The following is a 56868-nucleotide window of genomic DNA, read 5'->3' on the forward strand; positions in this document are numbered from 1 at the left end:
CTCGAGATCGGTTTTGGGCTGACCTGGGCGGTGGACCGCCGACTGGTGGATCTGCTCGGCCTGCGACCAGCCGCGAGCGAGCCCATCTACCGCACGGACGCCCGCCTGCCTGGCGCGGTCGCCACAGGTGTGCCGGTCAACGACCGGCGCGCCGCCGACGCCGTGATCGCCGCGGAGATCAACGAAGGATTCCCGACGCTCGCCTTCTTCGCTTCAGGCGGCCACACGTTCAGTCCGTGGATGATCGATACGTTGGATGCGGACGAAGGTTTCAAGGCGCGGCGTGCCGAGATCGACCGGGAATTCAACGACGCATACAACGCGGCATTCGACCCCGATGACCCCCATGCGGGCACTGCGGCCTTCGTGACGAAAGAAACCGACTTGACGGCCGCACGGGTCGATCGCCTCGTGCATCACCTGCAGCCCGCGCTGGAGGCGCTGCGTGCGGCAGGCATCGGCAAGGAGACGGGGGCGGCAACGGCATGATCCCGTCCTCTTTTGCCGCCGCTTCCGGCACTGCTGCCCGCGACACGGACATCGACTTCGAGGGCCACGCGCGGGCGGCCACCCCTTCACCGTCGTTTGCCTGGTCGCTGCCGGCGGACGAGGTGGAGAAGATGGAACGACTGGAACGGGGCCAGACGCTGACGCTCACCCCCATGGTCGAGGCCTGCTTGAATCGAACGGCGGATGTCCAAGATGGCTGGCCGGACAATCCGTTCCGAGGGGTGTTCTTTTCCGACAGGCGGCGCCATCGACCCAGTGACGAGGAAGTGGCGGCGATGATTACCGAAGTACCTCTGTGTCTGCTGAATGGGCGCCAGCGGCTGCAGGCCCTCGCGCTGCGGCAGCAAGGATCGGGTGCGCCGGATGCGACCGCCCCGGACTTCGATGCGCACGCTTCCCGGGAATACCTGCTCATCGCCATCATGGAGGCCTTGCATGCCGTTCGTGGCGACACGTACGCCCCCTGGGCGGCGACGCTGGCGAGGCTCGCCCGATGGGAGACGGACGTGAGTTCGCATCAGGAGGCGGACGCCAGGGCGAGCGGCGGGCGAGCGTTGCGTGAAGTCGTGAAGGACACGACGTTCCAGGTCCCTCTGCATCTCGACGGTCGGGGCCTGAATCGCCAGCGCGTCCGTCAGTTTGCCCTGCCGCCCCCGGCGCTCCTCGCCGAGCTCGGCCTGTGGGAGCACGAGCTCACTGTCATCCTGCGCCATGCCAGGCCCCTGGATCTCGACACCTTCCGCGACTCGGCGGCCGCCCTCTACCTGAGCGACTGGCACATCTTCCTCAACGACGATCCGGACTTGACCCTCCCCTTGATCCCGGATCACGCCGTGAAGGTCAAGCTCTGGGGCGACTCGCATCGTTGCGCCCGTCTCGCGATGGCACTGGCCGGCGAGCCGGCACGCGACCTCCTTGAGGTGTGGTGCGTCCATCCCCCCGTGCCTGCTGCCGCGGAGGACCTGCCTGCGGCGCCGGACGGGTGGCGCTTTGATCCGTCGGCAACGTCATGGACGCTGTCCAGGACGACCTCCCCGGCGTGCCAGGATCCGGTGTCGGTCCTCGCCTTCTGGGAAGCCGAGGATCCGGAGACCCTGTGGGAGGCGATTGGCGCCAGCGATGACGGCCCCCGCCTGCTGGGCTTCCTCTCGGGGCTCATGAATCAGTTGACGCGCCTGAATGCCCGCGACCATGCCGTCCTGCGCGACGAGACGGCGGCCCGCGGCCGGCGTCTCCTGCAGATGCTGACCGCCAGGCCCGCGCTGCTGTCCGACCTGGTCGACGACCTGGCTTGCGGCCCCTGGACCTGCGTCGATGCGAGCAGGAAGACGCTCGCCAACATGGAGCTGACGCTTCGCGCCTGCAGCACCGCCTCCGTGGACGACGCCGCGGGCGTGCTTCTGCGCCTGGCCGCGCGCCTCCTCGTCGATATCCACGTCGGCATCACCGACACGGGCCTCGAAAACATCGAACACGGTCTCGCGCTGGAGGCGCTGATCGATCTCCGGCTGGCGCAGATCACCGGGAAGTCGTTCTTCCGAACCGGCGCGCCTGTCTACGCCCCGGTCGCCGGCATGGCGCACTTCGTGGGAGATCGCGAGCCCACGCTGGAAGACTGGTCGGACACCCAGCGGACCGCCGTCGAACGGATTCTCGGCGGCGAGGTCCGTGCCGGCTTCCCGACGCTGCGCGAGCTCATGGACTCGACCAGCGGGCCCGCCCATCGCGCGGTGGCGCAGTTGCTCCTCGATCCCTCCTACCAGGCGGCGAATGCCGCGTGGGAACAGACGTTCCTCGAGGCCGACACGCGCGCCGGCGAAGACTCGTCGGACGTCGATGCCGCGCGGCGCTACGAGGAGGTCCAGGAACAGATGCCGCTGGACTTGGCACGGCGACGTTTCGCGTTGATGGACGACTGGCTCGATCCGCTGCGCAAGGCCTATCCGGACGAAGACCTGTCGCCGAAGCGCCTGCGCTCAGACGAACCGGACCGATCGGACCGCGACTGAATTGCACCTCTTCAGACACGATCCCCACGATGCTTCAACTCAACGCCACGCCCCCTCCCTCCGCAGGGGGTGCGCAAGCCGAGCCCGGTCCCCACGCGCCCCAGGTTGGCGCCTCCGCGACGTTCCCGTGGTCGCTGCCGGCGGACGAGGTAGAGAAGATGGAACGGCTCGAACGCGGAGAGCCGCTGCGCCTCTCCCCGACGGTCGAACGCTACCTGAACCGCGTCGCGGGACCCGACGGTGGCGGAGACAGCCGCAGGTTCCGATTGGTTTACCGTACGGACAGCCCCCTCAGGCCCAGTGATGACGAAGAGGCAGCGCTGATCGCCGAGGCGCCCTTGTGCCTGCTGAACGGTCGCGAGCGGTCGCAGGCCCTGGCGTCGCGCCGACACGGACAGGGTGCGTCGGATGCGCCCGTCCCGGACTTCAGTGGGCAGGCCTTTCGGCAGGACCTGGTTGTCGCCAGCATGCAAGCGTTGAATGCCGCCCGGCGCCCCTCGAAGGTTCCCTGGACCCAGGCACTGGCGCAGCTGGCGCGATGGGAGACAGAGGCGCCCTCGGAGCGGGAGGCGCAGGCCAGGGCGAGTGGCGGGTACGCGTTGCGCAAGGTCGTCAAGGACAGCGGCAATACCACCCTTGATTTCAAGGGCGATGGCTTCAGCACCATCGCGCGGGAGTTCTCGTTGCCACCCCGCGCACTGCTCCAGGCGCTCGATCTGGAATCACGTCCTTTCCTGGCAGACCTGGGCCCGGCGAGGCCCTTGGATCTCGACACCTACCGCGACTTCCTGGCCGCCATCAGGCCGGAGTACTGGGACCTGCGGCTGGATGGAGATCCGGGTGTGGACCTCGCCCTGATCCCGGATTGCGCCTTGATCGTCGGACTGCGGGGCGACGTCGGGCGCTGTGGCCACCTGGCCGTGGCACTCGCAAGCCAGCCGAGACCCCATCTCGACAGAGTGAGCATCCATCTTCCCGACACCGCTTCGAAGGAAGACCTTCCTCAAGCGCCCCTCGGGTGGCGCTTCCATCAGTCGGGATCCACATGGACCCTGCGCAGGGCGAGCCTCTGACAGGCTGCGACCGCGACGGCTGCGGCCGCAGAGCCTCAGACCTCCAGCCACTCCTTGCGCACGTAGGCGTTCGCGCGCAGATCCGCGGGCGTGCCTTCGAACACGATGCGCCCGTGGCCCATCACGTAGCAGCGCTCGGAGATCTCCAGCGCGATCGCCAGCTTCTGCTCGACCAGCAGCACCGACACGCCGCGCCGCTTGAGCTCCTTGAGGTACTCCGCGACCAGCTCGACGATCTTGGGCGCCAGGCCTTCGGTGGGCTCGTCGATCATGATCAGGTCGGGATCGCCCATCAGCGTGCGGCACAGCGTCAGCATCTGCTGCTCGCCGCCGGATAGCACGCCGGCCTCGGTGTGCTGCCGCTCCTTCAGGCGCGGGAACATCGCGTACATGTCGTCGAAGCTCCAGCGCGGCTTGGCAGCGCCACGACGACCGCCCTTCTCGCCCAGCAGCAGGTTCTGGTGGACGGTGAGCTTGGGGAAGATGTCCCGGTTCTCCGGCACGTAGCCGATGCCGCGGTGCGCGATCTCGTAGGCCTTGCGGCCCAGCAGTTCCTGGCCGCCCCACGCGATCGATCCGGTGCCGTCGACCTGGCCCATGATCGTCTTCACCGTCGTCGAGCGGCCCGAGCCGTTGCGGCCCAGCAGGCTGACGATCTCGCCGGGCCGGACTTCCATCGACACGCCGTGCAGCACATGGCTCTTGCCATAGAAGGCATGGACGTTGTCGAGCTGCAGCGCACGCGAACCGGCGACGGCCGCGGCGCCCGCCGAGGCACGCATCGCGCCGATGTTGGTGTCGTTCATCGCGACGCTCATGCGTGTGCCCCCGCGGACTGCGATTCGGCCAGCACCGAGCCCAGATACGCCTCCTGCACACGCGGGTTCGCGCGCACCGCGTCCGGCGTGTCGAAGGCGATCACCTCGCCGTAGACCAGCACCGCGATCTTGTCGGCCAGACCGAAGACCACGCCCATGTCGTGCTCCACCGTCAGCAGCGTGCGACCCTCGGTGACCTGGCGGATCAGCTGGATGAAGCGCTTGGTCTCGCTCTTGCTCATGCCCGCCGTCGGTTCGTCCAGCAGGATGACCTGCGCGCCGCCGGCGATGGTGATGCCGATTTCCAGCACGCGCGCCTCGGCGTAGGTCAGGTTCACTGCCGGCACGTCGCGCTTCTTGTCGAGGTGCAGCATCTCCAGCAGTTCCTCGACGCGGTCGTTGACGTCGTCCATGCCGGCGAGGAACTTCCAGAACGCGTACTTGTGGCCCATGGACCAGAGCAGCGCGCAGCGGATGTTCTCGAACACCGACAGCCGCGTGAACAGGTTGGAGACCTGGAAGCTGCGCGACAGGCCGCGGCGGTTGATCTGATAGGGCGCGAGCTGGTCGATGCGCTCGCCGAAGAGCCGGATCTCGCCGCTGGTGGGCGCGAAGCGGCCGCTGATCAGGTTGAACAGCGTGGACTTGCCCGCGCCGTTCGGGCCGATGATCGCGACGCGCTCGCCGGGCTTCACCGCCAGCTCCGCGCCGCGGATGATCTCGCTCTTGCCGAAGCTCTTGCGGACCGACTTCAGTTCCAAGGCATAAGGGGCGTGGTGCGCGCTCACAGGCTCTCCCTCCGCTTGATCTCTTTCTCGATCTCTTCCTGCGCCCGGTCCCACTCGGCGCGGAACTCGCGGCGCACCAGCTCGAACAGGCCCAGCCCGGTGAGCAGCACGAAGCCGGCGCCGAACCAGGACTCGACGCTCTTCGCATCGAGCGCCACGCCCAGGTAGGTCATCTTCGGACCGAGCGCCTCGTTGAGCTGCAGGTGGTAGAGCATTTCGACCATCGCCGAGCCGCCGACCAGCATCGTCAGCGCCGCGCCGGCCAGGCCGAGGTACGACGGCCACAGCGAGCGCAGCTTGCCGAACGCCGCCAGCCGCAGGTTCATCATGATCAGCGAGGCGATGCCGCCCGGCGCGTACATCACCATGAACAGGAACACGAGGCCGAGGTAGAGCAGCCAGGCCTTGGTCAGCTCCGACAGCAGCACGGTGGCCACGACCATCAGCACGGCGCCGATGATGGGCCCGAAGAAGAAGGTCGCGCCGCCGAGGAAGGTGAACAGCAGGTAGGCGCCCGAGCGCGCCGCGCCGACGACCTCGGCGTTGACGATCTCGAAGTTCAGCGCCGACAGCCCGCCCGACACGCCGGCGAAGAAGCCCGCGATCAGGAACGCGAGGAAGCGCACCCACTGCGTGTCGTAGCCGATGAACTCGACGCGCTCGGGGTTGTCGCGCACCGCGTTGAGCATGCGTCCCAGCGGCGTGCGCGTGAACGCGAACAGCAGCGCCGTGCAGACGAAGACGTAGATCGCGATCAGGTAGTACACCTGGATCTGCGGCCCGAACGTGATGCCCCAGACCGCCTTGCCGACGACGCGGTTGGAGGAGACGCCGCCCTCGCCGCCGAAGAACTCCGGCAGCATCAGCGACATCGACCAGATCAGCTCGCCCAGGCCCAGCGTGATCATCGCGAAGGGCGTGCCGGACTTCTTCGTCGACACGTAGCCGAACAGCGCCGCGAAGAACAGGCCCGCGAGGCCGCCGACGAGGGGCACCAGTCCCACCGGCAGCGCGAGCTGGCCCGCGCCGACGACGTTGAGCGTGTGGATCGCCAGGTAGGCGCCCAGCCCGGTGTAGACGGCGTGGCCGAAGCTCAGCATGCCGCCCTGCCCCAGCAGCAGGTTGTAGGACAGGCACGCGATGATGGCGATGCCCATCTGCGACAGCATGGTCTGCGCCAGGCTGCTGGTCCACATCAGCGGCGCCACGATGAGCGCCACCGCGTAGAAGCCCCAGATCAGCCAGCGGCCGACGTTGTGCGGCTTGAAGTGATAGGTCTCGCCGCGCTTGGCGCGGGCGTGGACGCGATGCGTCCCGCCGTTGGCCGGCGTGGCGGACGGCGAGCCCGGCGCGGAGCCGGCGGGAGCGGCAGGAGCGGCAGGAGCGGAGGAGGAAGACATGACGACGGACATCGGTCAGCCCTCCCGCGTGCCGAGCAGGCCCTTGGGCCGGAAGATCAGGATGAGGACCATCAGCAGGTAGGGCAGGATGGGCGCGACCTGCGCCAGCGAGAGCTTGAGCAGCGGGTAGCCGAAGGTGTCCGGGCCGAGCTTGAAGACCTGGGCCAGGGACGCGTCGACGGTCAGCGGCAGCGTCTGCAGCAGCCCGATGACGATGGAGGCGACGAAGGCCCCGGCGAGCGAGCCGATGCCGCCGATGACCACCACCACGAAGATGATGGAGCCGACCAGCACCGCCATCGACGGCTCGGTGACGAAGGTGACGCCGCCGATGACGCCGGCCAGCGCCGCCAGTGCGCAGCCGCTGCCGAACACCAGCATGAACACGCGCGGCACGTTGTGGCCGAGCGACTCGACCATCTCCGGATGCGTCAGCGCGGCCTGGATGACCAGGCCGATGCGGGTGCGCGTCAGCAGCAGCCACAGCGACAGCAGCATGAACAGCGCGACCAGCATCATGAAGGCGCGCGTCAGCGGGAACTTGGAACAGCTGGCCACGGCGCAGACGGCGGCCGGCGCGTCGCCCCAGGCCATCTGCAGCGCCTGGCCCGGCGCATGGATCAGCGTGAAGGCCGCGCCCTGCAGCGAGGGCGGCGGCGGGAACGGCACCGCCGTGCGGCCCCACACCAGCTGGACCAGTTCCAGCACGACATACGACAGGCCGAAGGTGATCAGCAGCTCCGGGACGTGGCCGAACTTGTGGACGCGCCGCAGCGCGCCCCGCTCGAACACCGCCCCGAGGCCACCGACGACCAGCGGCGCGAGGAACAACGCGGGCCAGAACCCGATCCACCCGGCGATGGAATACGCGACGTACGCGCCCAGCATGTAGAAGCTCGCATGCGCGAAGTTCAGCACGCCCATCATGCTGAAGATCAGCGTGAGGCCGGAGCTCAGCATGAACAGCAGCAGTCCGGAGGACAGGCCGTTCAGCAGGTTGATCAGGATCTGTTCCAAGAGTTCATCCTCTCAATCGCGCCGCATCGCGCGGCACCACCGCGAGCGGCCCCATGGGCCGGCTCGCGGTGCGCGGACGCGCGTCAGCTCGGACGCTTCATCTGGCAGGACGTCGGCGTGCTGCTCACATACGCGTCGTAAGTCTTCACCGGCGCGAAGTTGAAGCCGGTGTTCTCCACGTTGTACGGATGCTTGGCGTCGACCTTCTCCCAGCGCGAGATGAAGATCGGCTGCTGCAGCTGGTGGTCGCCCTTGCGGATCTCGACGTCGCCGTTGAAGGACTTGAACTTCAGCCCTTCGAGCGCGGCGGCCACCTTCACCGGGTCGGTGCTCTTGGCCTTGGCCATCGCCGCACCCAGCGCCGAGTAGATGTGGATGATGCTGCCGGTGTAGAAGTCGTCGTTGAACTTGGCCTTGAACTCGTTGGCCCAGGTGTCCATCTGGCCGCCCATGTTGTTGTAGTTGTAGGCCGCCTGGTAGACGCGTCCCGCGCCCGCGGCGCCGATGGCCGTCGGCGTGCCGGTGACGCCGGCGTAGTAGGTGTAGAACTTGCCGTTGTAGCCGGCCTCCGAGGCCGCCTTCACCAGCAGCGCCAGGTCCGAGCCCCAGTTGCCGGTGATCACCGTGTCCGCGCCGCTGGCCTTGATCTTGGCGACGTAGGGCGCGAAGTCGCGCACCTGGGCCAGCGGGTGCAGGTCCTCGCCGACGATCTGCACGTCGGGGCGCTTGCGGGCCAGCCCTTCCTTGGCGTACTTCGCGACCTGGTGGCCGTGCGCGTAGTTCTGGTTGAGCAGGTAGACCTTCTTGACGTCGGCCTGGTCCTTCAGGAAGGTCGTGATCGCTTCCATCTTCATCGACGTGTCCGCGTCGAAGCGGAAGTGCCAGTAGCTGCACTTGCTGTTGGTCAGGTCCGGGTCCACGGCCGAGTGGTTGAGGTACACGACCTCCTTGCCGGGATTGCGCTCGTTGTGCTTGTTGACGGCGTCGATGATCGCCAGCGCCGCGCCCGAGCCGTTGCCCTGCGTCACGTAGCGCACGCCCTGGTCGATCGCGGACTTCAGCGCGTTGAGCGACTCCGCGGGGCTGAGCTTGTTGTCGATCGGGATGATCTCGAACTTCACGCCGGCCGGGTTGGTGGCGTTGAACTTCTCGGCGAAGAACTGGAAGGACTTCACCTGGTTCTGGCCCACCGGCGCCATCAGGCCCGACAGCGGATCGATCCAGGCGATCTTCACCGTCTCGCCTTTCTGCGCGTACGCGCCGGAGACGCCGAACAGGGCGCTCAGGGCGACGGCGGCGAGCACCGTGCGGCGGGGGGTGACGGTGGCCGAATGCTTGCGGGTCTGGTTCATGTCTGTCTCCGGAGATGTTGTTGATGTAGGACGCTGAACAGCAAGGAAATCGCAGGGATCCCGATGACGCGCGGGGTCGCGGGAAAGGCGGGGGCTCAGCAGCCCGGCAGCTTGTGGCCCTTGAACTGCTCGCGCAGCTTCAGCTTGAGCATCTTGCCGGTGGCGGTGTGCGGGATCTCGTCGACGAAGACGACGTCGTCGGGCACCTGCCACTTGGCGATCTTGCCCTCGTAGAAACCGATGACCGCCTCGCGCGTCAGCGCAGCACCCGCGTCGGTGGGCTTGCGCACGACGACGAGCAGCGGGCGTTCGTCCCACTTCGGATGGGCGACCGCGATGACGGCCGCCTCGTGCACGGCCGGATGCGCCATCGCGATGTTCTCGACGTCGATCGAGCTGATCCATTCGCCGCCGGACTTGATCACGTCCTTGCTGCGGTCGGTGATCTGCATGAAGCCGTCGGCATCGATCGCGGCGACGTCGCCGGTGGGGAACCAGAGGCCGGCGTCGCGGCCGTCCTCGCCGGTCACGCGGATCAGCGGCGAGCCGTCATGACCGAAGTAGCTGTCGATGACCCAGGGCCCGCGTACCACCAGGTTGCCCGAACTCTTGCCGTCCCACGGCAGCGCCTGGCCGCCGTCGTCGACGACGGCCATGTCCACGCCGTAGATCGCCTTGCCCTGCTTCTCGAGCAGGTGGCGCTGTTCTTCCTTCGGCAGTTCCAGCTGGCGGCTGCTGAGCCGCGACAGCGTGCCCAGCGGCGACATCTCCGTCATGCCCCAGGCATGGATCACGTCGACGCCGTAGTCGTCCATCAGCGTGCGCAGCATCGCCGGCGGGCAGGCGGAGCCGCCGATCACCGTGCGCTTGAAGGTCGAGAATTTCAGGCCGTTGGCGCCGACGTAGTTCAGCAGCCCCAGCCACACGGTGGGCACGCCGGCGCTGAAGGTGACCTTCTCCGTCTCGAAGAGCTCGTAGAGCGACTTGCCGTCCAGGTGCGGGCCCGGCAGCACCAGCTTGCAGCCGACCAGCGCGGTGCTGTACGGCAGGCCCCACGCGTTGACGTGGAACATGGGCACCACCGGCAGGATCACGTCGCGGCGCGAGGATGCCATCGCGTCCGGCAGCGCCGCGCCGTAGGCATGCAGCACCGAGCTGCGATGGCTGTACACCGCGCCCTTCGGATGACCGGTCGTGCCGCTCGTGTAGCAGATGCTCGAAGCGGTGTTCTCGTCGAACTCGGGCCAGACGTAGTTCCCGTCCTCCGCGTCCACGAGTTCCTCGTAGCAGCGCAGGTTCGGGATCGAGGACTCGGCCGGCATGTGGGCGCGGTCGCTCATCAGGATGAAGTGGCGCACCTGGCCGAGCTGCGGCGCGATCTTCTCGACCAGCGGCAGGAAGGTCAGGTCGAAGCACAGCGCGCGGTCGTCGGCGTCGCCGGAGATCCATGCGATCTGCTCGGGGAACAGGCGCGGGTTGATCGTGTGGCACACCAGGCCGGAGCCGGAGGTGCCGTAGTAGATCTCGAGGTGGCGATGGCCGTTCCAGGCCAGCGTGCCGACGCGCTCGCCGGGTTTCAGCCCGAGCCGCGCGAAGGCCTGCGCGAGCTGCCGGGCGCGGAACTCGACCGCGCCCCACGTGGTGCGATGCAGGTCGCCCTCGACCCGCTTGCTGACGATCTCGGTATCCCCGGAATGGCGTGCCGCATGCTGGATCAACGATGAGATCAGCAAGGGCATCGACATCATCTGGCCCATCAGTGCCATGTCGTCTCCTGGATATTGTTGCCAGCACCTCTCGGCTGCGGCACCGCGTGGAACGCGATCCCGCAAGCGCACGGGCGCCTTGATTTCGGCTGTTCGAGTCAGTCTATCGACCGCTCCGAGCGCCTCGCGTCACCCTAGTGACGCGGCGGCGTTTCAGGCATAGGGGATTACACGGGACCGTTGGGGGCGCAAGCTCTCTTGGCAGCGTCACGAAGCGATGCTCAGAATCGGTGCGTCCAGGCCCTCACATCGAAAAACCAGAACCCCAAGGAGACAACGATGCGGCTCAACGACCTTCCCCTGACCAGCAAGCTCAACGGCGCGATCGTGCTGTTGATCGTGGCGATGCTCGTGGTGGGCATGTTCACGCTCTGGCGCAGCGATCGCATCACGAGCGAGTCCAGCGCGGCCATCACCGCCGCGCAGGACATCATCCGCAAGTCCGTGCAATGGCAAGGCATGACGCAGACGGCGGTGGCGCGCAGCATGGCCAGCGCGATCAGTTCGGACCCGGCCGTGGGCGAACTCTTCAAGGCCAACATCGCCAACGACGCGCCCGAGGTCGCGAAGCTGCGCGAGCAGATTTCCGCCGAGGCCAAGCGGCCGGAGGACCAGGCCAAGCTCAAGGAGATCGTCGGTCTGGGGCAGACGCTGCTCGCGGCGAGCAAGAAGGCGCGCGAGGCGGGCGCATCGGGGGATTGGAGCGCCACCAGCCGCATCGTGCAGAACGAGTACGTGCCGTCGGTGAAGGTCTACCTCGAGGCGATCGGACAGTTCGTCGCGATGCAGGAAGACCATGCGCAGGAGGCACGTCAGGCCGCGGCCGACGCGCGCACCGCGCTGCGCTGGCAGGCGGGGCTGGGCGCCGTCGTCATCGCGGCGGTGGGGCTCTTCACCGCATGGCTGCTGAGTCGCGCGATCGTGACGCCGATGGCGCAGGCGGTGACGATCGCCGAGGCCGTGGCGGCCGGCGATCTCCGCTCGGAGATCCGCGTCAACAGCCGCGACGAGACCGGACAGCTGCTGGGCGCGCTGCAGCGGATGAACGAAAGCCTCACCCGCATCGTCGGTCAGGTGCGGATGAGCAGCGACTCGATCGCGACGGGCACCGGCGAGATCGCCAGCGGCAACGCCGACCTGTCGCAGCGGACCGAGGAACAGGCCTCGAACCTCGAGGAGACCGCGGCGTCGATGGAAGAGCTCACCGCGACGGTGAAGCAGAACGCCGACACCGCGCGCACGGCGACGCAGCTCGCGCAGACGGCTTCCACGGTGGCGGCCGAAGGCGGCCAGGCGGTGCAGCAGGTGGTGGCGGTGATGCGTCAGATCGACGAGAGCTCGCGCCGCATCACCGACATCATCGGCACCATCGACGGCATCGCGTTCCAGACCAACATCCTCGCATTGAACGCGGCCGTCGAGGCGGCGCGCGCGGGCGAGCAGGGACGCGGCTTCGCGGTCGTGGCCAGCGAGGTGCGCGCGCTCGCGCAGCGCAGCGCGGCGGCGGCCAAGGAGATCAAGACGCTGATCGTCGACAGCGGCGCCAAGGTCGAGGCCGGCACCCGCATCGCGGGCTCGGCGGGCGAGACGATGAATCAGATCGTCGACCAGGTGAAGCAGGTCTCGGTCCTCATCGCGGAGATCAGCAACGCGAGCGCCGAACAGAGCCAGGGCATCGGCCAGGTCGGCGACGCCATCACGCAACTGGATCAGGTCACGCAGCAGAACGCTGCGCTCGTCGAGGAAGCAGCCGCCGCGGCCGAGAGCCTCAAGCACCAGGCCGCTCAACTGAACCAGGCCGTCGCAGTGTTCAGACTCTGATCACCCGAAGTCCTCGGTAGCAAAACCGGGGAAGTGCGACAGTGGTTGGGGACGGCTGTGCTGGGGGTTTTGCCGCTCGCCGGCAAGGCCCCCTGCACTGGCGGCCAACGCACCAACGCCAGCAGTGTGTCGGTCGCTCCGGCTGCGGGAGCCGGGGGGCCGTCGGCTCATACGTCTCGCAGGCTCCACAAATCGCCGCCGGCCCCCCGGCTCCCTCCGCCTCCGAAGCGAGGACTTCGTCGAGGTGTCGTGCGGGGTGGGCGGCGGTGGATCAGAGTCGGCGGCCTTCGGGCAGCTCGATCTTCACTTCGAGGACTTCGAGGTCGTCCTGGCGTTCCATGTGGACCTTGATGTCGTCCGGGTTGATGGAGACGTACTTCGAGATAACCGCAAGCAGCTCGCGCTGCAATTGCGGCAGGTAGTCGGGGCTTGCGCCGCGACCGTTGCGTTCATGGGCGAGGATCAGCTGCAGGCGCTCCTTGGCGACGCTGGCGGTGCTTTTCTTCTCGCCCAGGAAGAAGGACATGAATCCCATGGTCTCTCCCTCGGGTGTCAGCGACTGAACAGACGCTTGAAGAAGCCCGGCTTCACGGCCTCGACGAAACGCATCGGCTTGTCTTCGCCCAGGAAACGGGCGATGACGTCGGTGTAGGCCTCGGCAACATCCGTTCCCTTCATGTGGATCGCCGGCAGGCCCTGGTTGGACGCCTGCAGCACCACTTCGCTCTCCGGGATCACGCCGATCAGCGGCGTGCGCAGGATCTCGTGGATGTCCTCGAGCGAGAGCATCTGACCGCCTTCGACCCGGTTGGGGTTGTAGCGCGTGATCAGCAGGTGTTCCTTGACGGGCTCCTTGCCTTCGATGGCGCGTTTGGTCTTGCTGTTGAGCATGCCCAGGATGCGGTCGCTGTCGCGCACCGAGGAGACCTCGGGGTTGGTCACGACCAGCGCCTCGTCGGCGTAGTGCATGGCCATCAGCGCGCCCGTCTCGATGCCGGCCGGCGAGTCGCAGACGATGAAGTCGAACTCCATCGCCTTGAGCTCTTCCAGCACGCGCTCGACGCCCTCCTGCTTCAGCGCGTCCTTGTCGCGCGTCTGCGAGGCCGCGAGGATGAAGAGCTTGTCCAGCTGCTTGTCCTTGATCAGCGCCTGGCTGAGCTTGATCTCGTCGTTGATGACGTTGATCAGGTCATACACGACGCGGCGCTCGCAACCCATGATCAGGTCGAGGTTGCGCAGGCCGACGTCGAAGTCGATGACGGCCGTCTTGTAGCCGCGCATCGCGAGGCCGGTGGCAAAGCTGGCACTGGTGGTGGTCTTGCCGACGCCGCCCTTGCCGGAAGTCACCACAACGATCTTGGTCATGGGGCTAGGTCCTTTTTTTCAGAGTGTTCGGTGGGAGATGGTCCGCGGGCTCAAGTGCCCAGCGGCTCCATCAGCAGCTTTTCGCCGTCGAGCCGGACCTGCGCCGCCTTGCCGCGCACGTTGTCCGGCAGCGGGTTCTCGCTGGTGCGGTAGATGCCGGCGATGGCGATCAGCTCGGCCTCGAGCTGCTGCGCGAAGATGCGTGCGTCGGTGTTGCCGCGCGCGCCCGCGATCGCCTTGCCGCGCAGCGGCGCGTAGACGTGGATGCTGCCGTCGGCGATCACCTCGGCGCCGTGGTTCACCGCCGCCAGCACGACCAGGTCGGCGCCCTTGGCGTAGACCTGCTGGCCGGAACGCAGCGGCTTGTCGACGTAGACGGTCCTGGTCTCCGTCGGCACCGGCACTTCCACCGGACGCTCGACGACGACTTCCTTGATCACCTGCTGGACGACCTTCTCGACGCGGGGCTCGCGCGATTCGCGCTCGGCGCGCACCGGCAGATCGGGCGCTTCGGCAAGACCCAGCGCCGTGGCCTGCGCCAGTTCCGCCGCGTTCGCGCCGACCACGCCGACGGGCTGCAGGCGGTGCCGACGCAGCAGCGGGAGCACCGCGGCGATGTCCACGCGGGCCACGGGCCCGGCCGCCTCGTCCGCCGTGGCCGTCGACGTGTCGGCCTCCAGGCTCAGTTGCCCCTGGCCGTCGATGGCCTGAGCCGGCTCGGCGCCCTGCTCCGCCAGCGCCACCACCGGCAGCTGGCTCAGGTCGAGCAGCAGCGGATCGTGGTGGAACGCGTCGGGCGTCTCACCCAGCTTGGCCTGGAGTTCCGCATCGAGCGCGGCCGGATCGGCCGTCTTCAGGACGAGGGCGAGCAGGCTCAGCGAGGCGCTCTTCAGTTCAAAAAGTTCCGGGGACTTGCCTGCGGCCGACCGCCCCGATGAATTGCCCGCCACTGCCTGGGTCATGTAAGAAATGAGGGATGCGTTTGCAAAGTCGCGATTTTAGCGGTGCGCCGAGGCCCTCCCTTTAGGGGCCTGCCCGGCCCGCACGGTGCCGCGACCCGTCAGGCGCCCATCGCGGACCTGTCATGTCCCATCGACGCGACGTCATGAAGTGGTCGCCAGTTGCCCATTTTTTGAGCAAACCACTGGAATACCGCTCGTGACAAGCACTTGCAAGCGTCATCTCCCGGTGACACACATGCTTGTCCACAGCCGCGGGGGATAGATCGTCCAGGCGGATGGACGACAGCGGTACCGTCGGGTCGCCTCTTCCGGCGTCATCGGAGGGTTGTCAACCCAAAATTCGAGGATGCGGGGCTTGACTTATCCCCATTCAGCCGCTCCACCGTCCTCGAGGACCCCACTGCTGCATCGCAGCTGCTCGTTTTCCCGTGACGTCGCTAAGTCATTGATTCATATAGCGCGATTTCGCTTGCCCGGAAATGAGGCACGGAACCTCGGAAGACCGTCGATCAAGGGTTTAGAGCAATCCCCGGCAGGTTTCCCACACAGTTATCCACAGTCTCGGTGGATAGCTTTCCGGGGTCTTTGAAATCAAGCATTTAGCGTCGGTGCTTGAACCGCAGGACGAGGTCGCACATCCCTCCGACGGGGTACCGAAGGGTGTCTGGGCGGTGCGACAGGCTCCCGGATCGTTACAAGTCCGGTCAGATCTGCCGATCCCGGGCTCGCCCGACCGTGCGAATGCCGTCATGAATGCACCAGGCCGCGTCACGAATCCGACATCCCGGGCGACCAGCGTTTGCGCACGCGGTGAAATCGTTGGCCGGCAAGGCCAAAGACAGGTGGGCAAGTCACGGGCCCGCTAGAGTCCCTCCTCTTTCCTTGTTCCCCGATGGTTGTGACGTGCCGGCCGAGCGCTGGTGAAAGGTTGACGATGGGCATCCGGTCCTGGTTCCGCAAGGAATGGTTTCTGCTGGCGCTGGTCGGCGCGGTGGCGCTGGCCAGCTTCTGGCCCGAACTGGGCCGCAGCGGCGGACTGCTCCGGCTGGAAGTGGTCAGCAACTGGGGCGTGGCGCTGGTGTTCTTCCTGACGGGGCTGGGACTGTCCGCCGCGGCGCTGCGCGACGGCGCGCTGAAGTGGAAGGTCCATGTGCTGGTGCAGCTCAGCACCTACGCGCTCTTCCCGTTGCTGTGGTGGGGCTTCAGCGCGCTGTTCAGCCGCTGGCTGCCGCAAGACCTGGCCCTGGGCTTCGCCTACCTCTGCGCGCTGCCGTCGACGATCTCGTCTTCCGTGGCCATGACGGTGCTGGCCCGGGGCAACGTGCCGGCCGCGATCTTCAACGCCAGCGTCTCCAGCCTGCTCGGCATCGTGCTGACGCCGCTGCTGGTCGCGCTGATGGCCGGCACCAGCGGCGCGACGCTGCCCTTCGGCGAAGCGGTCTGGAAACTGACCCAGCTGCTGCTGCTCCCGCTGGTCGCCGGTCAACTGCTGCGCCCGGTGCTGCTGGGCTTCTACACGCGCTACAAGTCGAAGATCACGCTGATCGACCGCTGGGTGATCATCCTGCTGGTGCTGTCGGCGTTCAGCGACTCGGTGGCCTCGGGCCTGTGGCGCGACCACGGCGCGGAGCTGCTGGTCAAGGCGGCCCTGGGCGCCGCGCTATTCCTGGCCGTCGTCATCGTGCTGAGCCGCCTGGCGGCCCGTGCGATGGGCCTGTCGGTCGAGGACGAGATCGCCGCGGTGTTCTGCGGCTCCAAGAAGACGCTGGCCTCCGGCGTGCCGATGGCCAAGCTGCTGTTCGGCGCGCATCCGGCGGTCGGCGTGATCGTCCTGCCCATCATGTTCTATCACCAGCTGCAGCTGATCCTGTGCTCCTGGCTCGCCCAGCGCTACGCCTCGCGCCCGACGACTCCTTCCGGCGCCTAAAATGGCCGGTTCCCCCCGCGTGACCGCACGGCCCATCCAGGCGCCGGGCGCGGGGAGAAGAACGCAGCTTCAAAAGCCGCCTCAAAGCAGCAACCCGAGCGCCATGACCCGCAAGATCTTCGTCACCACCGCCCTCCCGTACGCCAATGCGAATTTCCACATCGGCCACATCATGGAGTACACCCAGGCCGACATCTGGGTGCGCTTCCAGCGGATGCAGGGCAGCGAGGTGCACTTCGTCTGCGCCGACGACGCCCACGGCGCGCCGATCATGATCGCGGCCGAGAAGGCCGGGAAGAGCCCGCAGCAGTTCGTCGCCGACATCGCGTCGGGGCGCAAGCAGTACCTCGACGGCTTCCACATCAGCTTCGACAACTGGCACTCCACCGACGGCGCGGAGAATCACGAGCTGTCCAAGGAGATCTACCGCTCGCTGCGCGCCAACGAGCTGATCGCCGTGAAGACGATCGAGCAGTTCTTCGATCCGCAGAAGGCCATGTTCCTGCCCGACCGCTTCATCAAGGGCGAGTGCCCCAAGTGCGGCGCGAAGGACCAGTACGGCGACTCCTGCGAGGTCTGCGGCGCGGTCTACACGCCGACCGAACTGAAGAACCCGTTCTCGGTGCTGACCGGCGCGACGCCGGTGATGAAGAGCTCCGAGCACTACTTCTTCAAGCTGTCCGACCCGCGCTGCGTCGAGTTCCTCGAGCAATGGACGCAGGCGCCCGGCCGCCTGCAGCCGGAGGTGCTCAACAAGATCAAGGAATGGTTCGCCAAGGACGAGGACGGCAAGGGCGGCCTGGGCGACTGGGACATCAGCCGCGACGCGCCCTACTTCGGCATCGAGATCCCCGACGCGCCGGGCAAGTACTTCTACGTCTGGCTGGACGCGCCCATCGGCTACCTGGCCTCGCTGAAGAACTACTTCGCCAAGACCGGCCGCGACTTCGACGCGTTCATCCAGGACGAGTCCACCGAGCAGATCCATTTCATCGGCAAGGACATCACCTACTTCCACACGCTGTTCTGGCCCGCGATGCTGCACTTCAGCGGCCGCAAGACGCCCAACCATGTGTTCGTGCACGGTTTCCTGACCGTCAACGGCGGCGAGAAGATGTCCAAGAGCCGCGGCACCGGCCTGGATCCGCTGAAGTACCTGTCGCTGGGCATGAATCCGGAGTGGCTGCGCTACTACCTGGCCGCCAAGCTCAACAGCAAGGTCGAGGACGTCGACTTCAATCCGGAGGACTTCGTCGCCCGCGTCAATTCGGACCTGGTCGGCAAGTACATCAACATCGCCAGCCGCGCGGCAGGCTTCCTGTCCAAGCGCTTCGGCGGCCAGCTGTCGGCCGATGTGGGCGTCGAGGGCCGCGCGCTGCTCGACGGCCTGCGCGCGCACAAGGCGACGATCATCGAGCTGTACGAGACCCGCGAGTTCGGCAAGGCGCTGCGCGAGATCATGCTGCTGGCCGATCGCGTCAACGAGTACGTGGACCAGAACAAGCCCTGGGACCTCGCCAAGCTCGAAGGCAAGGACCAGGTCCTGCAGGACGTCTGCACTGTCTGCATCGAGGCCTTCCGCCTGCTGTCGATCTACCTGAAGCCGGTGCTGCCGGCGCTGGTGGCCAAGGTCGAGGCCTTCCTGCAGGTCGCGCCCATGACCTTCGTCGACGCCGACCGCGCCTTGGGCGCGCACAAGATCGGCGGCTATGAGCATCTGCTGCAGCGCGTCGATCCCAAGCTGCTGGAAGCGCTGTTCGAACCGCCCGCACCGCCCAAGGTGCTGCCCGGCGGCGAGGAACTCGCACCCGAGATCAAGATCGATGACTTCGCCAAGGTCGACCTGCGCATCGCGAAGATCGTCAAGGCGGAACTGGTCGACGGCTCGGACAAGCTCCTGCGCCTGACGCTGGACGTCGGCGAGGGCCGCCTGCGCAACGTGTTCAGCGGCATCCGCAGCGCCTATCAACCAGAGCAGCTCGAAGGGAAGCTGACGGTGATGGTCGCGAACCTGGCGCCGCGCAAGATGAAGTTCGGCGTGTCCGAAGGCATGGTGCTGGCCGCCAGCCACGCAGACGAGAAGGCGAACCCCGGCATTTTCGTGCTGGAACCTTTCCCGGGTGCACAACCCGGCATGCGTGTTCGCTGAGCACCGGCTCCGACGACACCGACCGCCTAGAATCCCCCCAGTTTTCGAACATTCGATCAAGAGGCCACCATGCCGTTTTTCTGGCAGAAATACGAATCCGAAGCCACCCAGTTCATCAACGAACTGAAGGCCAAGAAGCCCACGCTGGAAGCCGAGCAGCGCGCCGGCCGCGCCCTGCTGTGGGACCGCGAGCAGGACCGCCAGGCGCAAGCCGGCTACGACGACGCCCGCGTGTCGCAGCAGGCCTACGTCTATCAAACCAAGTCGGAATAAGGCGGACCGCGGCCCGCTCCGCCCTGCCGTCGGCCCCACCGTGGCTCTCCGCGTGAGCAACGCTGACGACACCCGCGACACCGCCCTGACGCTGCCGGACCCGCCGGCGGATCAGGGCGGCGACGCTTCCACGCCCGACACGGTCGACCACGTCGCCGTCGCACGGCTGTACGGCGAACCGCTGTTCGCCATGCCGCAGGATCTCTACATCCCGCCGGATGCGCTGGAGGTCTTCCTCGAGGCGTTCCAGGGGCCGCTGGACCTGCTGCTGTACCTGATCCGCAAGCAGAACTTCAACATCCTCGACATCCCGCTGGCCGAGGTGACACGGCAGTACCTGAGCTACGTCGAGCAGCTGCGCAAGCACAACCTCGAACTGGCCAGCGAGTACCTGCTGATGGCCGCGATGTTGATCGAGATCAAGTCGCGGATGCTGCTGCCGCCCAAGAAGACGGACGACGGCGGCGAGCCCGAAGATCCGCGCGCTGAACTGGTCCGCCGCCTGCTTGAATACGAGCAGATGAAGCAGGCCGCGCTGCGACTCGACCAGATGCCGGTGCTGGGGCGCGACTTCCTGCGGGCGCAGATCCACATCGAGCAGTCGCTGGCGCCGCGGCTGCCGGACGTGCACGTCGACGACCTGCGCGCAGCCTGGGCGGACCTGATGCGTCGCGCCAAGCTCAACCAGCATCACAAGATCTCACGCGAACAGCTGTCGGTGCGCGAGTACATGTCGCACCTGCTGCGCCGGTTGCAAGGCCAGCGCTTCGTGGAGTTCGAGGACCTGTTCGAGCTGGACAAGGGCTCGCAGGTGCTGGTCGTGTCCTTCATCGCGATGCTCGAACTGGCGCGGGAGCGCCTCGTCGAGATCACGCAGGCGGAAGCCTTCGCGCCGATCTACGTGCGGCTGGCCTACTCGCCCACCTGAGCGTCAGCGGAACGTGGTGAACGCGGCGTTCGGTTGCCGCTGGACCATCTGACCGACGGCCAGCACGGCCTGCGTGCGCGAGCTGACACCCAGCGCCTTCAGCACCGCGGCGACGTGGTCCTTGATCGTCTCGACCGACACGCCCAGTTCGCGCGCGATGATCTTGTTCGGCTTGCCTTGCAGCAGCAGCGCCAGCACGTCGGTCTGGCGCGGCGTCAGTTGCAGGCTTTCGAGACCGGCCGTGGTCTGGTAGCCCGCCTGGCTGGCCAGCGCCTGGACCTGATGCATCTTCGCGTTGCCCGTCGTCGCGTCGGCGATGGCGACCGGCTCCGGTTCCGGCGCCACGTCCGAGCCCAGCGACATCGGCGGCACGTAGATCCCGCCCGACATCACCAGCTTCAGCGCCTGCGCCAGCACGTCGTTGCTGGTGCGTTTGGGGATGAAGCCCATCGCGCCCTGGTCGATCGCGCGGATCACGTCGCTCGCGCGGTCGGAGGCGGAAATCACCACCACCGGCAGCGACGGGTATTGCGCGCGGAACTCTTCCAGCACGTCGAAACCGCTGGCGTCGCCCAGGTTCAGGTCCAGCAGCACCAGATCGAAGTCCTGACGGGACTTCAGCGTATCGCGCGCCTGAGCCGCACTGTCGGCGCCCAGCACCTGCACGTCTTCTCCGAGGCCTTGAATCACAGTCTGCAGCGCGGCCAGGATCAGCGGGTGGTCGTCGATCAGCAAAACCCTCACGGGCGTCTCTCCTTGGGTGGTCGGACTTCGACGAGGGGAGCCTCCCCACCGGCCATACCGAATGACTTTCGAATCAGGACGTGATCATAGGTGGGTGCTTCCGGGCCGGCACTCCCCCTTACGGTGGCATCTGAAACAGTAGAAAGTTCTATTGGCAAACTGAAGATTTTGTATTCGCACATCACGGTATCGACGTGTGAAGGCTGTCCGTCGAGTGTGTCGACGGATAACTGGCGCGTCGGAAATGATGAAAACGGCAGCTTCGGGCGATGGACGCCCAACCCTTTCGACGTCGCCGAGGCGACATCGGAGAGCGGTCGGCGCCGTCCGGTCAGCGGTATTGCCGCGTCAGCGATTCCGCGATGCAGACCGGCTTCCCGCCGGCCTCGCGTTCGACGGTCACCTCGACCATCATCTGCACGCCGCCCTCGACCGGCTCCAGACGCTTGAGCACGAAGCGTCCCCGCAACCGGCTCCCGACCGGCACCGGCGCAGGGAAGCGCACGCGGTCCAGACCGTAGTTGATGCCCATGCGCACCTCACTCACCCGGAAGGCGGTCTCGTAGAAGCGCGGCAGCAGGCTGAGCGTCAGGAAACCGTGCGCGATGGTGGCGCCGAAGGGCCCTTCGGCAGCGCGCGCCGGGTCGGTGTGGATCCACTGCTGGTCCTCGGTCGCGTCGGCGAAGGCCTGGATCCGCGACTGGTCCGTCGCGATCCAGTCGGACACGCCGATCTCCTGCCCCACGAGGGGCGTCAGGTCTTCCAGCTTCTCGAACATCCGCATCCCGGTCTCCTGTCGTTCTGAAGTCTTCAGCGCCGGCAGGCCCCGCCAAGAGGGGTGAGGGACGCAAGGGGTCAGTCCTTGCCGTCCTTCCCCTTCACCGGCTGATCCAGCCAGGCACAGAGTCTCTGCCACTGTTCCAGATCGCGGGCCACCCGGCCGGGGGCGATGTCCCAGAGCGTCAGGCCGCGGGCGGCCAGCTGCACGTAGTTCTGGGTGTCGCGCAGCTCGGCCAGCAGCGGCAGCCCGAGCTGCTCGATGAACTGGTGGAGCTGCTGCTGCGACAGCGTCCCTTCGCGCACCCGCATCGCCACCAGGCCGATGTCGAGCGCGCCCGACTTGCCGCGATCCTGGGCCGCATCTTGCAGCTCGCGCACGAAGTCGTATGTCGCCTGGATGTCAAAGAGGCTGGGCTGCAGCGGGATGACCACGCGATCCGCCACCTTGAGCGCCTGCGCCAGCTTCTTGCCGTGCAGGCCGGCGGGGGTGTCGAGCACCGCGTGCGACACGCCCTTGGGCGTGCGCAGCTGCTCGGCCGAGGCCAGTTCCCAGCCGCGGATCGCCGGCAGCGACGCGGGCCGCTGTGCGAGCCAGCGCGCCGAGGACTGCTGGCGGTCGATGTCGCCCAGCATGACCGCGCGGCCGCGATGGGCCAGGAATCCCGCGACGTTGCTCGCGAGCGTGCTCTTGCCGACCCCGCCCTTGGGGTTGGCGACCAGGATCACCGGCATGGCCTCTCCTCTCCTCGATGAGGTGCGCGCGATGTTATGCGATACCGCAAAATCCGCCGCCATGAGCGCTCCCTCTTCCATCCTCATCCTGGCCGCGCATCCGGACCTGGCCCATTCCCGCGTCACGCGGGCGATGCTGTCCGCCGCGCAAGGCCTGCCCAACGTCCGCGTGCGCGATCTCTATGCGCTGTACCCGGACTACTCGATCGACACGCACGCCGAGCAGGAGGCGCTGCGCGACGCCGGGATGCTGGTCTGGCTGCATCCGATGCACTGGTACGGCATGCCCGCGCTGATGAAGCTCTGGGTGGACGAGGTGCTGAGCGTGGGCTTCGCCTACGGTCAGACCGGCCACGCGCTGCACGGCAAGGAACTGTGGCTGGTGACCTCGGCCGGTGGGAGCGAGCACTCATACAGCGCGGAGGGCTACAACCGCCATCCGGTCGAGGACTTCCTGCTGCCCTATGCGCAGACGGCCGCGCTGTGCGGCATGCGATTCCTGCCGCCCCTGATCCTGCATGGCGCGCAAAAGGCATCGGCCGAACAGGTCCAGGCCCATGCGCAGGCCTTCGTCGAGGGTCTGCGCGCCCTGCCCGAGTGGTGCGAGCACCAGCCCGAGCCGGACCAGGAAACGGTCCCCGACGACGAGCGCCCCGTGCGCGAGGAAGGAGCGCCGGTCTGATGGATGTCTCCACTCCGATGAACGCGGCGTCCGCCGCGATGGCCGCCGCCTCCGCCGCGGTGACGGCGACCGAAGCCGCGGCACACGGCGCGCATGGCAACTGGCTGCTGACGCCGCTCGTGCTGCTGGCCGCCGCAGTGCTCGCGGTGCCGCTGGCGCGCGGGTTGAAGCTGGGATCGATCCTGGGCTACCTCGTGGCCGGCGTGCTGCTCGGGCCGCAGGTGCTGGGACTGATCAGCCAGCCGGCGACGGTGTTGGAGGTCGGCGAATTCGGCGTCGTGCTGATGATGTTCCTGGTCGGCCTGGAGCTCGAGCCCAAGCGGCTGTGGGCGATGCGCCGGCCGATCTTCGGCTGGGGCTCGGCGCAGATGCTGGGCTGCGCGGCGCTGCTGCTGATCCCGTCGTTCTTCCTCGACGCCGACTGGCATGCCGCCGTCATCGCGGCGCTGGGGCTGGCGATGTCGTCGACGGCGGTCGCGCTGGGCACGCTCAGCGAGAAGAACCTCGGCAACACGCGCGGCGGCCAGAGCGTCATCAGCGTCGCGCTGCTACAGGACATCGCCGCGATCCCGGTGCTGGCGCTGGTGCCCATCCTGGCCAGCCAGGGCCGGCCCGCGGCGGGGCACTCCGGCTACCGCATCTGGCTGGCGCTCGGCGCGCTGGTGCTGATCGTGCTCGGCGGACGGCTGCTGATGCGACCGCTGCTGCGCTGGATCGCGCGCAGCGGCACGCCGGAGATCTTCACCGCCGCCTCGCTGCTGCTGGTGCTGGCCGCGGCGATGCTGATGCAGAAGGTCGGTCTCTCGATGGCGCTGGGCGCGTTCGCGGCCGGCGTGCTGCTCGCCGAAAGCGAATACCGCCGCGCGCTCGAGGCCGACCTGGAGCCCTTCAAGGGCCTGCTGCTCGGGATGTTCTTCATCGCCGTGGGCATGGGCCTGGACCTCACCGTGCTGTGGCAGAAGCCCTTGGCCGTGCTCGGCCTGCTGGCCGCGTTGTGGCTGTGCAAGGGCCTCGTGCTGGCGGCGCTGGGCCGCGCGATGGGCCTGCCCAAGCCGGAGCGCGCGGTGTTCGTGATCCTGCTGGCGCAGGGCGGCGAGTTCGGCTTCGTCGTCTTCCAGCTTGCCGAGCAGGCCACGCTGCTCGACGCGGGTCAGCGCTCGGTCCTGGTGGCGGCGGTCGCGCTGTCGCTGGCGCTGACGCCGGCCCTGCTGGCCTGGGCGCAGCGGCGCGCCGGCCAGATCGAGCGCAAGTCCCCGCACGAGCTCACCGAGCAGCAGGAGTCCACGGTGATCATCGCGGGCTTCGGGCGCTACGGACAGATCATCGGGCGCATGCTCTTCGCCAACGGCATTGCGGCGACGGTCCTGGACCACGATGCCGACACCGTCGAATCGCTGCGGCGCTTCGGCTGGCGCGTGTTCTGGGGCGACGCGACGCGGCTGGAGCTGCTGCGCACCGCGGGCGCGCAGCACGCGCAGGTGCTCGTGCTGGCGGTCGACGACTTCAACCACAGCGTCAAGATCGCCGAGATCGCGCGGCAGCACTTCCCGCACCTGACGATCGTCGCGCGGGCGCGCAACGTGCAGCACTACTACGCGCTGCGCGAACTCGGCGTCGAACTGATCGAACGCGAGACGCTGGACTCCGCGCTGATGAGCGCGCGCAGCGTGCTCCAGCAACTGGGCTGGGAGCCGCACGCGGCGCGGCAGATGGCCTGGCGCTTCCGCCGCCACACCGTCGAGCAGACCGAGGAACTGCGCCCGCACCGCGGCGACCTGGACACGCTGATCGCGATGTCCAAGCGCGGTCGCGAGCAGTTGGAGGAGCGGCTGGCCGCGGAGCGCAAGGCGCTGGCGGAAGGCAAGGTCGGCAACCCGTGGCAGGAGCCGCATCTGGCGCCCGGCGCCGCGCCCGGTGCGGCACCCGGGACGGCACCAGGGACGGCACCAGGGACGGCACCAGGGACGGCACCGACCTCCTCCGAGCATCCCCTGCCCGGCAAGGCCTGACGAGGCCGGCGACAATCACGCGCTTATGTTTGCCCCTTCCCAACTCGAGGTCCGGCGCTTCTTCTGCCAGACCTTCCGCAAGTACCGCGACAAGCTGCCGCTGACGCCGATGGAGGCCATCGCCTCGGACTGGATCGAGCAGCACCCGGAATATCACGACGAACTCGCCGATGAGGTCGCCGCGCTCGCGGCGGTCTACACGGTCGAGGACGGCCGCACCAACCCGTTCCTGCACCTGTCCATGCACCTGAGCCTGATGGAGCAGCACCAGATCGACCAGCCGACGGGCGTGCGTCAGGCGCTGGACCTGCTGGCGGCCCGGCGCCAGTCGCTGCACGAGGCCCACCATGAAGCCATGGAGTGCCTGGGCGAGATGATCTGGACCTCGCAGCGCAGCGGCCTCCCGCCCGACGGCCACGTCTACCTGGACTGCCTGCGGCGCAAGGCGACGCGGACTCCGACCTGAAATGCAAAAGGCCACGCACTGCGTGGCCTTCGTCATTGGAGAGGAACCTGGCTCAGGCCTGGATCGCGCCACCCAGACCCGACTTGCGCTCGTTCTTGCCGGACGCGCCGTACAGACCGCTCGGCTCGCCGGGCATCAGCACATCGATGGCGCGGTCCAGCGCCGCGGTGGCGCGGGCCAGCGATTCACGCTGGGCGGCGACGCGGCCACCGGCTTGCATCAGACGGGTACGCAGTCCCTGCGGCACGGTGCCGGTGCGCGCGGCCGCGCTGAACTGCTCGATCGCCCGTGCCAGCGCCGCGTGCAGCGACGCCGCGTGCAGCTCGATCGCCTGCGAGTCGCGTCGATGCAGCGCGTCGCCCAGCAGGTTCAGGCAGCTTTCGACGTCCTGGAGCGGTTGCTCCAGGTCGACGGGGGTCGTGGTCAGAGGCGTGGCGGTCATGGGCGTCACCGGAAAAGCTGGGGTCGTGGCTCGCTACAGCTCAGCGTCTTGCGACGGAGCGGTTCAATGCGACTGCTGGGTGCGGCCCAGCATCTCGGACGCGTTGGCGATCAGCTTGTCGGCGATCGCGTCGGCGTTGATCTTGAACTCGCCCTTCTCGATCGCGCTGGCGATGCGGGAGACCTTCTCCGCGTCGAAGCTGCCGTCGTCCGAGCCGGGGCCCGAGATCAGGCTGCTGACCGTGCTCGACAGTTCGACCTTGGACCCCTCGTTCGAGGGGGCCGCGGCGCTGCCCTTGGCGGTCTTGGCACCGCCCTCGGTCGCGCCGGCAGCAGTGCCGCCGACTTTCGAGTAGGCATTGATGTCAGCGTTGTTACCGATCTTCATGGTGTTTCTCCATGGGCCCGAGAACTTCCGGAACCCTTCCATTAGCGGGTTTATCGACCCGCCTGGACAGAACTTGAGGGCCGCGCTTCACAAATTAGACAGATCTCTCGGTGAAGGGCATCACAGTACCACCTCCACCCGTCGTTCACCGATCGTACGCCCGGTGGCCATGCGGCCATTGTCGAAACGCACGCGGACATCCTGGCCTTCCAGCCCGACGCCCATCGCCTGGCCTTCGCCGGCGATCGCGTAACCATCACCGGTCGCCATGACCTGCACCCGGTCGCCCGGCTGCACCCATTGGCGCAGCTTCAGGTCCACGGAACGCAGTGCCTGGCCGGCCGCGACCGGTTTGGCCAGATGACGTCCGAGCCACGCTTCCGATTGTGTATAGATGGCGCCGGACTCACCGGCAATATCTACTTCGGCCAACCGGAAGTGTTCTTGAGTCAGGATGGTGCCGGTCGGCAGGTCCGCGGCCGCGACGAACGCCTGACCGTACACCTTGATCGTCAGCGGCAACGTCACGTTCCACTTGGTCACGCCGGCCACGCAGCGCAGGCCCAGACGGCTGCGGCCCCACATCCTGGTGCCGGGCGGCAGGTAGGGCTGGATCTGCGCGCAGGGCGCCAGGCGCAGGCGCGGGTCCAGCTTGCCGATCTCGATCTCCACGCGGGCCTGGTTGGGCGCCACCTGGCGGGCTCCGGCCATCGCCAGCGTCTGCAGGCGATCTTCCAGCGTCGCGTCCAGCGCGTTCAGGCCTGAGCCGCCGGGTTCGCTGATAGAGATATTGGGCGCCACGGCCACCTGCACCGGCGCCGCCGTCTGCGCGTCGGCCTCGTCCACCAGCCCGAACATCAGCCACACGGACATCAGCGCCCCCGCCAGCAGGGCGGGCAGCGCCTGCGCGTGGCGGGCATGGGTGGAGTGGCAGCTTTGCGGCATGGATCGGAACTGTACGGATCCGGGGCTCGCCAGTGGCTTCGAAATGCGCCGGGATCACCCGTCTTATCGCGCTCATGTTTTCGGACCTGCTGAACACAATGCTCGAACGTGACAGAAACGGGTGACAGGTCGTCCGAAGGAGAAACGTGATGCTGAACAAACTGACCGACGCGATGAATTTCCAGTCCCAGGCGCTGACCCTGCGGGCGGAGCGTCAGCGTCTGCTGGCCAGCAACATCGCCAACGCCGACACCCCGGGCTACCAGTCCAAGGACATGGACTTCGCCAAGGCGCTGCGCGCGGCGACCTCCCCGGCGGCCAGCCCGTCGGACTCCAACCAGACCTTGACGCAGCGCACGCAGAACGCGCTGCAGAGCAGCCTGAGTTCCATGACCAGCATGGACAGCAACACCGTCGACATGGACCGCGAGCGCGCCAGCTTCGCCGACAACACGGTGAAGTACGAGGCCTCGCTGCGATTCCTGAACGGCTCCATCCGCACCATGATGGATGCGATGAAGTCGCCGAACGCTTCCTGATCCGGGTAACGAGACAAGGAGCCCGTCATGTCGATGTTCAGCATCTTCCACATCAGCGGCAGCGCGGTCAGCGCGCAGAGCCAGCGCCTGAACGCGGTGGCCAGCAACATGGCCAACGCGGACACGGTCGCCGGCCCGGACGGCCAGGCGTACAAGGCACGCCAGGTCGTGTTCCAGAGCGTCCTGGCCCAGAACGGCACCGACCAGACCGACGTCGGCGTGCAGGTGGTGGGCGTCCAGGAGAACCAGACCCCCGGCCGCCGTATCCACGATCCGAGCCACCAGTTGGCCGACGCCGACGGCTACGTCACCTACAGCAACGTCAACAGCGTCGAGGAGATGGTCAACATGATCTCCGCCTCGCGCTCGTACCAGAACAACCTCGAAGTCATGGGCACCGCCAAGTCGCTGCTGCTCAAGACCCTGCAGATGGGCCAGGGCTGATCGCCCGCTCCCTTCCTGAACAACCGAACGGAACGCCCATCATGGATTTCACCGCCCTGAACGCCAACACGAAGACCGGCGCCGCCTCGAACACGGCCACCGCGAGCCCCACCGGCACGAGCGCGCAGGAGACCTCGGACCGCTTCCTGAAGCTGCTGGTCGCGCAGCTGCAGAACCAGGACCCGATGAACCCGATGGACAACGCCGCCGTCACCACGCAGATGGCGCAGATCCAGACCGTCACCGGCGTCAGCACGCTGAACAGCAGCATCCAGGGCCTGTCCAGCCAGTTCGGCCAGATGCAGGCGCTGCAGAGCGTGAGCCTGGTCGGCCGCGAGGTCACCGTGCCCGGCAACAAGGTGAACGTCGCCGACGGCAAGGCCACGATGAACTTCGATCTGGCCAGCGGCGCCGACGCGGTCAAGCTGGAGATCCTCAACGGCGCCGGCGAGGTGGTCTCCACGCAGGACCTCGGCAAGATGAAGAGCGGCATGCAGTCGTATACCTGGGACGCCTCCAAGGCGACCGAGACGACCAACCTGAGCTTCCGCATCACGGCGACCAACGCCAGCGCCCCGGTCACGGCGACCACCCTCACCCGCGACACGGTGCGCGCGGTGAACACGAGCGGCGCCACGCTGCAGCTCGAACTGAAGAATTCCGGCCTGGTCGATTACGACAAGGTCCGCTCGCTGGGCTGATCCCAGCAAACCCGCCCCCAGCCCAGCTCCCCAGCTTTACCCCGCAGATTCGCGCCTGAATCGCCCAAGGACACGACCATGAGCTTCCAACAAGGCCTCTCCGGACTGAACGCTTCCAGCAAGAACCTGGAAGTCATCGGCAACAACATCGCCAACTCGCAGACCTACGGCGCCAAGGCGTCGCGGGCCGAGTTCGCCGACATGTACGCGGCCTCGCTCAACGGCGCCGGCACCAGCGACGTCGGCATCGGCGTGCAGGTCCAGACGGTGGCCCAGCAGTTCACGCAGGGCAACATCTCGATCACCGAGAACCCGATGGACCTGGCGATCAACGGCGCCGGCTTCTTCCAGGTCTCCGACGGCAAGAGCCCGACGGTGTACACCCGCAACGGCCAGTTCAAGGTCGACAAGGACGGTAACATCGTCAACAACGAGCAGCTCAAGCTGATGGGCTACCCCGCGGACGCCAACGGCGTGATCCAGCCGGGTCTGGCGCAAGGCCTGAAGCTGCCCACGGGCGGCATCGACCCCAAGGTCACCAGCGACATCAAGATGGAGTTCAACCTGGACTCCCGCGCCGGCCCGACCGCCGCCTATGACCTGACCGATCCGGCCGACCCGAACTCGGCCAAGATCGACAAGACCGGCATCACGCTGAACGACCCGACCTCGTACAACAACGCGACGTCGATGACGGTGTACGACGCCAAGGGCCAGCCCACCGCGCTGACCATGTACTTCCAGCGCGCCAACAACGACGACGCCAACGGCAACACCGTCTGGAACGTCTACCTGACGGCCAACGGCAGCGCCGTGCAGTTCGACTCCGCGGGCAACCCGATCGAGACCGACAACGGCACGCCCAAGGGCAACCCGCTGACGCCGTTCACGCAGATGACCTTCCTGCCCACCGGCGGCAAGCCCGTCTCGCCCGGCCCGAGCGAGTTCCTGAACCTGAAGATCCCCGCCGGCGTGAACTCGCAAGGCGCCCCGACGCTGCCGATCCCGGCGCCGCCGGCCGACCCGTCCGATCCGTCGGTGCAGGGCATCAGCTTCGACCTGCGCTCGGCGACCGAGAACGGCTCCAACTTCGCCGTCACCGACCTGAACCAGAACGGCTACGCGCCGGGTCAGCTGGTCGGCATCAAGCTGGAAGACAACGGCATCGTCACCGCCCGTTATTCGAACGGCGAATCGAAGCCGGCCGGCCAGGTCGAGCTCGCCAACTTCCGCAACCCGCAGGGCCTGCAGCCGCTGGGCGGCAACGTCTGGGCGCGCACGAACTCGTCGGGCGATCCGGTCGTCGGCGTTCCCGGCGACGGCAACCTCGGTTCGCTGACCCCCGGCGCGCTGGAGGAATCCAACGTCGATCTGACCTCCGAGCTGGTGAACATGATGACCGCGCAGCGCGTCTACCAGGCCAACTCGCAGACCATCAAGACGCAGGACCAGGTCCTGCAGACGCTGGTCAATCTGCGCTGATCCCGGCGCAGCCGACCTGATCCCGCCCGTAGCCGATCGCTGAGGAGTTCCGATGGACCGCATGATCTACCTGTCGATGAGCGGCGCCCAGGCGGCGATGTCGCGCCAGGACGTGCTCTCCAACAACCTGGCCAACGCCAACAGCAACGGCTTCCGGGCCGAGCTGCAGGCGTTCCGGGCGGTGCCCATCCGCGGCGAGGGCGCGTCCACGCGCGCCTTCGCGCTGGAGACGACCACCGGCCACGACCTCAGCGCCGGCCCGATCACGACGACCGACCGCAACCTGGACGTCGCCATGAAGGGCAAGTCCTGGATGGCCGTGCAGGCGCTGGACGGCACCGAGGCCTACACCCGCGCCGGCTCGATGGACGTCGACCAGGACGGCGTGCTGCGCATGCGCAACGGCCTGCAGGTGCTGGGTGACGGCGGTCCGATCACCGTGCCGCCCAACTCGACGATCTCCATCGGCGACGACGGCACCGTGGTGGCCAAGGCCGACGGACAGCGTCCGGTCAACATCGGCAAGATCAAGCTGGTCACCGAGGACGGCCGTTTCACGCGCCGCGAGGACGGCCTGTTCATCGCCGACGGCGGCGATCCCATGCCCGCCGATCCCGCCGCCCGGCTGCAGTCGGGCGCCCTCGAGGGCTCCAACGTGAGCCCGGTCGAGACCATGGTCGGCATGATCGCCGCCGCCCGCCAGTTCGAGCAGCAGATGAAGATGCTGACGATCGCCCAGACCCACGGCCAGGCAGCCTCCAAGCTGCTGTCCGACAGCTGATCCGCCTGCTCACAGTTCGCAGTACGGAACCGCTTTAGCTACAGGATTCAGGAGACTTCAAATGCTTCGTTCGCTCTGGACCGCCAAGACCGGCATGGAAACCCAGCAGACCCAGCTGGACGTGATTTCCCACAACCTCGCCAACGTCTCGACCAACGGGTTCAAGAAGTCGCATGCGGTCTTCGAAGACCTGATGTACCAGACGCTGCGCCAGCCCGGCGCCAACAACACCGAGCAGACCACGCTGCCCACCGGCATGCAGGTCGGCCTGGGCTCGCGCGCGGTCGCCACCTCCCGCAGCCACTCGCAGGGCAGCCTGACGCAGACGTCCAACTACCTGGACGTCGCCGTCAAGGGCAACGGTTTCTTCCAGGTCCAGATGCCCGACGGCACGACGGCCTACACCCGTGACGGCAGCTTCCAGCTGGACGCCAACGGCCAGGTCGTCACCAACAACGGCAACACCGTGCTGCCGGGGATCATCGTCCCGGCCGACGCCAAGTCCCTGACCATAGGCGCCGACGGCACGGTGAGCGTCACCACCGCCGCCAGCGCCACGCCGACGACGCTGGGCCAGCTGCAGCTGGCGAACTTCATCAACCCGCCGGGGCTGGAGTCGCTGGGCGGCAACCTGTACGCCGAGACGGTCGCCTCCGGCACGCCGCAGACCGGCGCCCCCGGCCAGAACAGCCTGGGCACGGTGCAGCAGGGCTTCGTCGAAACCTCGAACGTCAACGTCGTCGAGGAACTCGTCCAGATGATCCAGACGCAGCGCGCCTACGAGATGAACTCGAAGGCGATCACCACCACCGACCAGATGCTCCAGAAGCTGTCGCAGATCTGACCGGACTGAGGGGCTCACTTCGGTCGATCGGGCGCGCATCGCCCGGGCGACGATGAGGGTTCCATCGTCCAGATCCCGCCGGCCCCGCGCGGCGCACCCACCCGGTGCCACGGCCGGCGTCCCGACACGCCGCGAATCCAGGAGTTGTTCATGCATTCGTTCCCGTCCTCGCCCCTGTTGCCCACGTCCAGCCTCGCCCGATCGGCGATGCGGCTCAGTGTCTGCGCCGCCGTGCTGGTTCTCACCGCCTGCTCGACGATGTACCCGCAGCCGCGCGTGGACATGCAGCCCGCGCCGGTCGTGAAGATGCCCGAGCCGATCCCGGCCTCCGCCAACAACGGCGCGATCTACCAGAACGCGAACTACCGGCCCCTGTTCGAGGATCACCGCGCCCGCCTGGTCGGCGACATCGTCACCGTGACCATCACCGAGAAGGTCAGTGCGACGCAGAAGTCGACCAGCGAACTGGACAAGAGCGGCGCCCTCGCCGCGGGCGTGACCGCGATCCCGGGCATCGCCGCGAATTCCTTCGGCGCCGGCCGCGCCGACGTGGGCGGTTCCTCGTCGAGCAAGAGCACCGGCAAGGGCACGAACGAGAACACCAACGACTTCTCCGGCACCATCACCGCCGTCGTCACCGGCGTGCTGCCCAACGGGCACCTGCTGATCTCGGGCGAGAAGCAGGTCGGCGTCAACGCCAACGTGGACGTGCTGCGCTTCTACGGCCAGGTCGACCCGCAGTCGATCCGCCAGGGGAACATCGTCGCCTCCACGGCGATCGCCAACGTCCGGGTCGAGCAGCGCGGACGCGGCGCCGTCGCCGACGCACACGGAATTGGCTGGCTATCCCGCTTCTTCTTGAACCTTTCGCCCATTTAAGTTTCCCCACAATCGGTCACACGAGTCTGCAACCGTGTGACCGAGATGTACCCCACCACCTTCCCCCGCTTCTTCTCCCGCTCCCCTCGCCTGCTGGCCTCCGGCCTGCTCGCGCTGATGGCCCTGCTCGCGATCGCGACACCGGCCGAGGCGACGCGCATCAAGGAAGTCGCCGCGGTGCAGGGCGTCCGTTCCAACCCCTTGACCGGCTACGGCCTGGTCGTGGGCCTGGACGGCACCGGTGACCAGACCACGCAGGCCCCGTTCACGGGCCAGAGCATCACCGCGATGCTGCAGCAGTTCGGCGTGCTGCTCCCGCCGGGCGTGACCATGCAGCCGCGCAACGTCGCGGCGGTGATGATCACCACCTCCCTCCCCCCCTTCGCGCAACCCGGCCAGCCGCTGGACGTCGTCGTCTCGTCGATGGGCAATTCCAAGAGCCTGCGCGGCGGCACGCTGATCGCCACGCCGCTGCGCGGCGCCGACGGCCAGGTCTACGCGATCGCCCAGGGCAACCTGATCGTCGGCGGCGCCGGCGCGTCCGCGGGCGGCTCCAAGGTCCAGATCAACCACCTCAGCGCCGGCCGCATCCCCGGCGGCGCGCTGGTCGAGCGCAGCGTGCCCACGCCGCTGCAGCAGAACGAGTGGCTGCAGCTGGACCTGACCTCCTCCGACTTCGGCACCGCGCGTGCCGTCGCCAAGGCCATCAACAAGTCCAAGGGCGAAGGCACGGCCATGGCGCTGGACGGCCGCGTCGTGAAGGTCCGCGCGCCGCTGGCGCCGGATGCCCGCGTCGCCTTCCTGGCCGACATGGAGAACCTGAGCTTCGACCAGGAGATCCCGTCCGCACGCATCGTCATCAACGCACGCACCGGCTCGGTCGTCATGAACCAGGCCGTCACGCTGCAACCCTGCGCGGTCGCGCACGGCAACCTCGCGGTGACCATCTCCAGCACGCCGCAGGTCAGCCAGCCCAACGCGCTGTCCGGCGGCCAGACCACGGTCACGCAGAAGACCGACATCTCGATCAAGCAGGACCCCGGTTCGCTGATCCAGCTGCCGGCCGGCGCGCGCCTGAACGACGTCGTCAAGGCGCTGAACACGCTGGGCGCCACGCCGCAGGACCTGCTGGCGATCCTCCAGGCGATGAAGAGCGCCGGCGCGTTGAACGCCGAACTCGAGGTGATCTGACATGGCCCTCTCCACCCCCCTCAGCAACGCGCTCGGCATGGGCGTGAACGGTCTGTCCTCGGACACGCGGTCCGTCGAGCAGCTCAAGGGCACCGCGTCGCGCGACCCCAAGGCCGCGGTCAAGGAGACCGCGCGCCAGTTCGAGGCCCTCTTCATGCAGGAAGTGATGAAGAGCATGCGCCAGGCCACGATGAACAGCGGGATGATGGAGAACTCGGCGACCCAGATGGGCGGCGAGATGCTGGACCAGCAGTACGCCGCGAAGATGACCGGCCTGCCCGGCGGCCTGTCGCAGGCCATCGAGCGCCACCTGCAGCGACAGCTCGGCGTGAAGGACGGCGAGCTGCCGACCGCCAAGGACGCGACCAAGGTCCCGCAGCTGCCGGCGCTGGCCGTCAAGAACGTGCAGCCGCACGTGCAGGACTTCATCCTCAAGCACGACGCCGCCGCCAAGTCGGCCCAGGCGGCGACCGGCATCCCCGCGAGCTTCATGATTGCGCAGGCCGCGCACGAGTCCGGCTGGGGCAAGCGCGAGATCCTGAACAAAGACGGCACGAGCAGCAACAACATCTTCGGCATCAAGGCCGGCGCCAACTGGACCGGCAAGGTCGCCGAGGTGCAGACCACCGAGTACATCGACGGCAAGGCCACCAAGGTGACGGCCAAGTTCCGCGCCTACGCCAGCCATGAAGAGGCCTTCAAGGACTACGCCAAGCTGATCGGCACCAACGACCGCTACCGCGACGTCGTCGCCAAGGCCAACACCGGCAGCGCCGAGGGCTTCGCCAAGGGCCTGCAGAAGGCCGGCTACGCCACCGACCCCGAATACGCGACCAAGCTGGCGCGCACGATCAACACCACGATGCGCGTGCAGCGCGCGCTGGCCTGATCGCGCACGGCTGAAGACGCCCAGGAAGGACCGAGGAGCCCGACATGAGTACCTCTCCGCTGCTGTCGCTCGGCATGCGCGCCATGTACGCCAACCAGGCGGCATTGCAGACCATCGGCCAGAACATCGCCAACGCGAACACGCAGGGCTATTCCCGCCAGCAGGTGGTGCTGACCACGCCCGAAGGCCAGTTCACCGGCGCGGGTTATTTCGGCAAGGGCGTCAACGTCGAGACGGTGACCCGCTCGCACAACGAGTTCCTGACCCGCGAGGCCGCGGCCGCCAAGTCGCAGGCCTTCGCCGACACGACGATGCAGTCGCAGCTGGCGCAGCTGGAGAAGCTCTTCCCCACCGGCGACGACAGCATCGGCCAGTCCGCCAACGACTTCCTGAACGCGCTGGTCGACGTGGCCAGCCGCCCGTCCGATCCGTCGGCGCGCCAGGTCGTGCTCGGCAAGGCGCAGGCGCTGGCCTCGCGCTTCCAGAGCGCCGGCCAGCAGCTCGCCGACCTGCAGTCGGGCGTCGTCAGCGACATGAACGCCGACGTCAAGCAGGTCAATGAACTCGCCAAGCAGATCGCCGCCGCGAACGACCAGATCGCGCGCTCCTCCGGCAACAGCCACACGCCCAACGACCTGCTCGACAAGCGCGATCAGCTGATCTCGCAGCTCAGCCAGTACGTGCAGGTCAGCACCGTGCCCAACAGCCGCGACGGCACCACCGGCGTCTTCATCGGCGGCGGCCAGGTGCTGGTGCTCGGCGGCCAGGCGCAGGCCCTGTCGGTCACGCCCGATCCCTACGACGGCGCGCGTGCGCAGCTCTCGATCACCGACACCAGCGGCACCCGCGCGCTGGACGACAGCACGCTCACCGGCGGCTCGCTGACGGCGATGCTGCGTTACCAGAACACCCACCTGCAGGATGCCCGCAACCTGCTCGGCCAGATGGCGACCGCGATCGCGACGCGCGTCAACGAGCAGCAGAGCCTGGGCATCGACCTCAAGGCGCAGGCCGGCGGTCCGCTGTTCACGATCTCCCCGCCGACCGTGCTGCCGGCGGCGACCAACCGCGGCGACGCCCGCCTCAGCGCCGCCATCACGGACGGCTCGCTGGTGCCGGGCCTGTCGTTCACGGTCACGCCGGACCCGACCGGTGCGCCCGACAGCTACCAGATCGCGGTGCGCCCGGGCGGCCAGCCGACGGTCATGAGCAACGACCAGATCAAGGCGGCCTACGGCATCAGCCTGTCGATGACCGGCACGATGCGGCAGGGCGACAGCTTCCTGCTCGAGCCCGTGGCCAACGCGGCGGGCAGCTTCAAGCGTGCGCTGGACGATCCGGCGGGCCTGGCCGCGGCGTCGCCCATCATCGGCACGACCGACATCAACAACAAGGGCACCGCCACCGTCGACACGCTCTACGCGATCAACGAGAAGTTCGACAAGAGCAAGCAGCCCGCGACGGTCGAATTCGGCGCCGTCAACGCCGACAACAGCATCAACTACACGATCACGCTGTCGGACAACACGCAGGTCAGCGGCACCTGGAAGGCCGGCGGCAAGATCGGCAACGATCCGGCCAACGGCGTGGACCTCGGATTCGAGCTGAGCCTGAACGGCGTGCCGCGCCAGGGCGACAAGATCAAGCTGCAGGTCTCGGACGCGGTGGTCTCCACCAACAACGGCAACGCCAAGGCCTTCCTCGCGATGCAGAGCGAGCCCTTCCTGGGCAAGCAGCTGCAGGTCGACGGCACGCTCTCGCGCGGCCAGACCGTCAACGAGGCCTACGCCGCCGCGATGGCCGACATCGGCTCGCGCGTGCAGGGCGCGGACTACCTGGCGCAGGTCTCCACGGCGGTGGCGTCCGACACCGAGCAGACGCGTTCCAGCCAGGCCGGCGTCAACCTCGACGAAGAGGCAGCCAAGCTGATGCAGTTCCAGCAGGGCTACCAAGCCGCCGCCAAGATGCTGCAGGCCGCCCAGAGCCTGTTCGACCAATTGCTGAGCGTGGTCGGCCGCTGACGCGTCCGGTCCACTGAACTCATCGCCTGACCCTGAAGGACGCAGCCATGCGACTCTCGACCAACAACATGTTCGACACCAGCATCGCGACGCTGCAGCGCCGCCAGCAGGAGATGCAGGAAGCGCAGCAGCGGCTCACCAGCGGCAAGCGCGTCGAGAAGGCCAGCGACGACCCGACCGGCGCCGCCCGCGCCGAGCGCGCGCGCACCTCGCTCGGCCAGGTCGACGCCAGCCAGCGCGCGCTGGACGCCAGCCGCAACAGCATGACGCTGGCGGAAAGCGGACTGGGCGACGCGAACGAACTGCTGCAGCAGATCCGCGAGGCGCTGGTCGCCGCCGGCAACGCCAGCTACAGCGATCCCGAACGGCAGGGCCTCGCGACCAAGGTCCAGGGCCTGCGCGACCAGCTGCTGTCCATCGCCAACCGCACCGACGGCGCGGGCGGCTACCTGTTCTCCGGCCAGGGCACCTCGGGCACGCCCTTCCTCGACAACCCGGTCCAGCGCGACGCGTCCGGCGCCCGCATCGGCGGCGGCGTCGGCTTCGAGGGCATCTCCGGCAGCGTCACGACCGGCAACCTCGAGAACTACCCGCTCAGCGTCGACGGCCGCCAGGCCTGGGAACAGGCGCGCAGCGGCAACGGCACCTTCGAGACCGGCCCCGCGCCCAACGCGCTGACCGGCAAGCCCTCGACCGGCTACATCGACTCCGGCCGCGTCACCGATCCGGCGCAGATCACCGGCGACAGCTACAGCATCGTCGTCAACGGCACCGCGCCGGCGCAGACCTACACCGTCTTCAACGAAACGCAGGGCCACGTGCCCGTCGCCAGCGACAACTACGCCGCCGGCCAGACCGTCAAGTTCGACGGCATGGCGATGACGGTGGCGGGCGCGCCGTCCGACGGCGACACCTTCACCGTCAAGCCGTCGACCTCCGACCTCAAGCTCTTCGAAGTGCTGGACCGCACCATCGAATCGCTCAAGACGACGGGCCGCACCGGTCCCGAAATCACCCAGTCCAACCTGGTGAACCTGCGCGACCTGGACGCGGTCATGGGCAACCTCGCCAACGTGCGCAGCCAGGTGGGCGAACAGATGAACAACCTGGACGGCTCCGAGTCCCGGCTGCAGACGCTCAAGGTTTACAACAAGGCCGAGCAGTCTGCCGCAGAGGATCTGGACATGACCCAGGGCATTTCCGACTTCCAGAACCAGCAGACGGGCTACGATGCGGCGCTGAAGACCTACTCGATGGTGCAGCGCATGTCGCTGTTCCAGTACATCAACACCTGATGCGCCGATCTGCATGAACTCGACACACGCCGTGCTGGGCCAAGTGGCCCTGGGGTACGCGCCCCTCGTTTCCAAGTCCTTCGACATCGAGGCGACCCGCGTCACGGTGTTCGCACTTCGCCCCGAAGGCACGCCTGATGCGGGCGAACTGCTGGCCGCGCTGGCCGAGGCCTTCCCGACCAAGGCCGTGCTGCTGAATGTCGCGCACGAAGGCCTGCTCAAGGGCTTGCTGGCCGCCGCGCTGCCGGGCAATTTCAAGATTGAAGTCCCCGCCTTCCTGCTGTCCGACGCGGACCTCGCCGCCCAGGCGCAGGCCCGCGGCGCGCTGCTGAAGGGCCGCTCCGACGCGGCCGGCTTCAAGCAGCTGGTGCTGGACCTGCAGGAACTCGGCGGTGGTCCGCTGCCGGTGGGCAAGTCGGTGCTGGTTTCGGGCGCCCGCAACGGCGGCGACTTCAAGCAGGCGCTGGATGCCGGCGCTGCCGGCGTGCTGGGCTGGACCGTGCACGGCGAGTTCGAGGCGCCTGCCGCCCCGGCTGCCCGCAACGACTCGCAGGCCGACCTGCAGGTCATCGTCGAACTGATGTCGCGCGTCGACCAGGGCGAAGACGTCGAGCGCCTGGAGCAGACGCTCAAGCGTGACCCGAGCCTGGCCTTCAAGCTGCTGCGTTACATGAACTCGGCGGCCTTCGGCCTGTCGGTCGAGGTCTCCTCCTTCCGTCACGCGATCATGCTGCTGGGTTACGCGCGCCTGCGCCGCTGGCTGGCCCTGCTGCTGGCCACGGCCAGCAAGGATCATGCGATGCGCCCGGTGATGTTCGGCGCGCTGCGTCGCGGCCTGGTGATGGAAGAGCTGGCCAAGAGCATGACGGACTCCGAAGTCCGCGACGAGATGTTCATCTGCGGCCTCTTCTCGCTGCTGGACCACATGCTGAAGCAGCCCTTCGAGAAGCTGCTGCAGTCCATCCCGGTGCCCGAGCGCGTGCGCCAGGCGCTGGTCGAGCAGACCGGCCCGTACAAGGGTTACCTGGACCTGGTGCAGGCCATCGAGAACGAGTCGGTCTTCGACGTCCGTGCCGCGCTCGACACCTTGATGCTGGGCCCGGACGAAGTGAACGGCGCCGTGCTGCGCGCCCTGAACAAGGCCTCGCAGCTCGAATGAGCAACGGGCGTCGAGCCCACTGCAACGAGAGGCCTCGCCGGCAACCCCGCGAGGCCTTTTTCATTGCAGTCCTCGGTAGCAAATCCTCGGAAGTGAGACAGTGGTCGGGGACGGCAGGTCGCGGGGTTTTGGCCCTTGCGGCCAAGGCCCTGCGACCTGGCGGCCAACGCTCAAACCGTTGCAGGTAGGCGCCCCCCACCCGGCATAAACTCCGCCCGTGTCCACCCAACTCCCCCTTGCCTCTCCTGACCTCGACGCCTTGCGCGCGCTGCTGACGGCGCGCGGTCTGGCGCTGGCGGACCTGCTTGCCGGATTGTGGGAGGGTCCATGGCCGGCCTTCGTGCTGGACGCCAGGGGCCAGGTCTTGCTGACCAACGCGCGGCTGCAGGGGTTGATGGGCGCGATCTCCCTGAAAGGTGAGCGCCTGCTGCCCAGCGGCAAGGCGCAGGAGCTGCGCCTGGTCGACGACCAGGGTCGTGATCATCTGCTGCAGGCGTGGGTGCATCCGCTGGAGGGTGGACTGGGCGTAGCGCTGCTGCAGGACCACAGCACGGAGCTCGCGGCGCGGGAGCGCGCGGACCGGATGCAGTCCGAAATCGACCAGTGGCTGGACCTCAGCCCGCTGCCGGCGCTGATGCATGACGACCAGGGTCTGCTGCTGCGCTTCAACGGCGCGTTCGCGGCGCTGTGCCGGCGGCTGAGTCCGCAGATGCCGATCAGCCTGCATGAGCTGCCGCCGGAGTGGCGCGATCTGCTGCACGCGAAGGCGCCGGAGTCGGGCCAGGAAACGCATCGCAACGCGCTGCTCGCGCCGCCGGGCGATCGCCGGCGCTGGATTCGCGTGCGTGCGCGTCGGCTGAGCGGGCCGTGGACGCGGCCGCGCACGCTGGTGATGCTCGAGGACCGCAGCGCGGAGCAAGACCTGGAACTCGCGCAGCAGCAGTTGCAGACGCTGATGGACACGGCCGGCGTGGGGCTGGCGACCTTCCAGGCGGAAGGCGGCTGGTCGCGGCCCGGCACGGGCGCACCGCCGCCGCCGCCGATCCCGGGCGACGAGGGCATGCGACCGGCGCCGGCGCTGCAGGGCGTCAACCGCGACATGGTCGAGCCCGAGTCGCGCGCCGAATACGAGAAGCTCCAGCAGGCGCTGAAGCAGGCGATGCCGACGGTGGCGCGCTACGCAGTCCGGCATCCCGAGCACGGGCTGCGCTGGCTGATGACACGCGTCGAAATCGGCCAGTTGGCTTCGGGCCAGAAGACGACCTCGGTGCTGACCGTCGACATCACCGATCACCAGCAGGCGCAGGAGCGCAACGAGCTGCTGCAGCATTCGCTGAACCTGCAGACCGAGCGCGAGCGCGCGGTGCTCGACTCGGTGCTGGTCGGCATCGTGACGGTGGGCCGGCAGGGCATCGAGTGGATGAACCGCTCGGCGCGGCGGATGTTCGGCGGGGACCTGCCGGAATTCGCGGGGCAGCCGATCAGCAGCGTCGCGACCGAGGCGCCTGATCACCCGTTCCGCCAGACGCAGTATCTGGACGAGTTGCCCGAGGGTCAGGCCGAAACCTTCGAGTGCCGCGTCGTCGCGCGCGACGGGCGCGAGTTCTGGGTCGTCGGCAACGCGGTGGCGACGGTCGGTCCGGACAGCTCGCGCCAGCTCACCTACGCGCTGCTCGACATCGAGCGCCGCCGCCAGGCCGAGGCGCAGAGCCAGCAGGCGCAGGCCTCGCTGCACCGGATCATCGAAGCCGCGCCGATCGCCATCAGCCTGCACGACGCGCGCACGCTGCAGGTGCGGCAGATCAACCAGGCCGCCGCGGCGCTGGCGGGTCGGCCTGAGGAGGAACTGCTGGGCGCCAGTCTGGAGGCGCTCTTCGGCAGCGGCGACGAGGCGGAGACCATCCGCTCGGACATGGAATTCGCGTTGCAGAGCAGCGAAGTGCTGCAGCGCGAGTACCGGCTGACGGTGCGAGGACAGGCGCGCATCTGGGACGCGCGGCTGCTGCATCTGGCGGGCGTCAACGACGCCAGCGGCGAACTGGAGCCGGAGCAGTTGCTGCTGGTCGCCACCGACGTGACGCAGCAGCGCGCGCAGGAGGCGGCGCGGCTGGAAGCGGCGATCGCGCAGCGCGAGCTGCTGGTGCGCGAGGTCCACCACCGGATCAAGAACAACCTCCAGGGTGTGGCCGGACTGCTGCAGCAGATCGCGGCGCGACGGCCCGAAGTGCGGACGGTCATCAACGAGGCCGTCGGCCAGGTCCAGGCCATCGCGCAGGTCTACGGGCTGCAGGTCGGCATGTCCGGACCGCTGCGGCTGCGCAAGGTGGTCGAGGCGGTGATGGGCTCGGTGCAGCGCATGTTCGGGCGGGAGATCCTGGTCGACATCGACGGCGCGATGGCCGAGCAGTCGCACCGCTGGGGCCTGCCCGAAGCCGAGGCGATCCCGATCGCGCTGACGCTCAACGAGCTGTTCACCAACGCGGTGAAGCACGGCGGCGAGACGCCGGTGCGCTGCGAACTGCGCTTCGATCCCGAGCAGGTGGTGCTGCGCATCGTCAACAAGGGGAAGCTGCCGGAGGGCTTCGACCTCGCGCAGGTGCGCGGCGGCGTGTCGGGGCTGGGCCTGGTGCGCGCGCTGCTGCCGCGGCGCAGCGCGCTGCTCGGACTCACGCAGGACGGCGATCAGGTCGTCTGCGAGCTCAGCCTGTGGCCACCCGGCGTCCAACTGCTTGAGGCCCTATAAATCCTTTATTAAGCCAATTAATTGGACTTAATATCCATTGAATAGGTCGCTCGGCTATGATTCCGCGAAAGAGTCATGCCGTGAGAACGCCTGCCAGACCCTATCCCGACGCACTCGTCGCACAAGCCAGCTCGCTTGGTGCGCGAGTCCGTGCCGCACGCACTCGTCGAGGGTGGCGTGTGGAAGACCTGGCCGCCCGGTCGGATCTGTCGACCAAGTCGATCGCAGCGATCGAGCGCGGCGACCTGGGCACTGGATTCGGCGCCTATCTCCGCGCACTTTGGGCGCTGGGACTCAACGAACAGCTTGATGTGGTCGCGGATGCGGGTCTGGACCACACCGGACTCACGCTCGAACTCGGCGCACATGGCCGACGCGTGCGTGTGAAGAAGGCTTCCGACAATGACTTCTAGGTCTGTATTCGTCTGGTGCTTTCTCCCGGGAGACACCCAGCCGACGTTGTGCGGCCGGTTCACGCACGAGGTCGTCGCGAATGGCGCGGCTCAAGGGACGTTTGTCTACGGTCGTCGTTATCTGAAGCGAGCCGACGCCTTGCCGATCGATCCCATTGCCTTGCCCCTGAACGACATTCCAAAGACAACGACGGCACTCGGCGGATTCTTCGGTGTCCTTGCCGACGCGTCTCCGGACGACTGGGGTCGCCATGTCATCGATCGCGCCTACGGTCAGCAATCCTCGCCGATCGATTACCTGCTGAAGTCTCAACAGGATCATGTCGGTCATCTGGCGTTCAGTGAATCTTCCGACCAATTGCCCGCATGGCTCGATCCCTGGGATCGGTCCTGGCTTCAGGATGCGTGCCTTGCCGTGTCGGCACTCGATTTCCATCGTCCGCTGCCGCCGGCGCTGGAGCGCCAGCTGTTGCCCAACACAGGCCTCGGCGGTGCGCGACCGAAGATCACGATCGCCGACGGCCATCAGCAATGGCTGGTGAAGTTCCCGTCGCGTCGCGATTCACCGGAAGTGCCGATGGCACGGCTGGAGGCTGCGGGACTGACGCTCGCGAGTCGATGCGGCATCCGGACTGTTGTCCATGAAGTGGTCTCCATCGCCGATGCGGACGTACTGCTCGTGCGACGCTTCGATCGCACAGCGTGCGACGGCGGATGGACGCGCGATGCATTTCTCAGCGCGCGCACGCTGTTGTCCAACGGGGAAGCGGCCCAGCGCTACAGCTTCTTCGGCTCGTATCCCCGGCTTGCGCGCGAGCTGGGCCGGCTCTCCGTGCGCGGCACGGAAGACCGCCGCGAGCTTTTCCGGCGCATGGTGTTCAACGCCGTCATCGGCAACGGCGACGATCACGATCGGAATCACGGCATGCTGGCGGACGAGGAGCGTCCCGATGCATTCCGTCTCGCACCCGCCTACGACATCGTCCCTGCGCTGCGGCCGCCCAAGATCCGGCAGCAGGCGTTGGGCGTCGGCGATCTCGGCGCGTGGTCCACGCGCGAGAACATGTTGTCCGCAGCGACGAGCTTCGACCTCGACGAGGCCAGCGCCGGCGCCGTCATCCACGAAGTCGAGGAGGCCGCCCTGGATCAATGGACGCAGAGTTGCCGCGACCATGGACTGTCTGCGGCATCGGTGTCTGCGCTCGCCCCTTGTGTACAGCGCATTCCCGACTCCCACCTCAAACGCGGCACGGCCGACGATCTGCGGGGTCACTTGTGACCACCCGAAACCGGGGCCCGACCCCGGCAGACCCGTCCGCGGCATTTCGGTGACAATCTTGGGTCCCCCACCGGTTGGGGTTTGCCTTGGATGCGGGAGCAGCGTGAGCAGCGTGGATGGCGTGAACAAGGATGTGGGCGCGAGCGGCAAGGGCCGTATCCTGGTCGTGGACGACGACCGGCTGGTGCTCGCCACCCTGACGCACGGCCTCGCCCAGGCCGGCTACGAGGTGCTCGACGCCGACAACGGCGACGACGCGATCCTCATCGCCCGCCAGCACCGGCCCGACCTCGCGCTGCTCGACATCCGCATGGAAGGCATGACCGGCTTCGACGTCGCCGGCTACCTGCGCGACTACCTGCAGCTGCCCTTCATGTTCCTCTCGGCCTTCGCCGACGAGGCCACCATCGCCAAGGTGAAGGAACTCGGCGCCCTGGCCTACCTCGTCAAGCCGCTGGACATCCACCAGATCGTCCCCGCCGTCGAGGCCGCCTTCGCCAACCGTCCCGCCCGGACCGTCGCGGCGCCGCCCGCGCCGGCCATCGAGCCCAGCGCGTCACTGGAGGTCGTCGAGGCGATGGCCCTGGGCGTGCTGATGCACCGCTACTCGCTGACCCGCGCGCAGGCGCTGTCGCGGCTGGAACGCATGGCCGCGGAGCAGTCGATCGAGACCGGGGAACAGGCCCGACGCATCATCGAGGCCGTCGAGCAGCTCGCGCTCGGGAGCTGAGCCGCCGCTCAGTTCGGCAAGGTGAAGTAGAACCGGGCGCCCTGCCCGATCTCCGACTCGGCCCAGATGTCGCCGCCGTGCCGGCGCACGATGCGCCGCGCCGAGGCCAGCCCCACGCCGGTGCCCTGGAAATCGCTCGCGCTGTGCAGCCGCTGGAACACGCCGAAGAGGCGGTCCGCGAAACGCATGTCGAAGCCCGCGCCGTTGTCGGTGACGACGAACACCCGTTCGCCCTGGCGCTGCTCGGACTCGAAGCGGATCTCGGCGTGATCGCGCTTGCCGCTGTACTTCCAGGCGTTGCCCAGCAGGTTTTCCAGCACCATGCGCAGCAGCGTCGGATCGCCCTGCACGCGCAGGCCCGATTGCACCTGGGCATCGACCGCTCTGGTCGGCGCGCCGCGGCGCAGTTCGTCCACCACCTGGGACGCCAGCAGCGACAGGTCCACCGTCTCGTGCCGCAGCGCCTGCGAGGAGAGGTGCGACAGCGCCAGCAGCGAGTCGATCATGCTGTGCATCCGCGTCGATGCGCCGAGCACCCGGTCGAGGTGGTCGTTGCCGGCGCGGTCCAGGAGCCGGCCGTAATCTTCCTTGAGGATGCGGGTGAAGCCCTCGACCACGCGCAGCGGGGCGCGCAGGTCGTGCGACACGGTGTAGCTGAACGAGGCCTGGTCCGCACGCGCCTGCTCCGCGGCCTGCATGGCCAGCGCCGCCGGCACGGTCTCGACCGCGCCCTGCGGCCACAGGCTCAGCAGCGTGCCGCCGCCGTGCGGCAGCGCCGTCAGGCACAGCCACCAGGCGCCGCACGCGCTGCCGGATTGCAGGTCGGGCTGCGCGAGCGCCTGGCGGAGTTCCTCCGGCAGGCGTTCCTCGCAGGCCCGCCAGAGCTGACCCCGCGCTTCCGAGCCGCCCATCATCTGCGAGGCGGCGTCGTTGAAATCGATCAGGCGCGTGGAAGCACCGGACCCGCCGCCGGCACTGTCACTCAGCAACCAGGCCGGCCCGGGCAGCGCTTGCAGCCAGTCCGTGGCGGACGTCGTGGAGGTCGCGACGGCCCCAGCCGCAGGACCCGAGAGCGCGAGATCCGGACTGCCCATCGACGCCTCATCGAGCGCGCGTGCCGCGCCGAGATAACCGGCGAAGCGCCCCGCGGCGTCCATCGTCGCCTGCCCGCGCAGTTCCCACCGGCGGCCCTGACCGTCGACCACGCGCACGCGTTCGAAGCTCTGTCCTGGCTCAATGAGGCCGCGCAAGTCGAGCGGTGCTGCGTCTGTCGGCGCATCGTCCGATCCGGCGACGGAGGCCGTGACGGGCAACGGCTGGAAGCGTTCCCACAGCCGCTGCGTCACCGCGCCATTCATTCCCGTGCCGGCCCAGCTCGACGCGGGTGCGCCCTGCGGCGCCTGCCAGCGCACGAGGTGGTGCTGCGCATCGGTCTGCCAGAGCCAGTCCCCCTGCAACTGCGTCAGCGACAGCGCCTGCTGTCTGCTCTCCCGCAGCAGCTCGCCGAATTGCGCCCGCGCCAATCGCACCGCCAGGTGCCAGGTCAGCGCGGCCACGAAGATCATCAGCGCGGCGCCCGCCATCACGGCGGTCAGCACCAGGCCGGGGCCGGTGGGTTCCAGGTTGAGTGCCAGCAGCAGGAGCAGGACCACGACCGCCAGCCCCAAGGCCAGCGCGGCTCCCTTCCATGGCCGACGGCGCGCGGCGGCTTCCCCCAACCTGTTCATGCGGACCATTGTAGGCAGGCAACGGGTGGCCCCCGGGCCTCGAACACGGGGCGGGTCTCCCCGACACTTCGCCTGCGGCGGCATGGATGCGACACCCACCCCGGGACTTACCCCGAGCGGCCTCTCCAAGAACACCTGAATTGACTGCTTTTTCGCGCGCTTGCATCCTTGCGGTGAACGACAATGGTCTGCAACTCCGCGTGGAACCTTCCAGCGGCGCCATGATCAGAAGATGTCACCAGACTACGCCACGACCATGCCCTCCCGGACGCAGCCCGAACCCGCCGTGCTGGACGACCAGGCGCTCGCGCGTCTGCGCGAGTTGGATCCGTCGGGCGTGAACCATCTGCTGGAGCGTGTCGTGGCCGCCTTCCTGAAATCGCTGGACCAGCAGGAGCAGGTGCTCGCCGCCGGCCGCGACGCGCCGCGCGACCTGAACGCGCTGCGCCATGTGGCGCACACCCTGAAGTCGGCCGCGGCCAGCCTGGGCGCCACCGTGCTGTCGCAGCGCTGCGCCGAGATCGAGGGCCTGGCCCGCGCCGGCCGCGAAGACGGCCTGGCCGACCTGGTCGGCACCGTGCTCGACGACATCGCCTCCGCCCGCCTGGCCATGCAGCAACTGGTGCAGCCCTCACGATGAGCCGCGTCGTGAAGGAAGGTGAACTGTCCGAACGACCCCGCGTCCTGCTGGTGGACGACGACCCGGTCAACCTGATGCTGATCGAGGCCGCGCTGCAGGAGCACGGCTTCGACGTCACCGCGCTGACCGGCGGGCTGCAGGCGCTGCAGCTGGTCACGCAATGGACGCCCGAGCTGATCGTGCTGGACGCGCTGATGCCGGAGCTCGACGGCTTCGAGACCTGCGAACGGCTGCGCCACCTGCCCGGCTTCGAGAACGCCCCCATCCTGATGCTGACCGGCCTCGACGACGAGGCCTCGATCAACCGCGCCTACCAGGCCGGCGCGACCGACTTCTTCGTCAAGTCCACCCAATGGCGGCTGCTGGCCGGCCGGCTGCGCTACATGCTGCGCAGCTCGCGCACACGCCAGGAGCTCGAGCGCAGCAAGTCCAAGCTGGCCCGCGCGCAAGACCTGGCCCGCATGGGCAGCTTCGAGTGGCAGACCGGCCACGGCTTCAAGCTGGCCAACGAGGCGCTGCGCGTCTTCGGACGCGGACCGATCGATCCGCTGGACTTCATCGGCGTCATGCGCATGGTGCCGCGCGAGGAGCGCCTGCTCTTCATGCGGCTGCTGCGCGACGTCGTCGCCCACAACTCGGTGCTGGTGACCGACCTGCCCTTCACGCTGCTGGACGGCCGCAAGCGCGTCATCCACATCGAGGCCGAGCCCGAGTTCAACGAACACGGCAACGCCTGCGGCTACACCGGCGTCATCCAGGACGTGACCGACCGCCGCATGGCGGAGGACCGCATCCGCGAGCTGGCCAACTTCGACGCGTTGACCGGCCTGCCGAACCGCCGCCAGCTGATGTGGCGCGCCGAGCGCGCCATCGAGGCCGGCCGTCGCATGGGCCACGAGGTCGGCCTGCTGCTGATCGACCTGGACCGTTTCAAGGTCATCAACGACACCCTGGGCCACGCCGCCGGCGACGACCTGCTGATGGAAGTCGGCCGCCGCCTGCGCTCCTGCGTGCGCCACAGCGACCAGGTGATGGAAGGGATGCTGGAATCGGTCGGCACGCGCTCGCACCGCACGCTGGAGGCGGTGGGCCGCCTGGGCGGCGACGAGTTCGTCGCGCTGCTGCCCGAGGTCGGCGACGAGAGCGATGCCGAGCGCGTCGCCGAGCGCGTGCTGGAAGCCCTGCGCGAGCCCATCTTCATCGCCGGCCAGGAATGCTTCGTCACCGCGTCGGTGGGCATCTCGCTCTATCCGCGCGACGGCCTGACGATGGCCGACCTGCTGCGCAACGCCGACGTCGCGATGTACGCGGTCAAGAACCAGGGCCGCAACGCGTCGGCGCTGTACTCGCCGATGCTGGCGGGCCGCGGGCGCGAGAAGCTCGAACTCGAATCCGCGCTGCACAAGGCGATCGAGCGCGACGAGCTGGTGCTGCACTACCAGCCCAAGATCGACGTCCGCACCGCCCGCATGGTCGGCGCCGAGGCGCTGATGCGCTGGCGCCGCGGCAACACGCTGGTGCCGCCGGGGGACTTCATCCCGCTGGCCGAGGAGACCGGCCTGATCGTGCCGCTGTCCGAATGGGCGCTGCGCGAGGCCGCGCGCCAGGCCAAGGTCTGGCAACTGAACTTCGGCTTCAGCGAATCGATCGCGGTGAACCTGCCCAACCGGCTGTTTGAGCGCTCGGACCTGGTCGAGCACATCCACCAGTTCGTCAGCCAGTGGGGCGTGCCGCACCGCGCGATCCAGCTCGAGATCACCGAAACGGGCCTGATGAAGGACCTGCAGAGCGTGATCCCGTCGCTGCACCGTCTCAACGAGGTGGGCGTCGAGATCTCGATCGACGACTTCGGCACCGGTTATTCGTCGCTGGCGTATCTGACGACGCTGCCGATCTCCGAAGTGAAGATCGACCGCAGCTTCGTCCGCGACCTGGGCATCACGCCGCAGAGCTCGGCGGTGGTCACCGCGATCATCGCGCTGGCGCGTTCGCTGGGCCTGCAGGTCATCGCCGAGGGCGTCGAGACGCTGCGGCAGATGGAAGTGCTCAGACGCCTGGACTGCAGCCTGATGCAGGGTTTCCTGTTCAGCAAGCCGCTGCCGCCGGACGACCTGGAGCGCTGGCTCGCGCAGACCGTGCTGCCGCGCAAGGCCCCCTGGATCCTGCCGACGTCCGACGCCGGCGAAGACATTCCGACCCGCTGAGCCCGGTTCCGGCCGCGAGCGTCAGCGCCCTTCCCCGAATCACCGAGCTTCAACCGAGCTTTCACCGATGCCGCAGCAGCCCCCCGCTCTCCTGGCAAAAGCGGCCCTGCGCCGGCTGGCGCTGGACAAGCTGGAACCCACTCCCGAGAACTACGCCCGCGCCTACGCGCAGGAGTCCGGCGAGCCCGCCCGTGGCGGCGCCAGCACGCAGCTGCCCGAGCGCGCGCAGGCGTCCGTGGCGCGGCTGCTCGGCTTGGCCGTGCCCGACCCGCAGCAGCGCCAGGGCTTCGCGACGCAGGTGCGCGACGGCAAGTGGGACGAACTCCAGCGCGCGCTGGAAGCGCTGCAGCAGACGCACGGGCCCGGCGCCCAGGCGGAGCAGCTCGCCCAGTTGATCGAACGGATGATGCGCGGCCTGGAACGCGGCGGCCGGCAATGGACACTGGCCCGCAAGAAGGACGGCGTGCTGCGCGTGTTGCAGAGCAACCGCAGCGACCCGCAACGACTGACCCTGCGCCTGAAGCAGCTGGTCGCGAGCTGGGACAGCGACGTCAGCGACGCGCGCGTGGAAACGCAGCCGGCGCCGCTCGACGGCATCGAGGAAGACGACGACGAACGGGCCGGAACGCCGAGCCAGTTCTTCAGCGAAGAAGAAGCCGCGCAGGCGCCTGCCGACGCAGCCGCAGCGGGCGCTGCAGCTGGAGCTGGAACCGGCGCCCCGCGCTATGGCTCGCTCGACACGCTGATGGGCGAAGCCGGCCCGGGCCTGCAATCGTGGCCTGAAGTCGGCACGCACCTGAACGGCACCGTGCGCCACGCGCTGCGCTCGGACGACGCACGCGCGCAGGAACTGATCGACGAACTCGGCGTGGCGCACGCGGAGCTCATCCGCGACGGCGCGACGCCCGAGCGCGCGGCGCAGATGGATGCGCTGTGCATCCGCGCACGCCGCTGGCTGGACCACCGGAATCACGCGTTCACGGAGCTCGGCAAGCTCTGCGGCGAGCTGACCGGCAGCCTGACCGACCTCGCCGAGGACGACTCCTGGGCGCAAGGCCAGTGCGAGGCGATGAGCCAGACGCTGGCGCAGGGCCTGACGGCGCGCAGCGTGCGCTCGGTCAGCGAGCTGCTGCACGGCACGCGCGAGCGTCAGCACAGCCTGCGCGAGGAGCGCAGCCGCGCCCGCGACGCGCTCAAGGGCCTGATCAACCGGATGCTGCAGGAGCTCGGCGAGCTCGGCCAGCACACGGACCGCTTCAGCGACAGCGTCGGCAAGTACGCGACGGTGATCGAGCAGGCGGACTCGCTGGAAAGCCTGGCGGGCGTGGTGCGCGAGATGGTCGAGGAAAGCCGCAGCGTGCAGTCGCTGGTGCAGAACACGCAAGGCCGGCTGCGCGACGAACACGACCGCGCGACGCAGCTCGCCGGGCGCGTCGAGCAGCTCGAAGGCGAACTCCGCCGCCTGTCCAGCGAGGTCCAGACCGACCAGCTGACGCAGGTGGCCAACCGCCGCGGACTGATCGCGACCTTCGAGACCGAGCGCGCCAAGCTCGACCGCGATCCCAAGCCGCTGGCGCTGGCGCTGCTGGACATCGACAACTTCAAGAAGCTCAACGACAACCTCGGCCACGCGGCCGGCGACGAGGCGCTGAAGGCGCTGGCGGCGCGGGTGTCGGGGATGCTGCGGCCCGGCGACAAGGTCGGGCGCTGGGGCGGCGAGGAGTTCGTGCTGATCCTGCCCGAGGCGCCGCTCGAAGAGGCGCAGGCGGTGCTGCTGCGCCTGCAGCGCTCGCTCTCGGCCAGCCTGTTCATGCACGAGGGGCGCGACGTCTTCGTCACGTTCTCGGCGGGCGTGACGCTGTTCCGTTCGGGCGAGACGATGGAGCAGGCGCTGGACCGCGCCGACGAGGCGCTCTACGAGGCCAAGCGCACCGGCAAGAACCGGGCGTGCGTCGCCTGAGGCCGTGACGGCCTGAAGGTTTGAAGGCCTGAAGCGGACCGGACCACGGGACCGACGCCATGGACCACGCCGCGATCGATCCCACCCAGTTCATCCACATCCGGATGGTGCTGAGCATGGTGGTCAGCCTGTCGATCGCGCGGCTGCTGTCGGGGCTGGCGAAGTTCGTGCAGCACCCGGGCCGGCTGAAGGTGGACGGCGTCCACCTGCTGTGGGTGCTGTACATGCTGGTGACGCTGATCCACTTCTGGTGGTGGGAGTTCGCGCTCAGCCGCGTGGGCCCGTGGCACTTCCTGCAGTTCGTGTTCGTGGTCGGCTACAGCGCGGTGCTGTACCTGCTGTGCGCGATCCTCTTCCCCGACGACATCGCCGAGTACGCCGGCTACCGCGACTACTTCATGTCGCGCCGGCGCTGGTTCTTCGGGATCCTCGCGTTCACGCTGCTGCTGGACGTGGCGGACAGCGGGCTCAAGGGGACGGCGCACCTGCAGGAACTGGGCACGGCCTACGGCGTGAAGACGGCCGCGGCGATCGTGCTGTGCGGCGTCGCCGCGCTGGTCACCAGCCGGCGCTTCCAGTGGGCGCTGGTGCTGGTCGCGCTGGCGGCGCAGCAGTGGTGGATCCTGCGGCTCTACAACGTGCTGTCGTGAGCCGTCGCCCGCGTTCTCGCGCGGTCCGCGACCGGCCTCAGGCCTTGGTGCACTTGCGCACCGTGTCCACGGTGCGCGTCGTGATCTGCTTGCCGAAGGTCTTCTCCAGCATGGTCATGAACAGCGGGCCCTTGTCGTTGGGCAGGTAGTGGCTGTAGACCTCCACGCCGTCGAGCTTGCAGATCGCGGCGCCCTCGCCTTCGAGCGGCAGCACGACCTGACCCTCGTGCGGTCTCTTGAGGAAGGTGATCAGCTGCTTGGCCGAGGCCGGCGGGTTGAACGCGGCGTGGTGGTCGGCATCGACGATGCGCGCCAGATGCTCGACCGGCCGCACGGTGGTGCCGAAGGTCTTGCCCAGCGTGTCGGTCATCGTCTGCTCGGCGATGCGTTCGAGTTCATCGACCGGCGCGCCGTCATGGTTGAACACGACATTGCCGCTGGAGATCACCGTCTTCACCCGCGTGAAGCCGGCGGCCTCGAACGCCCGGATCAGGTCCGGCATACGGGCGTTCATCGGGCTGACACCGCGGAGGAAGGCGACGTAACGGGGCATGGTGAGATTCCAGGAAGAGCGGAAGACCGCCGGAGTCTACGGTTGTTGGCACGACATGCAGCATGTCATTCGAGCATCTCGTGAGGACGCGCTTAGGGCCACTTGGCGTGGAGGGCGCGGCCTACCTTGCATGCAGCGATCCTTTGAGCTCGATGGTCGGATGACCGAGGATGTCGAGCACAAAGGGGTTGCGATCGTCGCGAGCCTGGCGCCAATCCTCGGGCGTATAGACCAGCACGTTGACCGCGCGCTTCAGAGCGCGGCCGGCTGGTTTGAAGTGGGCCTGAGCTTGAAGGCGCGAGAGGTCAGGGGTCAACACGAGAAGATCAACATCGCTTTCGGAATGCATGTCTGCGCGTGCCGCTGACCCAAACAGGGCAGCGACGTCCACCTGTCCTTTGATCGTGGCGAGATGCTCCCGCATGACGCGGACGAGCTCGCTGTCCTGCATCACCAGCGCGCGCAGCGGCGCGAGCGCCGGATCGGTGGAGGCTTGGAAGACAGGCAGTCCTCGAACCGTCTTGCGATCGACCAAGCCGACCTCCGTCCAGCGACGGAGCCAGCGCGAAGCGTTGCTTGGATCGATCTCGGCCGCAGCGGCCAATTCGCGCGTGCCGAACTCGCGTTCTGACTGCTCATAGAGACAACGAAGTGCACGGTAACGCGCCGCGCCGCCGACCAATTCGCTCATCAATGACGTGTTCATAGCTGAAGGCCCCGTGGCAACCAACGTTGCCGATTAGGCCACACGTGATGCTCAATCAACAACGCTTGTTGCCCATTGAGCAACACTTGTTGCCGATTCGGCTACGGATGAGGACCTGCGGGACATGCATGCGGCAGCGCTTCAGCGCTGCGCCAGGATCGTCACCGCATAGAGCAGCAGCCCGATGACGCCGCCCACCAGCGTGCCGTTGAGGCGGATGAACTGCAGATCGCGGCCGACGCTGAGCTCGATCTGCCGCACGAGGCTGCGGTCGTCCCAGTCCTTGACGGTCGTCGCGATGTGGCGCGTGATGCCCTCGCGCATGCTGCCGACCATGCGGCCCGCGGCGGACAGCACGTGCTCGTTGATCGCCTGCACCAGCGCCGGATCGCGGCTCAGCCGGTCGCCGAGTGCCGCCAGCGACTGGTCCAGATGCCGCATCAGCACGGAGTCCTCGCGGCGCAGGTCCTGCTCGATGGTGGCGCGGACTTCCGTCCAGACGCCGTCGAGGTAGGCGCGGACGTCGTCGCTCTGCACGACGCGGTCCTTCATCGCGTTGACCTCGCTCGCGAACTCGGGGTCGTGGCGCAGGCGCTCGATGAACTCGTGGATCCAGTCGTCGAACTGGCGCCGCACCGAGTGGTCGGGCTGCGAGAGCGCCGTCTGCACTTCCTCGACCAGCTGCAGCGCGAGCTTGTCGGACAGGCTGTCGGCCATCTTGTCGACGTTGGCGATGGTGTCGACGAGCTTGATCGCCTTCGGCCACTGGGTGCTGGCGAACTTCACCAGCCGCGCGGCGACGAGCGCCCTCACCTCCGGCGTGGCCAGGTAGTCGCGCAGTTTGGACAGCGCGCCGTCGAGCACGTCCTGATGGCGGCCGGACTTGGTCAGCACGTCCAGGACCGAGGCGGCCGTGCCGGTGGCGTTCCAGGACAGCGCGCGGGCGACGAGGAACTCGCCGATGGCGCGGCGCACGGCCTGCTCGTTGAGCAGCGAGAGCGCCTCGACGGCCATCGTGCGCACGGAGCCGGTGACCTGCGCGAGATTGACGGGCTCGCGCAGCCATTGCCCGAGGCGCTCGGCGGGGTTGAGGATCTCCAGCTTCTGCAGCAGGACCTCGGGGTGCAGGAAGTTGTCGCGGACGAACTCGGCGAGGCTGTCGGCGATGCGGTGCTTGCCCTGCGGGATGAGCGCGGTGTGCGGGATCGGCAGGCCCAGCGGATGGCGGAACAGCGCGACGACGGCGAACCAGTCGGCCAGACCGCCGATGGCGGCGGCCTCGCAGAAGGCCTTGAGCCAGGCCCACGGGCCTTGCGCGCCCATGCCGAGGCTGACGATCAGTCCGGCCAGCGACGCCAGCAGGCAGCCCAGCGCGACCCGCTTCATGCGGCGCAGGTCGATGGCGCGGGGGTCGGAAGGACGCGGTGAGGAGATCAGGGGCATCGGCGACGGGGCGGCAGTTTCGGTGCCTGGGGCACCGGCCGGGCGGAGCGATGGAGAGCTTGTATCACCTCCCGCCCCGCGCGCCTGTCTCAGCAGAACACCACCGCCGCGCCGGTCCGGATGGACGCCTGGCACGCCCGGATCAGGCGGATGCAATGGAAGGACTCCTTGCCGAAGACCTTCCATTTGGGGCCCTCCGCGGGAGGATCACCCATCGCATCCCACACCTCGTCACTTTCGTGGTCGAGGTCGGTCGGCAGCTCCAGCCACTGGGCCAGGCGCAGGCACTCCTCCAGGAGATTCACGGACGAACCGATCATGCCGCCCAGCACGTTCTCCTCGTCGATCTCCTCCTCGACGAAAACGACCTCGTCGAGCTTGACCGGCACGTAGAAACCTGTGGCGTCGCTGTGCATCAGGAGGTGCTCGAACTCCGGCGCCAGGAGGTCGTAATACCCCTCCAGCACGGGGTCGGCGGCGGGATCGTCGATTCCCGCACTGGGGACCGGGATCCCCTCCCCGATGTACGCGGCCAGCCGACGCAGATGGTGCAGCCCGGAGTACCCCGACATTGCGCATGAGAAGGCGCCGTCCGGGCCAAGACCACGCGGCTCGTCATGCGGCGCGAGGCCGGCCGCCACCAGCGCGTTGGACAGCGTGTCGTACATCTCCCGGCTTTCTTCGTCGAAGCCGCCGACCTGAATGCTCAGTCCCAAGATCTTCTCCCCAAGGATGTTCGTTGATCCGATGAAACGACGGACCCACCGTGGTCATCGCCGGCCCGGCATGCCGCCGCAATCACGCCATCAGAACTTCTTCGCCGTGGCGATGCTGTCGAGCGCGGCCTTGTTCATGCGGATGTCGAAGGGCAGCAAGGTGATCCTGTCGGCCGGCGTGGCGCCGTTCGGATTCGACACGTAGGAGCTCCCCACGAGCGCCTCGCCGTCCTTCACCAGCGCGCCCGTGTAGACATTGCCGTTGAGTTCGAAGTAGATCCGGTACTGGACCGCGGAATTCAGCGTGGCCGACACGGGACGCGGCTTGTTGGCCACCCAGACCGGCCGGCCGTCGACCGTCCCGAGGACGCCGTCGGCAAGGAAGTACGTCGTGCCGTCGCTCCCGGACGAGATGCCGGCGGTCAAGAGATCACCGAGCGACCCGGAGCCGCACGGCAGCATCGTGTCGGCGCTGACGGACGCGAAGCAGTCGAAGACGTTGTAGCGGTCGCCCTTGTTCGTCCGCGTGTACTTGATGTACGCGGCGCCGGCGACGTAGGTCCGCGACGTGTCGAGGATCACGGTGCCCGCGAAGAGCGGATAGTGGAAGTGCGCGAAGTCGTCCGGCGTCGCCGCCAGGCCGCCGGTCAGCGTCGCGGCCTCGTAGTTGCTGCGGATCTCGGTGGCCACGATGACGCCGGGATTGTTCCTGGAGCGCGTGTCGACGCGCAGGTCGCCGCCGACATAGGACAGGATTTCAGTGCCCAGGAAGTGGATCCCGCCGTTCTTCAGGACCGCACGCCCCTTGGGATCCGGGCCGATCAACGAGCCGCCCCCGAGGCTGCTCTTCGGGGACTGCGACAGGATCTGCGGTCCCTTGGTGAGCGGGGAGACATGCAGCCCCTCGTCGTCGTAGAACAGGTAGTTCGTGCCCGAGACCTGAGGCGGCGTGGGGCTGAGGTTCCAGGTCAGCTTGTAGCTGGAGGAGCCCTTGTACAGGTCCTCGAAGGCCTTCTGGTTGGGGCTCGGCTTCAAGGTGACCATGACGGGCACGCTCGTGACCTTGCCACCGGCGTTGGTCACGACGACGGTGTACAGGTTGTCCTGGTCCACGAAGGTGATCGCCGGCGTCTGATAGGACGCGGAGGTCGCGCCGACGATATCGGCGCCGTTCTTCTGCCACTGGTAGCTCAGGCCCGTGCCGGTCGCGGCCACCGTCAAGGTGGCGGTGCCGTCGGTCAGCACGGCGATGCTGTCCGGCTGCGTCGCGATGGCGGGCTTGGCGGGCGTGTTCGAGCCGCTGTCTCCGCCCCCACCGCCGCCGCATGCTGCAACGACCAACGACAACGCCGCCACGATGGCGGCCTTCTTGCGCTCTGCTGAGATCACGGATCCCCTCCCTGTTGAACACCTGCGCGACGGTCCGATCGGTCGGCCGCCACGACGTAATGGGCGCGCAGTATAGGAAGGAGCGGTCACCTCGTCATGTCATCGGGGCATTGGCGTCGCGGAGATAGTTGGTTTCCTGCCAGAT

The 56868-nt window shown here is 67.9% G+C and carries 53 protein-coding genes (2 of these 53 only partly in view); 31 read left to right on the forward strand and 22 right to left on the reverse strand.

Annotated elements, in window-relative coordinates:
* The 3 genes from ABE85_RS14665 to ABE85_RS14675 form a co-directional block, all read left to right on the forward strand.
* A protein-coding gene (locus ABE85_RS14665; protein WP_157522420.1) for a hypothetical protein crosses the window boundary here: on the forward strand, window positions 1-489 show its 3' end. The gene continues 1284 nt to the left of window position 1, outside the view; the window shows 489 of its 1773 coding nt (coding positions 1285-1773); its start codon lies off the left edge, out of view; the stop codon is at window positions 487-489.
* Complete coding sequence (locus tag ABE85_RS14670; RefSeq protein ID WP_067275949.1) at window positions 486-2519, forward strand: hypothetical protein; 2034 nt, start codon at window positions 486-488, stop codon at window positions 2517-2519. The genes ABE85_RS14665 and ABE85_RS14670 overlap by 4 nt, the downstream gene beginning before the upstream one ends.
* Before the next feature lie 158 nt (window positions 2520-2677).
* The gene (locus ABE85_RS14675) at window positions 2678-3592 is read left to right on the forward strand and encodes a hypothetical protein (protein WP_157522423.1); all 915 of its coding nucleotides are present in this window, start codon (window positions 2678-2680) and stop codon (window positions 3590-3592) included.
* A 35-nt stretch (window positions 3593-3627) separates the two neighbouring features.
* Here the strand turns inward: ABE85_RS14675 and ABE85_RS14680 are convergent, their stop codons facing one another.
* The 6 genes from ABE85_RS14680 to ABE85_RS14705 form a co-directional block, all read right to left on the reverse strand.
* Window positions 3628-4374 (reverse strand): ABC transporter ATP-binding protein, encoded by a 747-nt coding sequence (locus tag ABE85_RS14680; RefSeq protein WP_067282770.1) that lies wholly within the window; start codon window positions 4372-4374, stop codon window positions 3628-3630.
* A 32-nt stretch (window positions 4375-4406) separates the two neighbouring features.
* Window positions 4407-5198 (reverse strand): ABC transporter ATP-binding protein, encoded by a 792-nt coding sequence (locus ABE85_RS14685; RefSeq protein WP_067275955.1) that lies wholly within the window; start codon window positions 5196-5198, stop codon window positions 4407-4409.
* Window positions 5195-6598 (reverse strand): branched-chain amino acid ABC transporter permease, encoded by a 1404-nt coding sequence (locus tag ABE85_RS14690; protein ID WP_082939040.1) that lies wholly within the window; start codon window positions 6596-6598, stop codon window positions 5195-5197. The genes ABE85_RS14685 and ABE85_RS14690 overlap by 4 nt, the downstream gene beginning before the upstream one ends.
* Before the next feature lie 15 nt (window positions 6599-6613).
* Window positions 6614-7558 (reverse strand): branched-chain amino acid ABC transporter permease, encoded by a 945-nt coding sequence (locus ABE85_RS14695; protein WP_231993304.1) that lies wholly within the window; start codon window positions 7556-7558, stop codon window positions 6614-6616.
* 140 nt (window positions 7559-7698) lie between these two features.
* Window positions 7699-8967 carry a branched-chain amino acid ABC transporter substrate-binding protein gene (locus tag ABE85_RS14700; protein ID WP_067275962.1) on the reverse strand — a complete coding sequence of 423 codons (1269 nt, stop codon included), beginning with the start codon at window positions 8965-8967 and terminating at the stop codon, window positions 7699-7701.
* A gap of 95 nt (window positions 8968-9062) precedes the next feature.
* Window positions 9063-10733 (reverse strand): 3-(methylthio)propionyl-CoA ligase, encoded by a 1671-nt coding sequence (locus tag ABE85_RS14705; RefSeq protein ID WP_067275965.1) that lies wholly within the window; start codon window positions 10731-10733, stop codon window positions 9063-9065.
* A 279-nt stretch (window positions 10734-11012) separates the two neighbouring features.
* On the opposite strand from ABE85_RS14705, the gene ABE85_RS28750 reads away from it, so the two are divergent.
* On the forward strand, window positions 11013-12554 hold the full coding sequence (locus ABE85_RS28750) for a methyl-accepting chemotaxis protein (protein WP_067275969.1): 1542 nt from the start codon (window positions 11013-11015) through the stop codon (window positions 12552-12554).
* Window positions 12555-12825: 271 nt separating this feature from the next.
* Here ABE85_RS28750 and minE read toward each other — a convergent pair whose 3' ends face one another.
* Genes minE through minC form a run of 3 tightly spaced genes read right to left on the reverse strand, consistent with a single transcriptional unit; the run spans window position 12826 to window position 14881 of the window.
* Entirely contained in the window at window positions 12826-13089 is a 264-nt protein-coding gene (gene minE / locus ABE85_RS14715) for a cell division topological specificity factor MinE (RefSeq protein WP_067275972.1), read from the reverse strand.
* 17 nt (window positions 13090-13106) lie between these two features.
* Entirely contained in the window at window positions 13107-13919 is an 813-nt protein-coding gene (gene minD, locus ABE85_RS14720) for a septum site-determining protein MinD (RefSeq protein WP_067275975.1), read from the reverse strand.
* A gap of 50 nt (window positions 13920-13969) precedes the next feature.
* The gene (gene minC, locus ABE85_RS14725) at window positions 13970-14881 is read right to left on the reverse strand and encodes a septum site-determining protein MinC (protein ID WP_082938626.1); all 912 of its coding nucleotides are present in this window, start codon (window positions 14879-14881) and stop codon (window positions 13970-13972) included.
* 934 nt (window positions 14882-15815) lie between these two features.
* On the opposite strand from minC, the gene ABE85_RS14730 reads away from it, so the two are divergent.
* From ABE85_RS14730 to ABE85_RS14745, 4 genes are all read left to right on the forward strand, one after another.
* Window positions 15816-16808 carry a bile acid:sodium symporter family protein gene (locus ABE85_RS14730; protein ID WP_067275978.1) on the forward strand — a complete coding sequence of 331 codons (993 nt, stop codon included), beginning with the start codon at window positions 15816-15818 and terminating at the stop codon, window positions 16806-16808.
* Window positions 16809-16911: 103 nt separating this feature from the next.
* Complete coding sequence (metG, locus tag ABE85_RS14735) at window positions 16912-18957, forward strand: methionine--tRNA ligase (protein ID WP_067275981.1); 2046 nt, start codon at window positions 16912-16914, stop codon at window positions 18955-18957.
* Between the two features lie 69 nt (window positions 18958-19026).
* Window positions 19027-19230 (forward strand): DUF3460 family protein, encoded by a 204-nt coding sequence (locus ABE85_RS14740; RefSeq protein WP_067275983.1) that lies wholly within the window; start codon window positions 19027-19029, stop codon window positions 19228-19230.
* An 85-nt stretch (window positions 19231-19315) separates the two neighbouring features.
* A complete protein-coding gene (locus ABE85_RS14745) occupies window positions 19316-20158 on the forward strand; it encodes a ScpA family protein (RefSeq protein ID WP_067282780.1) in 843 nt (280 codons plus the stop codon).
* Between the two features lie 3 nt (window positions 20159-20161).
* Here ABE85_RS14745 and ABE85_RS14750 read toward each other — a convergent pair whose 3' ends face one another.
* From ABE85_RS14750 to ABE85_RS14760, 3 genes are all read right to left on the reverse strand, one after another.
* Window positions 20162-20902 carry a response regulator transcription factor gene (locus tag ABE85_RS14750; protein WP_067275986.1) on the reverse strand — a complete coding sequence of 247 codons (741 nt, stop codon included), beginning with the start codon at window positions 20900-20902 and terminating at the stop codon, window positions 20162-20164.
* Window positions 20903-21233: 331 nt separating this feature from the next.
* Entirely contained in the window at window positions 21234-21686 is a 453-nt protein-coding gene (locus tag ABE85_RS14755; protein WP_067275989.1) for a MaoC family dehydratase, read from the reverse strand.
* Between the two features lie 71 nt (window positions 21687-21757).
* The gene (locus ABE85_RS14760) at window positions 21758-22414 is read right to left on the reverse strand and encodes a ParA family protein (RefSeq protein ID WP_067275993.1); all 657 of its coding nucleotides are present in this window, start codon (window positions 22412-22414) and stop codon (window positions 21758-21760) included.
* 61 nt (window positions 22415-22475) lie between these two features.
* Here ABE85_RS14760 and ABE85_RS14765 point away from each other — a divergent pair, with 61 nt between their 5' ends.
* Genes ABE85_RS14765 through ABE85_RS14775 form a run of 3 tightly spaced genes read left to right on the forward strand, consistent with a single transcriptional unit; the run spans window position 22476 to window position 25571 of the window.
* Window positions 22476-23096, forward strand: coding sequence for an NAD(P)H-dependent oxidoreductase (locus tag ABE85_RS14765; protein ID WP_067275997.1), 621 nt, complete (start codon window positions 22476-22478; stop codon window positions 23094-23096).
* On the forward strand, window positions 23096-25105 hold the full coding sequence (gene kefC / locus ABE85_RS14770) for a glutathione-regulated potassium-efflux system protein KefC (protein WP_231993095.1): 2010 nt from the start codon (window positions 23096-23098) through the stop codon (window positions 25103-25105). Before ABE85_RS14765 ends, kefC begins: the two co-directional genes overlap by 1 nt.
* Before the next feature lie 25 nt (window positions 25106-25130).
* Window positions 25131-25571, forward strand: a complete 441-nt coding sequence (locus tag ABE85_RS14775; RefSeq protein ID WP_067276004.1) for a DUF1841 family protein — start codon at window positions 25131-25133, stop codon at window positions 25569-25571.
* Window positions 25572-25623: 52 nt separating this feature from the next.
* Here ABE85_RS14775 and ABE85_RS14780 read toward each other — a convergent pair whose 3' ends face one another.
* The 3 genes from ABE85_RS14780 to flgA all read right to left on the reverse strand — a co-directional run bounded on the left by ABE85_RS14780 (window position 25624) and on the right by flgA (window position 27345).
* Window positions 25624-26013, reverse strand: coding sequence for a hypothetical protein (locus ABE85_RS14780; protein ID WP_067276007.1), 390 nt, complete (start codon window positions 26011-26013; stop codon window positions 25624-25626).
* Between the two features lie 63 nt (window positions 26014-26076).
* Window positions 26077-26400 carry a flagellar biosynthesis anti-sigma factor FlgM gene (flgM, locus tag ABE85_RS14785; RefSeq protein ID WP_067276011.1) on the reverse strand — a complete coding sequence of 108 codons (324 nt, stop codon included), beginning with the start codon at window positions 26398-26400 and terminating at the stop codon, window positions 26077-26079.
* Between the two features lie 120 nt (window positions 26401-26520).
* Window positions 26521-27345, reverse strand: coding sequence for a flagellar basal body P-ring formation chaperone FlgA (flgA, locus tag ABE85_RS14790; protein WP_067276014.1), 825 nt, complete (start codon window positions 27343-27345; stop codon window positions 26521-26523).
* Window positions 27346-27494: 149 nt separating this feature from the next.
* On the opposite strand from flgA, the gene flgB reads away from it, so the two are divergent.
* The 16 genes from flgB (at window position 27495) to ABE85_RS14870 (ending at window position 44735) form a co-directional block, all read left to right on the forward strand.
* Entirely contained in the window at window positions 27495-27884 is a 390-nt protein-coding gene (gene flgB, locus ABE85_RS14795; protein ID WP_067276017.1) for a flagellar basal body rod protein FlgB, read from the forward strand.
* A 27-nt stretch (window positions 27885-27911) separates the two neighbouring features.
* On the forward strand, window positions 27912-28328 hold the full coding sequence (flgC, locus tag ABE85_RS14800) for a flagellar basal body rod protein FlgC (protein ID WP_067276020.1): 417 nt from the start codon (window positions 27912-27914) through the stop codon (window positions 28326-28328).
* 41 nt (window positions 28329-28369) lie between these two features.
* Complete coding sequence (locus ABE85_RS14805; protein ID WP_067276023.1) at window positions 28370-29029, forward strand: flagellar hook assembly protein FlgD; 660 nt, start codon at window positions 28370-28372, stop codon at window positions 29027-29029.
* Between the two features lie 78 nt (window positions 29030-29107).
* Complete coding sequence (gene flgE / locus ABE85_RS14810) at window positions 29108-30511, forward strand: flagellar hook protein FlgE (RefSeq protein ID WP_067276026.1); 1404 nt, start codon at window positions 29108-29110, stop codon at window positions 30509-30511.
* Window positions 30512-30563: 52 nt separating this feature from the next.
* A complete protein-coding gene (gene flgF / locus ABE85_RS14815) occupies window positions 30564-31292 on the forward strand; it encodes a flagellar basal-body rod protein FlgF (RefSeq protein ID WP_067276029.1) in 729 nt (242 codons plus the stop codon).
* A gap of 61 nt (window positions 31293-31353) precedes the next feature.
* Window positions 31354-32136 (forward strand): flagellar basal-body rod protein FlgG, encoded by a 783-nt coding sequence (flgG, locus tag ABE85_RS14820; RefSeq protein ID WP_067276032.1) that lies wholly within the window; start codon window positions 31354-31356, stop codon window positions 32134-32136.
* 150 nt (window positions 32137-32286) lie between these two features.
* Entirely contained in the window at window positions 32287-33015 is a 729-nt protein-coding gene (locus tag ABE85_RS14825) for a flagellar basal body L-ring protein FlgH (protein WP_231993096.1), read from the forward strand.
* A gap of 45 nt (window positions 33016-33060) precedes the next feature.
* Window positions 33061-34206 (forward strand): flagellar basal body P-ring protein FlgI, encoded by a 1146-nt coding sequence (locus tag ABE85_RS14830; RefSeq protein WP_067276035.1) that lies wholly within the window; start codon window positions 33061-33063, stop codon window positions 34204-34206.
* Window position 34207: 1 nt separating this feature from the next.
* Window positions 34208-35095, forward strand: coding sequence for a flagellar assembly peptidoglycan hydrolase FlgJ (flgJ, locus tag ABE85_RS14835; RefSeq protein ID WP_067276037.1), 888 nt, complete (start codon window positions 34208-34210; stop codon window positions 35093-35095).
* 44 nt (window positions 35096-35139) lie between these two features.
* Window positions 35140-37116, forward strand: a complete 1977-nt coding sequence (gene flgK / locus ABE85_RS14840; RefSeq protein ID WP_067276040.1) for a flagellar hook-associated protein FlgK — start codon at window positions 35140-35142, stop codon at window positions 37114-37116.
* Between the two features lie 47 nt (window positions 37117-37163).
* A complete protein-coding gene (gene flgL, locus ABE85_RS14845; RefSeq protein WP_067276042.1) occupies window positions 37164-38411 on the forward strand; it encodes a flagellar hook-associated protein FlgL in 1248 nt (415 codons plus the stop codon).
* Window positions 38412-38424: 13 nt separating this feature from the next.
* Window positions 38425-39570 carry an EAL and HDOD domain-containing protein gene (locus ABE85_RS14850; RefSeq protein ID WP_067276044.1) on the forward strand — a complete coding sequence of 382 codons (1146 nt, stop codon included), beginning with the start codon at window positions 38425-38427 and terminating at the stop codon, window positions 39568-39570.
* A gap of 217 nt (window positions 39571-39787) precedes the next feature.
* Window positions 39788-42313, forward strand: coding sequence for a sensor histidine kinase (locus tag ABE85_RS14855; protein ID WP_157522433.1), 2526 nt, complete (start codon window positions 39788-39790; stop codon window positions 42311-42313).
* 56 nt (window positions 42314-42369) lie between these two features.
* The gene (locus ABE85_RS14860) at window positions 42370-42726 is read left to right on the forward strand and encodes a helix-turn-helix domain-containing protein (protein ID WP_082938627.1); all 357 of its coding nucleotides are present in this window, start codon (window positions 42370-42372) and stop codon (window positions 42724-42726) included.
* Window positions 42727-42865: 139 nt separating this feature from the next.
* Window positions 42866-44005, forward strand: coding sequence for a type II toxin-antitoxin system HipA family toxin (locus ABE85_RS14865; protein WP_067276049.1), 1140 nt, complete (start codon window positions 42866-42868; stop codon window positions 44003-44005).
* Window positions 44006-44108: 103 nt separating this feature from the next.
* Window positions 44109-44735 carry a response regulator gene (locus tag ABE85_RS14870; protein ID WP_231993098.1) on the forward strand — a complete coding sequence of 209 codons (627 nt, stop codon included), beginning with the start codon at window positions 44109-44111 and terminating at the stop codon, window positions 44733-44735.
* A gap of 8 nt (window positions 44736-44743) precedes the next feature.
* Here the strand turns inward: ABE85_RS14870 and ABE85_RS28755 are convergent, their stop codons facing one another.
* Window positions 44744-46462, reverse strand: coding sequence for an ATP-binding protein (locus ABE85_RS28755; protein ID WP_157522436.1), 1719 nt, complete (start codon window positions 46460-46462; stop codon window positions 44744-44746).
* Window positions 46463-46694: 232 nt separating this feature from the next.
* On the opposite strand from ABE85_RS28755, the gene ABE85_RS14880 reads away from it, so the two are divergent.
* The 4 genes from ABE85_RS14880 to ABE85_RS14895 all read left to right on the forward strand — a co-directional run bounded on the left by ABE85_RS14880 (window position 46695) and on the right by ABE85_RS14895 (window position 51916).
* Window positions 46695-47102 (forward strand): Hpt domain-containing protein, encoded by a 408-nt coding sequence (locus ABE85_RS14880; RefSeq protein ID WP_082938631.1) that lies wholly within the window; start codon window positions 46695-46697, stop codon window positions 47100-47102.
* Complete coding sequence (locus ABE85_RS14885; RefSeq protein WP_067276053.1) at window positions 47099-49306, forward strand: bifunctional diguanylate cyclase/phosphodiesterase; 2208 nt, start codon at window positions 47099-47101, stop codon at window positions 49304-49306. Before ABE85_RS14880 ends, ABE85_RS14885 begins: the two co-directional genes overlap by 4 nt.
* 67 nt (window positions 49307-49373) lie before the next feature.
* Window positions 49374-51266 (forward strand): diguanylate cyclase, encoded by a 1893-nt coding sequence (locus ABE85_RS14890; protein ID WP_067276055.1) that lies wholly within the window; start codon window positions 49374-49376, stop codon window positions 51264-51266.
* Window positions 51267-51325: 59 nt separating this feature from the next.
* Window positions 51326-51916: a hypothetical protein gene (locus ABE85_RS14895; RefSeq protein WP_067276056.1), complete on the forward strand. Its 591-nt coding sequence runs from the start codon at window positions 51326-51328 to the stop codon at window positions 51914-51916.
* 37 nt (window positions 51917-51953) lie between these two features.
* On the opposite strand, the gene ABE85_RS14900 is transcribed toward ABE85_RS14895, so the two are convergent.
* The 6 genes from ABE85_RS14900 to ABE85_RS14925 form a co-directional block, all read right to left on the reverse strand.
* Complete coding sequence (locus ABE85_RS14900; RefSeq protein ID WP_067276058.1) at window positions 51954-52469, reverse strand: DUF1697 domain-containing protein; 516 nt, start codon at window positions 52467-52469, stop codon at window positions 51954-51956.
* A 121-nt stretch (window positions 52470-52590) separates the two neighbouring features.
* The gene (locus ABE85_RS14905; protein ID WP_067276060.1) at window positions 52591-53160 is read right to left on the reverse strand and encodes a nucleotidyltransferase domain-containing protein; all 570 of its coding nucleotides are present in this window, start codon (window positions 53158-53160) and stop codon (window positions 52591-52593) included.
* A gap of 156 nt (window positions 53161-53316) precedes the next feature.
* Window positions 53317-54618 carry a DUF445 domain-containing protein gene (locus ABE85_RS14910; protein ID WP_067276062.1) on the reverse strand — a complete coding sequence of 434 codons (1302 nt, stop codon included), beginning with the start codon at window positions 54616-54618 and terminating at the stop codon, window positions 53317-53319.
* Window positions 54619-54707: 89 nt separating this feature from the next.
* Window positions 54708-55286: a hypothetical protein gene (locus tag ABE85_RS14915; protein WP_157522439.1), complete on the reverse strand. Its 579-nt coding sequence runs from the start codon at window positions 55284-55286 to the stop codon at window positions 54708-54710.
* Between the two features lie 138 nt (window positions 55287-55424).
* Window positions 55425-56723 (reverse strand): hypothetical protein, encoded by a 1299-nt coding sequence (locus tag ABE85_RS14920; protein WP_067276069.1) that lies wholly within the window; start codon window positions 56721-56723, stop codon window positions 55425-55427.
* Between the two features lie 94 nt (window positions 56724-56817).
* A protein-coding gene (locus ABE85_RS14925; RefSeq protein ID WP_197507014.1) for a DUF695 domain-containing protein crosses the window boundary here: on the reverse strand, window positions 56818-56868 show its final stretch. 468 nt of this gene lie beyond the right edge of the window; only the last 51 of its 519 coding nucleotides appear in the window; its start codon lies off the right edge, out of view — the gene reads right to left on this strand; it ends in the stop codon at window positions 56818-56820.

The organism is Mitsuaria sp. 7 (genome assembly GCF_001653795.1).
GTDB lineage: Bacteria > Pseudomonadota > Gammaproteobacteria > Burkholderiales > Burkholderiaceae_C > Roseateles.

Coding starts and splice junctions, on each gene's coding strand:
- flgM (WP_067276011.1), bottom strand. CDS start 26,400: ATGAAGATCGGTAACAACGCTGACATCAATGCCTACTCGAAAGTCGGC.
- ABE85_RS14765 (WP_067275997.1), top strand. CDS start 22,476: ATGAGCGCTCCCTCTTCCATCCTCATCCTGGCCGCGCATCCGGACCTG.
- ABE85_RS14730 (WP_067275978.1), top strand. CDS start 15,816: ATGGGCATCCGGTCCTGGTTCCGCAAGGAATGGTTTCTGCTGGCGCTG.
- ABE85_RS14890 (WP_067276055.1), top strand. CDS start 49,374: ATGCCGCAGCAGCCCCCCGCTCTCCTGGCAAAAGCGGCCCTGCGCCGG.
- flgJ (WP_067276037.1), top strand. CDS start 34,208: ATGGCCCTCTCCACCCCCCTCAGCAACGCGCTCGGCATGGGCGTGAAC.
- ABE85_RS14825 (WP_231993096.1), top strand. CDS start 32,287: ATGCATTCGTTCCCGTCCTCGCCCCTGTTGCCCACGTCCAGCCTCGCC.
- flgG (WP_067276032.1), top strand. CDS start 31,354: ATGCTTCGTTCGCTCTGGACCGCCAAGACCGGCATGGAAACCCAGCAG.
- ABE85_RS14760 (WP_067275993.1), bottom strand. CDS start 22,414: ATGCCGGTGATCCTGGTCGCCAACCCCAAGGGCGGGGTCGGCAAGAGC.
- flgB (WP_067276017.1), top strand. CDS start 27,495: ATGCTGAACAAACTGACCGACGCGATGAATTTCCAGTCCCAGGCGCTG.
- ABE85_RS14805 (WP_067276023.1), top strand. CDS start 28,370: ATGGATTTCACCGCCCTGAACGCCAACACGAAGACCGGCGCCGCCTCG.
- ABE85_RS28750 (WP_067275969.1), top strand. CDS start 11,013: ATGCGGCTCAACGACCTTCCCCTGACCAGCAAGCTCAACGGCGCGATC.
- ABE85_RS14700 (WP_067275962.1), bottom strand. CDS start 8,967: ATGAACCAGACCCGCAAGCATTCGGCCACCGTCACCCCCCGCCGCACG.
- flgA (WP_067276014.1), bottom strand. CDS start 27,345: ATGCCGCAAAGCTGCCACTCCACCCATGCCCGCCACGCGCAGGCGCTG.
- ABE85_RS14680 (WP_067282770.1), bottom strand. CDS start 4,374: ATGCGTGCCTCGGCGGGCGCCGCGGCCGTCGCCGGTTCGCGTGCGCTG.
- ABE85_RS14690 (WP_082939040.1), bottom strand. CDS start 6,598: ATGTCTTCCTCCTCCGCTCCTGCCGCTCCTGCCGCTCCCGCCGGCTCC.
- flgC (WP_067276020.1), top strand. CDS start 27,912: ATGTCGATGTTCAGCATCTTCCACATCAGCGGCAGCGCGGTCAGCGCG.
- ABE85_RS14675 (WP_157522423.1), top strand. CDS start 2,678: ATGGAACGGCTCGAACGCGGAGAGCCGCTGCGCCTCTCCCCGACGGTC.
- ABE85_RS14885 (WP_067276053.1), top strand. CDS start 47,099: ATGAGCCGCGTCGTGAAGGAAGGTGAACTGTCCGAACGACCCCGCGTC.
- flgK (WP_067276040.1), top strand. CDS start 35,140: ATGAGTACCTCTCCGCTGCTGTCGCTCGGCATGCGCGCCATGTACGCC.
- flgL (WP_067276042.1), top strand. CDS start 37,164: ATGCGACTCTCGACCAACAACATGTTCGACACCAGCATCGCGACGCTG.
- flgE (WP_067276026.1), top strand. CDS start 29,108: ATGAGCTTCCAACAAGGCCTCTCCGGACTGAACGCTTCCAGCAAGAAC.
- ABE85_RS14705 (WP_067275965.1), bottom strand. CDS start 10,733: ATGGCACTGATGGGCCAGATGATGTCGATGCCCTTGCTGATCTCATCG.
- ABE85_RS14900 (WP_067276058.1), bottom strand. CDS start 52,469: ATGCCCCGTTACGTCGCCTTCCTCCGCGGTGTCAGCCCGATGAACGCC.
- metG (WP_067275981.1), top strand. CDS start 16,912: ATGACCCGCAAGATCTTCGTCACCACCGCCCTCCCGTACGCCAATGCG.
- ABE85_RS14740 (WP_067275983.1), top strand. CDS start 19,027: ATGCCGTTTTTCTGGCAGAAATACGAATCCGAAGCCACCCAGTTCATC.
- minC (WP_082938626.1), bottom strand. CDS start 14,881: ATGACCCAGGCAGTGGCGGGCAATTCATCGGGGCGGTCGGCCGCAGGC.
- flgF (WP_067276029.1), top strand. CDS start 30,564: ATGGACCGCATGATCTACCTGTCGATGAGCGGCGCCCAGGCGGCGATG.
- ABE85_RS14830 (WP_067276035.1), top strand. CDS start 33,061: ATGTACCCCACCACCTTCCCCCGCTTCTTCTCCCGCTCCCCTCGCCTG.
- ABE85_RS14780 (WP_067276007.1), bottom strand. CDS start 26,013: ATGACCGCCACGCCTCTGACCACGACCCCCGTCGACCTGGAGCAACCG.
- ABE85_RS14695 (WP_231993304.1), bottom strand. CDS start 7,558: ATGCTGAGCTCCGGCCTCACGCTGATCTTCAGCATGATGGGCGTGCTG.
- ABE85_RS14755 (WP_067275989.1), bottom strand. CDS start 21,686: ATGCGGATGTTCGAGAAGCTGGAAGACCTGACGCCCCTCGTGGGGCAG.
- ABE85_RS14910 (WP_067276062.1), bottom strand. CDS start 54,618: ATGCCCCTGATCTCCTCACCGCGTCCTTCCGACCCCCGCGCCATCGAC.
- ABE85_RS14905 (WP_067276060.1), bottom strand. CDS start 53,160: ATGAGCGAATTGGTCGGCGGCGCGGCGCGTTACCGTGCACTTCGTTGT.
- ABE85_RS28755 (WP_157522436.1), bottom strand. CDS start 46,462: ATGAACAGGTTGGGGGAAGCCGCCGCGCGCCGTCGGCCATGGAAGGGA.
- minD (WP_067275975.1), bottom strand. CDS start 13,919: ATGACCAAGATCGTTGTGGTGACTTCCGGCAAGGGCGGCGTCGGCAAG.
- ABE85_RS14915 (WP_157522439.1), bottom strand. CDS start 55,286: ATGTACGACACGCTGTCCAACGCGCTGGTGGCGGCCGGCCTCGCGCCG.
- minE (WP_067275972.1), bottom strand. CDS start 13,089: ATGGGATTCATGTCCTTCTTCCTGGGCGAGAAGAAAAGCACCGCCAGC.
- ABE85_RS14880 (WP_082938631.1), top strand. CDS start 46,695: ATGTCACCAGACTACGCCACGACCATGCCCTCCCGGACGCAGCCCGAA.
- ABE85_RS14670 (WP_067275949.1), top strand. CDS start 486: ATGATCCCGTCCTCTTTTGCCGCCGCTTCCGGCACTGCTGCCCGCGAC.
- ABE85_RS14860 (WP_082938627.1), top strand. CDS start 42,370: ATGATTCCGCGAAAGAGTCATGCCGTGAGAACGCCTGCCAGACCCTAT.
- ABE85_RS14850 (WP_067276044.1), top strand. CDS start 38,425: ATGAACTCGACACACGCCGTGCTGGGCCAAGTGGCCCTGGGGTACGCG.
- ABE85_RS14775 (WP_067276004.1), top strand. CDS start 25,131: ATGTTTGCCCCTTCCCAACTCGAGGTCCGGCGCTTCTTCTGCCAGACC.
- ABE85_RS14895 (WP_067276056.1), top strand. CDS start 51,326: ATGGACCACGCCGCGATCGATCCCACCCAGTTCATCCACATCCGGATG.
- kefC (WP_231993095.1), top strand. CDS start 23,096: ATGGATGTCTCCACTCCGATGAACGCGGCGTCCGCCGCGATGGCCGCC.